51 protein-coding genes (2 of these 51 running past the window's edge) are annotated in these 56,376 nt (G+C 71.3%); 27 read left to right on the top strand and 24 right to left on the bottom strand.

Going from position 1 to position 56,376, the window contains the following annotated elements:
- Both WMF11_RS02625 and WMF11_RS02620 read left to right on the top strand, forming a co-directional pair.
- Positions 1–171 carry the 3' portion of a hypothetical protein gene (locus tag WMF11_RS02625; protein WP_437976299.1) on the top strand. Its footprint begins 87 nt before the window's first position, so 171 of the gene's 258 nt are visible here — the last part of the coding sequence; its start codon lies beyond the left edge, outside the window; it ends in the stop codon at positions 169–171.
- Positions 172–182: 11 nt separating this feature from the next.
- Positions 183–827: a hypothetical protein gene (locus WMF11_RS02620; RefSeq protein WP_437976298.1), complete on the top strand. Its 645-nt coding sequence runs from the start codon at positions 183–185 to the stop codon at positions 825–827.
- Positions 828–1,626: 799 nt separating this feature from the next.
- Here WMF11_RS02620 and WMF11_RS02615 read toward each other — a convergent pair.
- From WMF11_RS02615 to WMF11_RS02600, 4 genes are all read right to left on the bottom strand, one after another.
- Entirely contained in the window at positions 1,627–1,893 is a 267-nt protein-coding gene (locus tag WMF11_RS02615; RefSeq protein ID WP_437976297.1) for a PIN domain-containing protein, read from the bottom strand.
- 143 nt (positions 1,894–2,036) lie between these two features.
- Entirely contained in the window at positions 2,037–2,291 is a 255-nt protein-coding gene (locus WMF11_RS02610; RefSeq protein WP_437590638.1) for a hypothetical protein, read from the bottom strand.
- 436 nt (positions 2,292–2,727) lie between these two features.
- Complete coding sequence (locus WMF11_RS02605; protein ID WP_437976296.1) at positions 2,728–3,591, bottom strand: ribonuclease H family protein; 864 nt, start codon at positions 3,589–3,591, stop codon at positions 2,728–2,730.
- Between the two features lie 288 nt (positions 3,592–3,879).
- On the bottom strand, positions 3,880–4,974 hold the full coding sequence (locus tag WMF11_RS02600) for a hypothetical protein (RefSeq protein WP_437976295.1): 1,095 nt from the start codon (positions 4,972–4,974) through the stop codon (positions 3,880–3,882).
- A gap of 326 nt (positions 4,975–5,300) precedes the next feature.
- Here WMF11_RS02600 and WMF11_RS02595 point away from each other — a divergent pair, with 326 nt between their 5' ends.
- Positions 5,301–5,804 carry a hypothetical protein gene (locus tag WMF11_RS02595; protein WP_437976294.1) on the top strand — a complete coding sequence of 168 codons (504 nt, stop codon included), beginning with the start codon at positions 5,301–5,303 and terminating at the stop codon, positions 5,802–5,804.
- Between the two features lie 126 nt (positions 5,805–5,930).
- On the opposite strand, the gene WMF11_RS02590 is transcribed toward WMF11_RS02595, so the two are convergent.
- Together WMF11_RS02590 and WMF11_RS02585 are read right to left on the bottom strand one after the other, a co-directional pair.
- A complete protein-coding gene (locus tag WMF11_RS02590) occupies positions 5,931–6,596 on the bottom strand; it encodes an MAE_28990/MAE_18760 family HEPN-like nuclease (protein ID WP_437976293.1) in 666 nt (221 codons plus the stop codon).
- Positions 6,593–7,699 (bottom strand): DUF262 domain-containing protein, encoded by a 1,107-nt coding sequence (locus WMF11_RS02585; protein WP_437976292.1) that lies wholly within the window; start codon positions 7,697–7,699, stop codon positions 6,593–6,595. Before WMF11_RS02585 ends, WMF11_RS02590 begins: the two co-directional genes overlap by 4 nt.
- 586 nt (positions 7,700–8,285) lie before the next feature.
- Here WMF11_RS02585 and WMF11_RS02580 point away from each other — a divergent pair.
- Complete coding sequence (locus tag WMF11_RS02580) at positions 8,286–9,236, top strand: integron integrase (RefSeq protein WP_437976291.1); 951 nt, start codon at positions 8,286–8,288, stop codon at positions 9,234–9,236.
- Positions 9,237–9,608: 372 nt separating this feature from the next.
- Here WMF11_RS02580 and WMF11_RS02575 read toward each other — a convergent pair whose 3' ends face one another.
- Entirely contained in the window at positions 9,609–9,887 is a 279-nt protein-coding gene (locus WMF11_RS02575; RefSeq protein ID WP_437976290.1) for a helix-turn-helix domain-containing protein, read from the bottom strand.
- Positions 9,888–10,055: 168 nt separating this feature from the next.
- On the opposite strand from WMF11_RS02575, the gene WMF11_RS02570 reads away from it, so the two are divergent.
- Positions 10,056–10,709, top strand: coding sequence for a sigma-70 family RNA polymerase sigma factor (locus WMF11_RS02570; RefSeq protein WP_437976289.1), 654 nt, complete (start codon positions 10,056–10,058; stop codon positions 10,707–10,709).
- On the top strand, positions 10,706–11,332 hold the full coding sequence (locus tag WMF11_RS02565; protein WP_437906827.1) for a JAB domain-containing protein: 627 nt from the start codon (positions 10,706–10,708) through the stop codon (positions 11,330–11,332). The genes WMF11_RS02570 and WMF11_RS02565 overlap by 4 nt, the downstream gene beginning before the upstream one ends.
- Positions 11,333–11,532: 200 nt before the next feature.
- Here the strand turns inward: WMF11_RS02565 and WMF11_RS02560 are convergent, their stop codons facing one another.
- The 3 genes from WMF11_RS02560 to WMF11_RS02550 form a co-directional block, all read right to left on the bottom strand.
- On the bottom strand, positions 11,533–11,868 hold the full coding sequence (locus WMF11_RS02560; RefSeq protein WP_437906826.1) for a XisI protein: 336 nt from the start codon (positions 11,866–11,868) through the stop codon (positions 11,533–11,535).
- Positions 11,838–12,272, bottom strand: coding sequence for a XisH family protein (locus WMF11_RS02555; protein WP_437906825.1), 435 nt, complete (start codon positions 12,270–12,272; stop codon positions 11,838–11,840). Before WMF11_RS02555 ends, WMF11_RS02560 begins: the two co-directional genes overlap by 31 nt.
- A 222-nt stretch (positions 12,273–12,494) precedes the next feature.
- Positions 12,495–13,889 carry a styrene monooxygenase/indole monooxygenase family protein gene (locus tag WMF11_RS02550; RefSeq protein ID WP_437976288.1) on the bottom strand — a complete coding sequence of 465 codons (1,395 nt, stop codon included), beginning with the start codon at positions 13,887–13,889 and terminating at the stop codon, positions 12,495–12,497.
- Positions 13,890–14,514: 625 nt separating this feature from the next.
- Here WMF11_RS02550 and WMF11_RS02545 point away from each other — a divergent pair.
- Genes WMF11_RS02545 through pyrE form a run of 4 tightly spaced genes read left to right on the top strand, consistent with a single transcriptional unit; the run spans position 14,515 to position 16,580 of the window.
- Positions 14,515–14,943 (top strand): bactofilin family protein, encoded by a 429-nt coding sequence (locus tag WMF11_RS02545; protein WP_437976287.1) that lies wholly within the window; start codon positions 14,515–14,517, stop codon positions 14,941–14,943.
- A 54-nt stretch (positions 14,944–14,997) separates the two neighbouring features.
- Positions 14,998–15,312, top strand: coding sequence for a bactofilin family protein (locus tag WMF11_RS02540; protein ID WP_012233083.1), 315 nt, complete (start codon positions 14,998–15,000; stop codon positions 15,310–15,312).
- Between the two features lie 3 nt (positions 15,313–15,315).
- Positions 15,316–16,005 (top strand): bactofilin family protein, encoded by a 690-nt coding sequence (locus tag WMF11_RS02535; RefSeq protein ID WP_437906823.1) that lies wholly within the window; start codon positions 15,316–15,318, stop codon positions 16,003–16,005.
- Positions 16,002–16,580: an orotate phosphoribosyltransferase gene (gene pyrE, locus WMF11_RS02530; RefSeq protein WP_437549167.1), complete on the top strand. Its 579-nt coding sequence runs from the start codon at positions 16,002–16,004 to the stop codon at positions 16,578–16,580. The genes WMF11_RS02535 and pyrE overlap by 4 nt, the downstream gene beginning before the upstream one ends.
- 61 nt (positions 16,581–16,641) lie before the next feature.
- On the opposite strand, the gene glyQ is transcribed toward pyrE, so the two are convergent.
- Complete coding sequence (glyQ, locus tag WMF11_RS02525) at positions 16,642–17,589, bottom strand: glycine--tRNA ligase subunit alpha (protein ID WP_437761879.1); 948 nt, start codon at positions 17,587–17,589, stop codon at positions 16,642–16,644.
- A gap of 349 nt (positions 17,590–17,938) precedes the next feature.
- Between glyQ and WMF11_RS02520 the strand changes: the two genes are divergently transcribed.
- A complete protein-coding gene (locus WMF11_RS02520; RefSeq protein WP_437976286.1) occupies positions 17,939–18,424 on the top strand; it encodes a MarR family winged helix-turn-helix transcriptional regulator in 486 nt (161 codons plus the stop codon).
- 61 nt (positions 18,425–18,485) lie between these two features.
- Complete coding sequence (locus tag WMF11_RS02515) at positions 18,486–20,315, top strand: chloride channel protein (RefSeq protein WP_437910942.1); 1,830 nt, start codon at positions 18,486–18,488, stop codon at positions 20,313–20,315.
- On the opposite strand, the gene WMF11_RS02510 is transcribed toward WMF11_RS02515, so the two are convergent.
- Together WMF11_RS02510 and WMF11_RS02505 are read right to left on the bottom strand one after the other, a co-directional pair.
- Positions 20,312–21,526 carry a pyridoxal-phosphate-dependent aminotransferase family protein gene (locus WMF11_RS02510; RefSeq protein ID WP_012233077.1) on the bottom strand — a complete coding sequence of 405 codons (1,215 nt, stop codon included), beginning with the start codon at positions 21,524–21,526 and terminating at the stop codon, positions 20,312–20,314. The genes WMF11_RS02515 and WMF11_RS02510 overlap by 4 nt on opposite strands.
- Before the next feature lie 409 nt (positions 21,527–21,935).
- A complete protein-coding gene (locus WMF11_RS02505; protein WP_437549160.1) occupies positions 21,936–22,193 on the bottom strand; it encodes a GlsB/YeaQ/YmgE family stress response membrane protein in 258 nt (85 codons plus the stop codon).
- Positions 22,194–22,626: 433 nt separating this feature from the next.
- Here WMF11_RS02505 and WMF11_RS02500 point away from each other — a divergent pair, with 433 nt between their 5' ends.
- Positions 22,627–22,926: a CsbD family protein gene (locus tag WMF11_RS02500; protein WP_437549159.1), complete on the top strand. Its 300-nt coding sequence runs from the start codon at positions 22,627–22,629 to the stop codon at positions 22,924–22,926.
- A 124-nt stretch (positions 22,927–23,050) separates the two neighbouring features.
- Here WMF11_RS02500 and WMF11_RS02495 read toward each other — a convergent pair whose 3' ends face one another.
- Positions 23,051–24,418 carry a sigma 54-interacting transcriptional regulator gene (locus tag WMF11_RS02495; protein WP_437906820.1) on the bottom strand — a complete coding sequence of 456 codons (1,368 nt, stop codon included), beginning with the start codon at positions 24,416–24,418 and terminating at the stop codon, positions 23,051–23,053.
- Positions 24,419–24,804: 386 nt separating this feature from the next.
- On the opposite strand from WMF11_RS02495, the gene WMF11_RS02490 reads away from it, so the two are divergent.
- From WMF11_RS02490 to WMF11_RS02480, 3 genes are read left to right on the top strand one after another with little or no spacing between them, the layout of a single operon-like run.
- Positions 24,805–26,190: a cystathionine beta-synthase gene (locus WMF11_RS02490; RefSeq protein WP_437549155.1), complete on the top strand. Its 1,386-nt coding sequence runs from the start codon at positions 24,805–24,807 to the stop codon at positions 26,188–26,190.
- Positions 26,191–26,224: 34 nt separating this feature from the next.
- Positions 26,225–26,494 carry an acyl carrier protein gene (locus tag WMF11_RS02485; protein WP_012233072.1) on the top strand — a complete coding sequence of 90 codons (270 nt, stop codon included), beginning with the start codon at positions 26,225–26,227 and terminating at the stop codon, positions 26,492–26,494.
- A gap of 10 nt (positions 26,495–26,504) precedes the next feature.
- Positions 26,505–28,016 (top strand): AMP-binding protein, encoded by a 1,512-nt coding sequence (locus WMF11_RS02480; protein ID WP_437976285.1) that lies wholly within the window; start codon positions 26,505–26,507, stop codon positions 28,014–28,016.
- Between the two features lie 117 nt (positions 28,017–28,133).
- Here the strand turns inward: WMF11_RS02480 and WMF11_RS02475 are convergent, their stop codons facing one another.
- From WMF11_RS02475 to WMF11_RS02465, 3 genes are all read right to left on the bottom strand, one after another.
- On the bottom strand, positions 28,134–28,607 hold the full coding sequence (locus tag WMF11_RS02475; protein ID WP_437906818.1) for a hypothetical protein: 474 nt from the start codon (positions 28,605–28,607) through the stop codon (positions 28,134–28,136).
- Positions 28,608–28,724: 117 nt separating this feature from the next.
- On the bottom strand, positions 28,725–29,897 hold the full coding sequence (locus tag WMF11_RS02470; RefSeq protein WP_437906817.1) for a hypothetical protein: 1,173 nt from the start codon (positions 29,895–29,897) through the stop codon (positions 28,725–28,727).
- Between the two features lie 323 nt (positions 29,898–30,220).
- A complete protein-coding gene (locus tag WMF11_RS02465) occupies positions 30,221–30,745 on the bottom strand; it encodes a hypothetical protein (RefSeq protein WP_437549144.1) in 525 nt (174 codons plus the stop codon).
- A 706-nt stretch (positions 30,746–31,451) separates the two neighbouring features.
- Between WMF11_RS02465 and WMF11_RS02460 the strand changes: the two genes are divergently transcribed.
- Together WMF11_RS02460 and WMF11_RS02455 are read left to right on the top strand one after the other, a co-directional pair.
- Positions 31,452–35,411, top strand: a complete 3,960-nt coding sequence (locus tag WMF11_RS02460) for a serine/threonine-protein kinase (protein ID WP_437976284.1) — start codon at positions 31,452–31,454, stop codon at positions 35,409–35,411.
- 953 nt (positions 35,412–36,364) lie between these two features.
- Positions 36,365–37,360 carry a squalene/phytoene synthase family protein gene (locus tag WMF11_RS02455; protein WP_437906814.1) on the top strand — a complete coding sequence of 332 codons (996 nt, stop codon included), beginning with the start codon at positions 36,365–36,367 and terminating at the stop codon, positions 37,358–37,360.
- On the opposite strand, the gene WMF11_RS02450 is transcribed toward WMF11_RS02455, so the two are convergent.
- From WMF11_RS02450 to WMF11_RS02430, 5 genes are all read right to left on the bottom strand, one after another.
- A complete protein-coding gene (locus WMF11_RS02450) occupies positions 37,348–37,716 on the bottom strand; it encodes a response regulator (RefSeq protein ID WP_437549138.1) in 369 nt (122 codons plus the stop codon). The genes WMF11_RS02455 and WMF11_RS02450 overlap by 13 nt on opposite strands.
- Positions 37,713–39,857, bottom strand: coding sequence for a HAMP domain-containing sensor histidine kinase (locus tag WMF11_RS02445; protein WP_437906813.1), 2,145 nt, complete (start codon positions 39,855–39,857; stop codon positions 37,713–37,715). Before WMF11_RS02445 ends, WMF11_RS02450 begins: the two co-directional genes overlap by 4 nt.
- 286 nt (positions 39,858–40,143) lie before the next feature.
- Positions 40,144–40,854, bottom strand: a complete 711-nt coding sequence (locus WMF11_RS02440; RefSeq protein WP_437906812.1) for a glycosyltransferase family 2 protein — start codon at positions 40,852–40,854, stop codon at positions 40,144–40,146.
- 95 nt (positions 40,855–40,949) lie between these two features.
- On the bottom strand, positions 40,950–41,387 hold the full coding sequence (locus WMF11_RS02435) for a rhodanese-like domain-containing protein (RefSeq protein ID WP_437976283.1): 438 nt from the start codon (positions 41,385–41,387) through the stop codon (positions 40,950–40,952).
- Between the two features lie 33 nt (positions 41,388–41,420).
- Positions 41,421–42,644, bottom strand: a complete 1,224-nt coding sequence (locus tag WMF11_RS02430; protein ID WP_437976282.1) for a DUF1015 domain-containing protein — start codon at positions 42,642–42,644, stop codon at positions 41,421–41,423.
- 188 nt (positions 42,645–42,832) lie between these two features.
- Between WMF11_RS02430 and WMF11_RS02425 the strand changes: the two genes are divergently transcribed.
- The 4 genes from WMF11_RS02425 to WMF11_RS02410 all read left to right on the top strand — a co-directional run bounded on the left by WMF11_RS02425 (position 42,833) and on the right by WMF11_RS02410 (position 48,066).
- Positions 42,833–43,906: an AAA family ATPase gene (locus WMF11_RS02425; RefSeq protein WP_437906809.1), complete on the top strand. Its 1,074-nt coding sequence runs from the start codon at positions 42,833–42,835 to the stop codon at positions 43,904–43,906.
- On the top strand, positions 43,903–44,685 hold the full coding sequence (locus tag WMF11_RS02420) for a hypothetical protein (protein ID WP_437976281.1): 783 nt from the start codon (positions 43,903–43,905) through the stop codon (positions 44,683–44,685). Before WMF11_RS02425 ends, WMF11_RS02420 begins: the two co-directional genes overlap by 4 nt.
- A 185-nt stretch (positions 44,686–44,870) precedes the next feature.
- Positions 44,871–46,529, top strand: coding sequence for a helix-turn-helix domain-containing protein (locus WMF11_RS02415; RefSeq protein ID WP_437549128.1), 1,659 nt, complete (start codon positions 44,871–44,873; stop codon positions 46,527–46,529).
- Positions 46,522–48,066 carry an ArnT family glycosyltransferase gene (locus WMF11_RS02410; RefSeq protein ID WP_437976280.1) on the top strand — a complete coding sequence of 515 codons (1,545 nt, stop codon included), beginning with the start codon at positions 46,522–46,524 and terminating at the stop codon, positions 48,064–48,066. Before WMF11_RS02415 ends, WMF11_RS02410 begins: the two co-directional genes overlap by 8 nt.
- A gap of 40 nt (positions 48,067–48,106) precedes the next feature.
- Here the strand turns inward: WMF11_RS02410 and WMF11_RS02405 are convergent, their stop codons facing one another.
- On the bottom strand, positions 48,107–49,129 hold the full coding sequence (locus tag WMF11_RS02405) for an OmpA family protein (RefSeq protein WP_437976279.1): 1,023 nt from the start codon (positions 49,127–49,129) through the stop codon (positions 48,107–48,109).
- A gap of 164 nt (positions 49,130–49,293) precedes the next feature.
- Between WMF11_RS02405 and WMF11_RS02400 the strand changes: the two genes are divergently transcribed.
- From WMF11_RS02400 to WMF11_RS02390, 3 genes are all read left to right on the top strand, one after another.
- Positions 49,294–50,247 (top strand): LysM peptidoglycan-binding domain-containing protein, encoded by a 954-nt coding sequence (locus tag WMF11_RS02400; protein WP_437906805.1) that lies wholly within the window; start codon positions 49,294–49,296, stop codon positions 50,245–50,247.
- On the top strand, positions 50,244–51,500 hold the full coding sequence (locus WMF11_RS02395; RefSeq protein ID WP_437976278.1) for a serine/threonine-protein kinase: 1,257 nt from the start codon (positions 50,244–50,246) through the stop codon (positions 51,498–51,500). The genes WMF11_RS02400 and WMF11_RS02395 overlap by 4 nt, the downstream gene beginning before the upstream one ends.
- A 104-nt stretch (positions 51,501–51,604) precedes the next feature.
- The gene (locus WMF11_RS02390) at positions 51,605–53,050 is read left to right on the top strand and encodes a choice-of-anchor D domain-containing protein (RefSeq protein ID WP_437976277.1); all 1,446 of its coding nucleotides are present in this window, start codon (positions 51,605–51,607) and stop codon (positions 53,048–53,050) included.
- Positions 53,051–53,053: 3 nt separating this feature from the next.
- On the opposite strand, the gene ftsH is transcribed toward WMF11_RS02390, so the two are convergent.
- Complete coding sequence (ftsH, locus tag WMF11_RS02385; RefSeq protein WP_437549118.1) at positions 53,054–54,913, bottom strand: ATP-dependent zinc metalloprotease FtsH; 1,860 nt, start codon at positions 54,911–54,913, stop codon at positions 53,054–53,056.
- A gap of 221 nt (positions 54,914–55,134) precedes the next feature.
- On the opposite strand from ftsH, the gene WMF11_RS02380 reads away from it, so the two are divergent.
- Together WMF11_RS02380 and WMF11_RS02375 are read left to right on the top strand one after the other, a co-directional pair.
- Positions 55,135–56,094 (top strand): DUF58 domain-containing protein, encoded by a 960-nt coding sequence (locus WMF11_RS02380; RefSeq protein ID WP_437549116.1) that lies wholly within the window; start codon positions 55,135–55,137, stop codon positions 56,092–56,094.
- Positions 56,091–56,376, top strand: partial view of a VWA domain-containing protein gene (locus WMF11_RS02375; RefSeq protein ID WP_437976276.1) — the start only. It continues 1,868 nt past the right edge of the window; 286 of the gene's 2,154 nt are visible here — the first part of the coding sequence; the start codon lies at positions 56,091–56,093; the stop codon falls past the right edge of the window. The genes WMF11_RS02380 and WMF11_RS02375 overlap by 4 nt, the downstream gene beginning before the upstream one ends.

Raw genomic sequence — 56,376 nt, 5'->3', positions numbered from 1 at the left:
CGCTCGGGCGACCTCACGAAGGAAGAGTCGAGCCTGGTCGCGGAAGCGATCCGGGTTCGTGAGACGCTCACGGAAGAAGAGCTGCTCCGCAGCCTGAAGGAGTTCGTCTGGACGTGCACGGAGACGCCCCCGAAACTCCCACCGATGATGAAGCAGGCACCGAAGCCGTAGGAGGTTGACACATGAGCAAACGCCCCGAGAGCGCCGGCCTCATGGTTCATCTCCTCATCGCGGTGGCCGTGCTCGGCCTCGTCTTTGGTGGTGGCGTGCTGGTCGGCTGGGCGACGCGGGAGCGCAGACCTCCGGCCATGGGAAAGAGCGCGGCGTCCATCCCTGATGCGGAAGTGAAGCGGGAGCTCGCTGCGTGCCGACGCGCAGTGAAAGCGCGCGCGAAAGCCACAGCCATCCCGCCAGCCCCGGCGACGTCTCCTCCGGGAGAAACGGACGACGCCGGGGTGGAGAAAGCCGCCAAGGTCGAGGCACTGCAAAAAGAGGTAGAAGAATGCAGAGTACGAGAGACCTTGTCCAATGCCTATGTTTGCGGCGGGATCAGAGATCACAGAAACCTACTGTTCGTCTTGACATACAGCGCGCCATGCGTGGACGAGGCGGAAATCGGAGAGTTTCTCCTCAACAGCCTCGAAAAGTGCACAAATTTCGACGACTTTCCAGCGCATCTGGACGAAGACAAGCTAACGCAAGAAGAGAAATTCATAATATCGCAGTCACAACAAAACCGCGCACTCAGGACAAAGAGCGATCTGATCCGCGGTGTGCAAGAGACACTCCGCAGGTGCCGCAAGAGATTCGCGCTGTCTTCCGAATGAACGAACGCGTTCACAACGTCATCTCCCAGACCATTTGGGTGGGATAACACGCTGCCCCCACCGAAGTTCTCGTCGCCGCCGTGGCTCACGAGCCGTCCCGCGTCGTCCACCGCCATCCGGCCGTCGATGCGCCCGTTGTCCGGCAGTTCGGCGACGGCCTTGACGGTTGCGTCGTCGACCAGGACGCGCTCGGCCTTGTCGATCGTCACGCTGGCCGCCGCGGCAACGTGGTTGAGGATGACGGAGGAGGGCGGTCGGGGCGTGCGCGAAACGCCGGGTCCTGGGCGACACGCGCGAGGGCGACGCGCTCGCGAGAAGGCTACGGCGGTGTTGGTGCCACCGGCGCCGCGCCAGCACCTCCCGGCGACTCCCCAGCAACCCCGGGACGCGTGCCAGCACCCGCTGGTACGGCTACCCGGACCTGCTGGTGCGGCTACCCGGACCTGCTGGTGCGGCTACCCGGACCTGCTGGTGCGGCTACCCGGACCTGCTGGTGCGGCTCCTCCGACCTGCTGGTACGCTTCCTCCGACCTGCTGGTACGCTCCCTCCGACCTGCTGGTACGCTTCCTCCGACCTGCTGGTACGCTTCCTCCGACCTGCTGGCACGATTCCCGGCCGTCTCGGCGGCGCTGGCCGCGCTCTCCGGCCCGCTGGCCGCGCTCCACGGTCTTCTGGGTTCGCGCCCCGGCCTGCTGGGACGCGTCTCGGGCCCGCCGCCACGCGGCGCGAAGCGCCGCCGACAGCAGCGGCTTGCTGGGCCGTATGCGTACCGCACGGCGTCCTGAGTACCCTGCGGGTTCATAAGATAGGCTCTCTCCAGTTCTCGAGCATGAGCGGGTACCCCGCATCTTGGATCTTGACGAAATGGCGCGTGTTTCCCATTGCGACGGGAAGCCCATGACGGATCGCCGTCGCTGCAATCAGGGTATCCTCGATCGTCAATTTGCTCCCCAGGCGTTCAAGATCGGCTCGGATCCGGCCCGCGAGCTCGGCTACCGTGGGGTCAAGCCACAAGACCTCTGCTCGCGCCAGCAGCGACAAAAAATTGTTGAATCCGATCGTCACGACCCACGCGCGAATAGCCGTAAACTACCTCCATCACGGTGATCACTGAGAGCGTATAGCGCCCTAGCTCTGCGTGATACTTGCGCGCCCTCTCTGCGACGATCGGATCCTTCGCCTTGAGGATCTCGGACCAGATGTCCGTATCAAGAAGGGTTCTCGTCGCCATTGAAAGCCTCGCGCCCCTGGTGGCGCGACATGATCGCGACCTGGTGGATCTCGTCGGCGAGCTCCGGCTCGTCGGCGAGCAGTCCCAGGAACGGATCGTCCGGTGGGTTCGCCAGCCCCGCCGGCTCGCTCCGGGTGCCGCCCAGCTCCCGAACGATACGTTCGATGAGCGTGCGCTGCGCATCGGTCGGAAGACTACGGATCTCCTGGAAAATTTGCTCGGCGTCCATCATGCCCAACCTCCACTTCCGCCGCTGTCCAGTCTACCATGTCGCGCCGTTCCCGCCGTTCCCGCCGTTCCCGTCGCGGCAGCCGCGCTGGGGACGCAGGCAGCGCTGGAGGTGGGGCCTCCGTCAAGGGCAGCCTCGGAGCGAACGGTGGCGCAGGGATCGCAGGAGCAGAGGCTGCAGCCGCGCCCGACTGCACCCCACCCCTGCCCAGTCGAGCGCGATCCCTGGCGGACGGAGCGCCGTCGTACCGAGTGCCGTCGTCATGAGGCCCCGCGCATCCTGGCCGTGGAAGCGGGCCCCGATCGAGAGCTAGGCAGGCGCCGGTGGATTGCGCTCCCGCTGCGCACATGTCCACGGCTCTCGTTCGTCGGGCCTGGGAGGCCGCGGTCACCCAGGCCCACCCGTGCAGCATGACGCCCGGCGGCCCAACGACTGCCGTTCAGCGGCGCATCGCCCTGCTGAGCGGAGCGAAGTTGGGCGGGGCGCCCGATGCAACGGCTTGTTCGGCGCGCTCGTCATCATCGCGCTTGCTTCGTACACGATTTCGAGCACATCGGTCCTCCAGCCCAATGTCAATCCCCGACGCGACAGGAAGCTCGATCGCGCGAGGCCTGGCGCGATCGGGGACGCTGGCGACCTTCTTTGCACGGTTCCTCTCGCGGGCTCGATGTCGCCGCTCGCGGTTCTTTTGCTTCCTCGACCGCCCCGGCGATCTCTCGACCCCCGGCTCGCCTGCGTTCGGCGTTCCGTTGCTCTTCTCGGCGATGGCGCTCCCCGCCTCCCGTCCACATTTCTCGGCGACAGTGCGCTTCTCGCTTCTCTGCGCCACGGCGCGCGCCGCCCGCGCCAACTTATCGCACCGCGCGTTCAGGTACGCCCGCACCGTGTTCGTACGCTGGTGCCCCTTCACCCAGCGAAGGTCCAGTTCGATCCCGTGCTCGTTCGAAAACGTCCGGATCCTCTCGCGCAGCCTTGCAACCGCTGGAGCGTTCCGCTGGGTGCGTGGTTTAAGCGAATCATCGCTCAAAAAGCCAACAGCCGCCTGGCTGTCTGTGTACACGACGAGCCCGCGCACAGCCTCGCCCCACACCTTCCGCGCCAGGTAGACCCCGGCGAAGATCGCCGCCAGCTCTGCCTCGTTGGCGCTGCTGACATACGGTGGGCAGGCCCCGTGCCGCACGATCCTCCCGCGAGTCGACCTCAGCCAGACGCCCCAGCCGGCTGCGATTGGGGTGAAGGACGCGTCCGTGTAGCAGGTGACCCAGAAGCGCGATGCCCCAGCCCTTTCTTTCTGGCTGTTCATCCCAGTCGTGCCCCCCAGGAAAGCGCTCTTGCCACCGGCCCGCGCGGCGCTGCATGCGCCTCCGCTGGGCCGCGAGGCGGTGCGGTCGGCAACCGCAGAGTACGTACTCCTCGGCAACTCATCCTGACGGCCCCGCAACGAAGGCGCCGAACGCCTTGCCAATCTGCTGCGGGGCGGGCTGCCGCGCGAAGCGCGGTTGCCCGAGCCGTCAGCCGCATTGGCATGTTCGGCGCCCGGTCAGGAAGAACGAATCACGCGACCACCACCGCGGCTTGCGTTCTCCCGTCGTCATCTCGAAGGGCTGCGCGTCTTTCGTCGGCGCGCGGGCTGCCGCCCCGATGCCGCCCCGAGGCGCTTCTGAATCGCCGCTTGCGTTTGGCGGGGCAGCGTCGCGAGGTACTCCTCCGACAACGCACGAAGCATCGCGTCCGGCAACGCGAGCACCGCCTGCGCCTCGGTGAGCCCGGCGAGGCGCTGCTCGGGGGCGAGCCCCGCGAGGCGCTGCTCGGGCGCGTACGCCTGCAGCACCTGCTCCGGGGCGAGCCCCGCGAGGCGCTGCTCGGGCGCGTACGCCTGCAGCACCTGCTCCGGGGCGAGCCCCGCGATGCGCTGCTCGGGCGGCAGCCGCGCAACGAGGCGTGCCAGCGCCTGCTCGAAGCTCTCGACGACCCGCTTTTCGTCCTTCATGTGCCGCTTCCTCTGCCCCGGGAGGGGGTGTCGAACTTGCTCGACATGCTCCAGGAGCGCCCAGAACACCGCGACCTCCGCCGGGGAGAGCGCCGGGATGCCGCCGGGGTCGGCGACCATCCCAGGGGTCACAGTGTACAGCAGATGCTCGCCCTCGCGAGCGTTGGCGGGCACCGTCTCCACCACCCGCAGCGGGAAGACACCGAGCCGCCCCTCGTGTGTACCCGGCCCGGTCGGTGTGAGCGTGCAGCCGAGCGACGTCAGCGCCTCGGTGAAGCGCGGGGTCAGACGGGGCGCGAGCACGCGGAGGGCGACCGCGGCGGGAGCTTCGATCTCGGCGACCACGAGGTACTGGAGCGCGTACGCGAGGAGCATGCGCGCGTCGTCGCGCTCGAGCTCGTCGGTCGGCCCCTTGAAGTGCACGAGCGTGTGCTCGGCCAGCTCGCCCACCACGCTCGTGAGCAGGCGCGGCCTGGGTGGGGCTCCGCGACGGCTGCGACGGAGGATGACGATGTCGACGCGGAGCGGCTCGCGGGCGAGCTGGAACTCCGAGATGCACTGGTACCAGCCCTCGGGGAGCACGTGCTCCAGGAGCGCGACGAGCACCGGGTGCCAGGCGGTGTAGACGCGAACACGCCGCTGTCGCTGCGAGGATCGAACCTCGCGCGTCGTCGCCGTGCGGTTGCCCTTCGCCATCAGGAGCAGCGCTACCACGACCGTCGCCGGCCGGCGACTTCGTGGCGTGGCGCGGTGACATCGGCGACGACGCGCTTTGCCCCGCAGCGTTCCCGCCCCGCATCAGGTGTTGGGCGACAACAACCGTCGGCTACGCGCTCTGGCGCCGAACACCGGCGCTAACCTGCACCGGTTCCCAAGGATGCCACGACCCGCTTGCGGAGGACTGACGCCAGCAGACTGATGTGCCGAAGGCACGTCGGTCGAAACAACCCCGGCGCGGCCCGGTGTCAGGTTCAGCGGCTCGTTAGGTGGCCGGCCCGAACGTTCATGAGTACATTGGCGCGGTGCGACGACAACCGGGCCTGGCGAGTGTGTTCCTGACGGCCATCATGGGGCTGGCGCTGTCGTTCTTCATGCTTACCAAGATCGATCCGGACAAGGGCATTCCGGAACGCGACCGCCTCACCTCCGCGAGCGGACTGGTTACTTCCCACGAGACGGTCCACCACGACGTCCATTTCACGTTGCAGGATGGAAGACGGTTCACGTACCTCGGCAAAGCGAAAGCGGTGGGCGCCGTCGAGAAGGCCATCGGCGAAGCCCATCAAAGGGTGGTCACGATTCTGTACGACGCGTCAAATACCGTCGGACCGGTCTTCTCGAAGGAGAAGTTCTTTCCGGTATACGAGATCCGCGTCGGCGACAAACTCGTGCGCAGCCATCAGGATGTGGACCAGGCTTGGCGGAGAGACAATCGCCTGGCCCCTGTGCTTGGCTGGGGGTTTCTTGGGATGTCAGTTCTGCTTCTGGCGCATGGGGCTCGTCGGTTGCGACAGAGGGGCGCCTAACGCTCTGGGCTTCAGGCGCGGTGCGAAGCGACGTCGCCTGCAAGCCCTGGTTGGGCCGCACCGCAACCACTTGTACACCTGCGTCGCGACCCGCCTCGGGCATCTGTGGTGTAGCGCACGGATCGCTCAGCGACGCTGTAGGTACCTCTTGAGCGCTGCTGCATTCATTATATCCGTACTGAACTGTTCGAGCAACTGAAGGATTTCGTCATACAACTCGCGAAAAGTGGCTTCATCTACCGAGACGAGCTCACCATGGGCGACGTCGTTCCTACGCTTAAGTAGCTTTTCGTCGATGAGATTTCGTTTCGCCTCGTAGGGCACGCGATCGAGTCCGAGCAGGCCGAGAATGTCGTCGAGCACCGTCGCATTCAAGTTCGCCGACTTGACCGGATCCCCAGCTGCGTCAACAAAGTCGCCGATGGGCAGTCGAGCGATCCCGGCCGAGCCGTCAAGCAAGATCTCGACAATTTTCGTCCGACCAGCGTGCTTGTTAGTGCTTTGACTTGCATCAATCATCATCCCGCGGAGCGCGAGCCCACCAAGACTTGGAATGAGATCACGATATGCGAAGCCTTGGTGATCTACGTACGTGATGTACGCGTTTGCAGCGAGCTTAACGAAGCCCTCCCAGTGTGCGTACAGTAACGCTACGCCGACCCGAAACAACATCTGCTGCTCGTGAGCGCGCGACTTATCCACCAGGAACTTCATCGCGGTCAGCTCACGCTTCCGCTTCTGCAAGTTCCCCTGCAGTAGTTCCGCAAGCTCCTCTTCTGACCGAACCTTCACGGTCTGAAGATCTCGCGCCCAACAGGGATGGTAACAGGCAGTCGGTATTGAGCAGTGCCCCCGGCGCCCGTGGCCTTAACAAACCGCGCATTGGACCACAATTGCTTCACCAGTGAGTCAACATCGGGCCTCGTGCTGCTGTCCATCCATGCCTGAGAGTTGTGTCCCAAACCGATCGCGATGGCTTCGTACGCGGAGATGAGGAAGGCGCCTCGATATTTCCCAGTCTTCTCGTCGCGCCGCTGGAAGCTGCTGTCGCCTAGCGTTCGAGCCAACTCTCCGAACGTGAAGGCAAACGCGTCCTCTTCGCGTTTTCGATCGAATTGGTCATCTTTAGCGAGCGCAACGACCCGGTCAGTGATGAACTCCCCCAGCGCACGAACGCCTTTGACCTCAGCCTCGGCGATCGTGCGGAGTACGATGAACCGCGTAACAAGGTCCAAATCGTACTGCTCGTCGAGAAGTCGCTCCGAGAGGGCAGTGCACTGCTTGAAGTCCGTGTTCTGTCCGAGCGATCTAATCCAAGCAAAGAAGTCGCGATTGACCATGACCATGATGCAGTTGCGCAGTTCCTGCTCCGTAAGCGCCGATCCGCCCGTGTTCAATCGCTGGAAGAGCTCAAACTTGCTCTGCTCATCGCTTTCTCGAAGAATGATCTTGACGTCGATCTTCGATCGCTTGATGATGAGTCTCTCCTGCTCCAATGCGTTTTCCGGACTCGTATCATCCTCCCAGCGTTTTCCTTCCAGGGAGGGGAGGTACTTGGTTGCACGAAGCACGAGGGGCTCAACGAGCTGTCCTTGCTCGTCCTTAAGAACGCCTACGAGTTGAAAGATCGTGGAGAGTCGCTGAAGACCGTCGACCACATCCCAGACGCCGTCCTTTCGTTGGGCAACGAAGATCGACGGGATGGGGATCCCAAGCAGGAGAGACTCAATGAGCCGCGACTTTTGAAGGTCGTTCCACCGGAAGAAGCGTTGAAACTCAGGATGAATGTCAAGTTCGCCGTCGCGATAAAGGCTCAAGAGCTCGCCGATAGACATCGGGTAGCCATCGGTGTGGATGGTGGAGCGTCCGCGGTCGATCTCTTCTTTCAGGCCCATTGGTCCAGCTTCGCTCTCCGCGCAGGCGCCGTCAAGTCTCGTGGGCCGCCGTGTCGCTGACGGGCGCGGTCGACCGGTGCAAGGAAGGGGACGGGCTGGGCGCAGCGCTGGGTGGGATCACGCAGAGGCGGGAGCAACTGACGACTGGTCGACGGCGCCCAGATAGAATCAGCGTTTCGCACCGGTACCCTCGTCGGCCCAACGTCGCAATCATCTGTGCCGCGCGACACATCTTCGCGTATTTGCATGTAGGCTGCGAACCCTGGTGCCCGATCACCGTGTTCTCGCGGATGAGTCGCGGCACCCCGCAGCATATCTAGATATCCCCGCGGATAGGTCGCGATCTTCCGCAGGCTATCTGCGCATCTCCGGAGATAGGCCGCCGCAGCACAACTACGTATCGCCGTTGAGGGGCTTCGGACGGCGACGGTGTGCCGCGAAGCAAGATGCGTGCCTGTGATTGATTGCCTCGGGCGACTGATGTGCATCCCAAATATCCGCTGGCCGCCACAACTCGCGCCGCCCTGCGCCGATAAGCGTCAATGCGGGTCCGACGAACCGGCCCCGACCACTCGGAACCATCCCCATGACCCTCATCGAAGCCGTACGCGCCACCATACAACGCCTGCATTACTCTCCGCGTACCGAAGAGGCAATTGTACTCTGGATCCGGCAATTCATCCGCTTCCATCACGGCAAGCACCCACGGCAGATGGGCGCGGAAGAGGTCACGGCCTTCCTCAACGATCTTGCGGTCGCGCGCCGCACCGCGGCGTCCACGCAGGACCAAGCGCTGTGCGCGCTCCTCTTCCTTTACAGGCGGGTCCTCGACCTGCAGATACCCCGGCTCGAAGCGCTCGAGCGTGCCCGCCGGCCGGAGCACCTCCCCACGGTCCTCTCGCGACAGGACGCGCTCACCTTGCTCGAGCACCTGATCCCACCTTTTCGACTCATCGGCGAGCTCCTCTACGGAAGCGGCCTCCGCCTCCTCGAAGCGCTTTCGATTCGCGTCAAAGACGTCGACCTCGATCGACGGCAAATCATGGTGCGCCGCGGGAAAGGACAGCACGACCGGCCGGCCTTGCTCCCCGCTCCGGCGCGCGACGAGCTGCAGGCCCAGCTCGACGCCGTGGCGCAACGGCACAAGAAGGAGCTCGCGGTTGGCCGCGGCGAGGTCGACCTGCCCCACGCGCTGCGAGCGAAGATGCCAGGAGCAGCCACGAGCCTCGCCTGGCAGTACCTCTTCCCCGCCTCTCGCCCTTGCACCGATCCTGCGACGGGTCGACAGGTCCTCTACCACCTGCACGAATCGGCGGTGCAAAGGGCCGTGCACGATGCCGGACGGGCGGCGAGGCTCACCAAGCGCGCGACATGCCACATCCTCCGCCACAGCTTCGCGACCCACCTGCTCGAGGCGGGCACCGACATCCGGACGATCCAAACATTGCTCGGCTACAAGGATGTACGGACCACGATGATCTACACCCACATCGTCGACTGCGGTCCTCTCGGCGTGATCAGTCCTCTCGACCGCTGACAGCCGCTTCTGCGTGGAGCGCCTTGAACTCCGATCCCACCCCCACGTGCCGTCCCCACGCATCGTGGAAAGGTAGCGTAGCCGACGGCTGCCCCATCTTGTCAAGGAGGCCAGCGCAGGACCGTGCGGTCTCTACACCGGACGAAGGCGCGAGCGGGTCCTTACTGCCCTACCCCTCCGAAGCGAAGGAGTGCCCCTGCAACCTCCCGGCCGGTCAGCGACGGGGCTGTTCAGGTTGCCGCAGTTCACCGAGTTCTCCACCACGCGGGACGGTGTCCGAAGCCGCAACAACGCACGCGCCGGCGATGCGCCAGGTGGAGAAGGGCGCGGATGGCCGCGGGCTGTCGAGGTGCGGATACTGGGGATTGACTGTCAGGTGCCGGCGGGACGTTTGCGCGGCCGACCTCGCTTGATCTCGGGCATCGCGGCGCTGCGGAGAAGAACCCCAGGCGACACATCGAGCGCGTTCGCGAGCCTGACGAGCGTGCCGAGGCTCATGCTCTGCCGCCCAACCTCGATCGCCTGCATCGTCCGCAGCTCGATCCCGGCCGCTTCCGCGAGCTGCTCCTGCGTGATGCCGCGCTGCTGGCGTAGCCGCCGCAGGTTCGCCGCGATGTAGAGCAGGAGGGTATCGAGCGCGAGCGTTCGCACGCCCTTCGCGTACTCCTGCGCCGGGTTCAGAATAACGATCCAGCAGATCGTATTTCATTGACCTGCCGGCTGTCAGTTCGTAACGTGGCGAGACCACAAAAGTGCCGCCCGCGGGTGCTGCTAACACCCCGGGCGGCGTGGCCGAACCCCGCTTCCACGAGGTCCGACATGGAAACCGTACGTCTACGCTCTGACCAGGGCCAAGAGATCGATCCGTCCTCCCGTCGCCGTCCCCGTCCCGCTGCTCTCAGCCGGCTCGCCCGCCCGACCAAACCCCTCCGTCACCAGCCCCCTCACCCCGCCGTCTACCTCGACCCCACCGCGCTCCTCGAACAGCGCCCGCTCATCCGCAGCGCGCTGCGCGCCCGCGGCGTCCGCGCCGCGGATCTCGACGACGTCACGCAGGAGACCGTGCTCGGCGCCTTTTGCAGCATGCGCGCCGGCCGCTTCCGGCCGTCCCCCGATCAGCCGCCGGCCGACGCGTTGCGCGCCTGGCTGGTCGCGGTCGCCCTGCGGCAGGCGTCGCACCACCGCGACAAGGCGTACCGCCGGCACGAGGTGCCCGCGGTCGATCCCGATCGGCTCGCTCCCCTCGCAGCTCCCTCGCCGGAGGAGCGCATCGTCGCGCGCGGGCTGCTCCGTGCCTTCCACCGCCTCCGCGCGGAGCTCCGCGAGGTCCTGGCGCTCACCGCCGCCGGCCTGACGACGCGCGAGATCGCGGCGACGCTCGCGATCCCGAGGCCGACGGTGGCCACGCGCCTCCGCCTCGCGCGCCGCCTCTTCGCCCGCTCGCTCACCCGCGCTCGGAGGTGGCCCCGATGAGCGGCGCACCCGTCGACGCCCCCGCCGAGACGGCGGCCGAGATCCCGACCGCGACCGAGGCCGGCCTGCTCGAGATGGTGCTCGGCATCCCGGCCGTAGGGGCGCGCATCCTTGGCGCGGCCGCCCTGCCGTCCCTCGGTCGCCTCTCTCCGGCGGCCATCGCCGAGCGAACCCAGATCGCGCTGCTCGACGCGACGCGGCTCGCGGCGGCCTTCGAGCTCGGCCGCCGCGCCCACGCCGCGCGGGCTCGCCGAGGTGCGCGCCTCACCGACGCCGCGCGCGTGGCGCGGTACTTCGGGCCGAGGCTCGCGCACCTCGTCCACGAGGAGCTCTGGATCGCGGCGCTCGATAGCCACGGCCGCGTGCGCGAGACGCGCATGCTCGCCCGCGGCGTCGACGACGCCCTCCACGCAGGCCGCTCGACCATCCTGCGCACGGCGCTGGACATGGCGGCCGTCGGCTTCGTCCTGGCCCACAACCACCCGAGCGGCGATCCGACGCCGACCGCGGAGGACCACGCGATGACCGAGGAGCTGCGCGATCTCTCCTACGCGCTGAACGTCCCGCTCCAGGCCCACGTCATCGTCACGCCCAGCGGGCGCTACGCCGCCGTCCTGGAGTAGCCGTCCGCTACCGTACCGCGGGGGGAGCGCACCAAGCCGGGACCCAAGGAGCGACGCCGGAGGGACCGCCGCTCACCGCCGTGGAGAAGATCCTGGCGCGCCGCCGCGATCGTCTGTGACACGGCGACTCGGCTGTCGCGAAATGGATGCGGCATCAACGATTCGTCCTTGCGGCATCACCCGGGCGGCGCTTGCCGCGCTCACGCAGCGAGGACGTCGGAATACCGATAGGGGCCGTCCGAGGAGAACGCGAGCAGGATCCGCTCCGCCGGGATGCCGCCGCGGACCAGCGCCGGCGCCATTCCGCGCTCGGTGCCGTCCGCCTGAATCCAGATCTCGTCGCCGATCCGATCGATGTGGACGAGGCAGCCATGGACGCGGCGGCGCTTCTCGCGGCCGACGATCACGAGCAGGTAGTGGTCCGACTCCCGATCGAACACCGTTTGTGTCGCCACGTCCCCGTGGGCGTACGGGATGGCGGCATACTCGGAGAGCGCCTTCTCGATCACTTCGCGGTCGGCGGTTCGGGTGTCCATCGTTCAATGACCTCCGTCTCGGCGTTGAACACGAGCAGCTTCATCCTTCTGTTGTCGAGGAGGATCTCCCCCAGGGCGTCCTCGAAGATGTCGCCGTATGCCGTGTCGCTCACGGCGAGGTAGAGCTCGCGATCGGGCTCCACGCGCTCGAGGATGTCATGGTACAGCGTGAACTGTCCGAGGGCTTTCTCGAGCGCGTCGATCGGCGACGGGCCGGTGAAGCTCTTGACCTCGACCGCGATGCGTGTTCGCCCCTTCTCCGCCCCGAGGAAGCGCTCCGCGCCGAGGTCGACGTAAACGTCCTTTCTCCGCCAGCGCAGGCGGAGCGGATCATGCGTGATCGTCCAGCCGTCGCTGGCCAGCGCCTTGCGGACGTGCTCATGCAGGTGATCGCGGGCCGGCATCTCGCGCCGGAGGCTACCATGAGCCCGCGCCGCCGGCCCTGTCCGGCCTGTGTCCGCGAGCGTCCGATCCCGGCGACAGGGCGCGGTGCCAGCCTCGTCGCCCTCGACGGTAGGAAATGTCGCCCCCGGTGCGGTACCAGCGGCTCCTGGACGCCTGCTGGCACCGGCCGGTACGGCTCCCCGGACCTGACGACGAGGCGAGACCGGGCGCCCAGCGCGGGGCTAAGCGATCGCTCCCCCGGCCTGCACCTGCGCGCCCGGGTGCCCCGGCGGGAGCCCGATGCGCTGCCGCACCTGCGCGATGCCGACGCCGACGCCCCCTGCTGCGAGCGCGAGGGGCCAGGGCTTCCCGGTCGTCTGCCGGATGAAGGCGCGCACCCGCCCGACGTCCTCGAGGACCGCCGTCAGCCGCGCCGGATCGTTGAAGTTGTTCACGAAGGCATTGGCGAGCGCCTGCTGCCCGCTCGTGTTGTCCGCCCGCCCGTCGCTGCCGTATTGCGCCATGAGGAGGTGGGCCATCGGGGGCGAAACCCCGGCGAGCAGGATGTTGTTGAACCGGTCGGTGGGCCCGCCGTGCCGCGCATAGAAGCGATCGAAGGTGCGCGTCATCCAGTCGGCGTCGAACGGGCGCTCGCCGTGCTGCACGATGCACTCGACCAGGTTGCGCGCCATCTTGTTGCCGTTGTTGGCGCCCTGGCCGCCGATCGGATCGATCGACATCGCCGTGTCGCCCAGCGCCGTCACGATCCGGCCCGAGGGCAGCCGTCCGACGGGCTTGCGCACCGCGGGGACGACCCGCCCGTTCTGCCATCCGTGTTTGTCCGACAGCTCGGCTCCCTTGAACCACTCGTAGTCCCAGGGGATGAGCTCCTTCACCAGCCCCTTCGCGATCGCGATGATCTCCTCGCCTGACTTCGCGCCCTGGAACCTGTCCAGCGGCCCTCCGGGCACCGCCTCGACGAGGCAGTTCCAGCTCGGTCCCACGTCCTTGTGGTGGTAGGGCACCCAGAACGCCTCCCCGATGCCCGCGAACAGGTTGAACTTGACCGGGAGCATCGGGATGCCGTCGAACCCGAGCTTCGGGCCGGTCACGCACATCATGACGACGTTGCGCTGCGCCTCCGAGTGGACGCTGCGCGCGGCGTCTCGCTCGAACAGGTTGCACAGATCCCCCCGTCCAGCGGCGACGACGGTGAGATCGTTCTCGGCGGCGATCGCGTCGAGCCGCGGGATCGTGACGGGCTCGATCGTGATCTTGCCGCCCCGCCGCTCGAGCTCGAGCATCCACCGGTGGCTCTGGAGCCGGAGATCGATCGCGAAGAAGTGCTGCTCCAGGCGGCCCGCCAGCGTCAGGAGGCGGTTGCCCGGGGCGGCGCACGCGGTCAGCTGGGCGCCGTGGCCCCGGGGCGCAGCGTCCTCCCAGAAGGCCAGGCCGAGCTCGCGCTCGAACGCCAGCGCCACGTCGAACCGCGCCGCGGTGCCGGTCGGCTTCGACTCGTTGAGCCACTGCTCGGGCGTGCGATCCGAGTAGAGCGTCACCTCGTAGCCGGCCTTCACCAGGGCGTGCGCCGCGAGCAGGCCGGCCTGTCCAGACCCCACGATAGCTATCTTCCGCATGAGGAACCCCCCGGGTTGGGTTGGTCTGCGCTCGCCCCCACGGACGACGCGCGCCGAGCCATCCGAGTCGGTTCGCCGTCAGGACCACAGCAGGCGTCGCGAGCAAGGAAAGCCCAGTCAAGAGAGACCGTATCACCCAATCCAGCCCCGCAGGAAGCGGCCCGCGACGTGCGTTCGTGTGTTCCCTCGCCTCGCATCGATCCCCGTCGCCGCCTTCCCTCCGGTCACGCTTGCCATCGGAGAGAGCCCTCGGGGGGAGGGGGTGTCGCGCGGGGGGGTGAGGGGGAGGGCCCCACGAACCCGAGCGCCGGCCCGCATCGCAGCGACGCCTCACGGACTCGCCAGCTCCGTTCAGCAGGCCATTGCCACCAAAAGGCGCGAGTTCGTGGGAGGGCCCCCCTCACCCCCCCGCGCGACGCCCCCTCCCCCCGAGGGCTCCCCTGCAGTCAGTCCATGGCACGTACCGCCACCGAGGCCGCCCGCCGGTTGCGAGGCGCAGCCGCTTGGAGTAGCGTCCGCGCCGCCGCGGGGCCGAGCGATCCAGTTCGCCCAGCTCCAGCGGACGAGCCGGGCGTCTGGTGCGCGCCCCGGCTCGCGCGGCTCCCTCCGCGCACAGGAGACGAGAATGGCCCGAGGCTCGACAACGACGCGCAGCGAATCGGACGCTGCCGAATCGCTCATCGGACGGGGCGCCCGCATCCGCGGGCGCGTCCATGGCGACGGCTCGCTCCGGGTCGAGGGGAGCGTCGAGGGGAACATCCAGCTGGCTGGCGACCTCGAGATCGAGGACGGAGCGACGGTCACCGGGGACGTCGAGGCGAGCTCGCTCGTCGTGTCCGGCCAGCTCACGGGGGACGTGGTCTCGCGCGGCCCCGTCACGATCCGGGCGACCGCGCAGTACGCCGGAAACGTGGGCGGCAGCGAGGTGATCCTCGAGGAAGGCGCGGCGTTCGCCGGCCGCATCGAGGCGGAGTTCGACCTCCCGGCCGAGCTCTCGGAGCGGGCGACCGCCGGGCGCGGACAGGCCCCCCGGCGCGAACCGGCAGGGCGATAGCGCGCGTTGACGGACGAAGAATCGCGCCGCGAGGGCGCGGCGAGGAGCACGAACGTGGCGGGTACGATCATCGGAAACGGGCTCACGATCGAGGGCGAGATCACCTCCGACGAGGAGGTGATCGTCGCCGGGACGGTGCGCGGGAAGCTCACCGTCGAGGGGCCTCTCACCATCGACGCAGGGGCGCTGATCGAAGCGGACATCGGGGCGGCGTCGCTCCAGGTGGGCGGCAACGTCACCGGCAACGTCACGGCGGCCGATCGCGTCGATCTCCTCGCCGGCGGTCGCCTCGTCGGCGACGTGAAGGCGTCGCGGCTGACCATCGCGGACGGAGCCTCGTTCAAGGGCAACGTCGACATGGACGTGTAGCCGATGACCGCCCAGTCCTCGATCGGGCCGACGACGGCCATCCGCGGCAACGTGCAGGGCGACGGGGATCTCGAGATCCTCGGCCGCGTCGAGGGGAGCGTCGTCATGACCGGCGACGTGACCATCGGCGAGGGCGCGCTCATCCAGAGCGACGTCCGCGGGCGGCGCGTCGTCGTCCGCGGCGCCGTCGCCGGGAACATCTCCGGCGACGAGGCCGTGATCCTCGAGCCCGGCGCGCGCGTGGTCGGCGACCTCGGCGCGCCGCAGATCGGCATCCACGCGGGCGCCCTGGTGCGCGGCAACGTCACCACCGGCGCGCCGCTCGCCGCGGCGGCCGCCCCCGCCCCGGCGCGGGCCGCCGCCGCTGCACCTGCGCCGCGCGCCGCGGCCGCGGCCGCGCGGCCGGCGCGCGCACCTGCGCCGCCCGCCCGGCCTGCGCCGCGCGCCGCGCCTGCCCCCGCGCGCCCCGCGCCGGCGGCGCGCCCCGCCCCGGTCGTCGAGGCGAGGCCCGCGCCCGCCCCTGCCCTCGCGGCCGTTCACGACGACGAGGAGGCCGATCTATCGGCCTCGGCCGCCGGCGAGGGTGACGAGCCCGAGGCGTCCGAGGGCGCCGGCGGGCCGCCGCCGCCGGTGGTCCCCGCGCTCCGGAAGGGGGCCGCGAAGGCCTCGCTGCGCAAGCGGGGCGGCCGGTGAGCGCCGCCGGCGCCTCGGAGCGGGACCGGCTCGTCGCGCTGCTGCGCGAGCGCTCGTTCGAGCAGAAGCGCGTCCTCCTCGCGTCCGGCCGGGAGAGCGACTTCTTCATCGACTGCAAGCAGTCCGTGCTGACCGCCGAGGGCCACGCCCTCGTCGGCTCGCTCATGTTCGAGGCGCTCGGCGCGCTCCCGCGGTGCGAGGCCGTCGCCGGCGTCGAGCTCGGGGGCTGCCCCCTCGCGAGCGCTGTGTCGCTCACGAGCTTCCTGCGCGGCCGCCCCCTCCCCGCGCTCTACGTGCGCAAGGAGGTCAAGGACCACGGCTCGCGGCGCCTCGTCGAGGGCGATCGCGACCTCGTGCCCGGGATGCCCGTCGCGATCCTCGAGGACGTGATCACGACGGGCGGCTCGACGCTGAAGGCGGTCGAGAAGCTCCGCACCGCGGGCGCCTCGGTCGTCGGCGTGATCGCCCTGGTCGACCGCCTCGAGGGCGGCGCGGAGGCGATCCGCGCCGCGGGGCTGCCGGTCGTCGCGATCTGCACCCGCCACGACTTCATCCCCGACAACCCGCCCGGCTGAGGCTGCGCGACGCGCGGCCCGGCCGAGGCGACGGCGCGCTGCCCGCCGCCTCGGCTGCGCGCTACTCCGCCGCCTTCGCCTGCTGCTCGCCGAGGAGCGGGTAGCCGAGCGCCTCGCGCTGCGCGACGTACGTCTCGGCGACCGCGCGCGCGAGCGCGCGGACACGGCCGATGAAGCGCTGCCGCTCGGTGACGCTGATCGCGCCCCGCGCGTCGAGGACGTTGAAGCGGTGGGCCGCCTTCACGACGAAATCGTAGGCCGGGAGCACCAGCGCCTTCCTCGGATCGATCGCCGCCCCCTTCGCCGCCGGATCCGCGCCCCGGTACAGGAGCCGCTTCACCTCGGCCTCGCAGACGTCGAACGCCGCGAAGTGCTCGGCGATGTCGGCCTCCTCGAAGTTGTAGGTCGACCACTCCCACTCGGCGCGCTGGTAGATGTCCCCGTAGCGCACGATCTTCCCGCCGCGGTCCGAGTAGACGACGTCGTAGATGCTGTCCTTGTCCTGCAGGTACATCGCGATCCGCTCGAGCCCGTAGGTGAGCTCGCCGGACACGGGGCGGCAGTCGATCCCGCCGATCTGCTGGAAGTAGGTGAACTGCGAGATCTCGAGCCCGTCGATCCACACCTGCCAGCCGAGCCCCCACGCCCCGAGCGTCGGCGACTCCCAGTCGTCCTCGAGGAACCGGACGTCGTGATCGAGCGGGTTCGTGCCGATCGCCCGCAGCGACTCCAGGTAGAGGTCCTGGATGTCGATCGGGCTCGGCTTGAGGATCACCTGGAACTGGTGAAACTGCTGCATACGGTTCGGGTTCTCCCCGTAACGACCGTCCGCGGGCCGCCGGGAAGGCTCGACGAAGGCCACATTCCAGGGCTCGGGGCCGAGCGCGCGCAGGAACGTCGCCGGGTTGAAGGTGCCGGCGCCGACCTCCGAGTTGTACGGCTGCACGATGAGGCAGCCGCGATCGGCCCAGAACTTCTGCAGGGTGAGAATGAGGTCTTGGAAGGTCATGGGAGGGCCGGTTCTTAGCCTGGATCGCCCGCGCAGGCGACGCCCCGCGTAGCGTCGCCCGCACGGTCCGCCCGGCGCGCTGCCTCCGGGCCCGCGCGCCGCGTTCCTGACGCCGCACGCCGCACGCCGCACCGGCGCCCCGCCGCCATCCACCGCCGCCCGCGACCACCCCGTCGAGGACGGCCCGCCTCGATCCGCCCAAGCCCCAGGGAGGTCCGCAGACTGCTTGCGGTCGACCGGCGAGCGGCGTAGGTTCCCGCGCAAATCTATGGGAGCCCATGGTTCCTCGACGGCGCGCCGGAAGAGCCCCACACGGCAGGCCCCCGGCGGGCCCGACGCGCAGCGGGTCATGGATGCGATCCGCGCGATCGTACAGCGCCTGCGCGTCTCGTCGCGCGCGTGCGAGCGGCAGCTCGGCCTGAGCAGCGCGCAGCTGTTCGTGCTGCAGCAGCTCGATCAGGCCGCCGCGTCCTCGATCGCCGAGCTCGCGCAGCGCACGCTGACGCACCAGAGCTCGGTGTCGGTCGTCGTGACGCGCCTGGCCGAGCGAGGGATGGTCACCCGGCGCGCCTCGCCCGAGGACGCGCGCCGGACCGAGATCTCGCTCACCGCGGCCGGCCGCGCGCTGCTCCGCCGCGCGCCCCGCACCGCGCAGGCCGAGCTCGTCGCCGCCGTCGACCGCCTGCCCGCCGACGAGCGCGGCGCGCTCGCGCAGAGCCTCGCCACCCTCGCCCGGGCGCTCGGCGCCGGCGACGAGGCCCCCCCGCTGTTCTTCGAAGGCGAGGAGACCCCCGCCGGAGCCGGACCCGAAGCGACAGACCGCGAGGAGAGCTGAATTGTCCAGATCGAACGCCCCACCCCCAACAGTCACCGAGAGCATCCCGGTCGCCCCCTCGATGGGCCCGACCCTCGAGGACCTCCGCGTCCCCGCGCCCAGCGCCGCCGTCGACCGGCGGGTCGTCCTCGTCAGCGGCCTCGCGATCGCGCTCGGCGGCGTGGCCTTCGTCGCGGCGGAGCTGCTCACCACGCTCATCGCCGTCATCACGAACCTCGCGTTCTTCGGCCGGCTGTCCGCCGCCCCCGCGTCGCCCGCCGAGCACCACCTGGGCCTCTTCGTGCTCGTGGTGCCGATCCTCGGCGCGCTCGTCGTCGGCGTGATGGCGCGCTACGGCTCCCAGGCGATCCGCGGCCACGGCATCCCGGAGGCGATGGAGCAGGTGCTGTTCAACCAGAGCCGCATCCCGCCGCGGATGACGCTGCTCAAGCCGCTCTCCGCGGCGATCGCCATCGGCACCGGCGGTCCGTTCGGCGCCGAGGGCCCCATCATCGCCACCGGCGGCGCGCTCGGCTCGCTGCTCGGGCAGCTGCTCCGGATCACCGCGGACGAGCGCAAGACGCTGCTCGCCGCGGGCGCGGCGGCGGGCATGTCGGCGACCTTCGGCAGCCCGGTGGCGGCCGTGCTGCTCGCGATCGAGCTCCTCCTCTTCGAGTACCGCCCGCGCTCGGTGATCCCCGTCGCCCTCGCCGCGACCGCGGCGACCGCGGCGCGCCTCTGCGCTGGCCACACCGCGCCCGCGTTCGAGATGGCGTCCGTGGCGCCCTCGACAGGCCCCGCGCTCGCCTTCTACATCGTGCTCGGCGCGCTCCTCGGCCTCGCGGCGATGGGCGCCACCCGCGCGATCTACGCGATCGAGGAGGCGTTCGAGCGGCTGCCGCTCCACTGGATGTGGTGGCCGGCGATCGGCGCCGTCGCGATCGGCGTCGTGGGTTACTTCGCGCCGCGGACGCTGGGGGTCGGGTACACCAACATCGACGACATCCTGAGCGGTCGCCTGGCGCTCGCCGCGCTCGTGTCGCTCTCGCTGATGAAGTTCGTCTCCTGGTCGATCGCGCTCGGCAGCGGCACCTCGGGCGGGACGCTCGCGCCGCTCTTCACCGTCGGCGGCGGTCTCGGCGCGATCCTCGGCCTGGCCGCGACCGCGCTCCTCCCCGGGCTCGGCGTGGACCCTCGCGTCGCCGGGCTCGTCGGGATGGCGGCGATCTTCGCGGGCGCGTCCCGGGCGCTCCTCGCGTCCGTCGTCTTCGCCTTCGAGACGACGCGGCAGCCGATGGGGCTGCTGCCGCTGCTCGGCGGCTGCAGCGCGGCCTTCCTCGTCTCCAGCCTGCTGATGCGGCACTCCATCATGACGGAGAAGATCGCCCGCCGCGGCGCGCGCGTGCCGGGCGAATACGCGGCCGATCACCTGGCGCAGATCACCGCCGGCGAGGCCGCGTCGCGCCCCGTCGTGACGCTCGCCGCGGACGATACGGTCGAGGCGGCCCGCGCCTTCCTGCTGTCGCAGGCGGCGGGCTCTCGCCATCAGGGCTTCCCGGTCGTGGACGATCGGGGGGAGCTCGTCGGCGTGGTCACCCAGCGCGATGTGCTCACCGAGCAGGCCGGTACCGTCTCGATCCGCCACCTGGTCCGGCGGCCGCCCGCCGTGGTGTTCGAGGACAGCTCCTTGCGCGAAGCCGCCGATCACATGGTCACCGAGGGGGTGGGGAGGCTCCCTGTCGTGTCCAGGCAGGCCCCCCGCAAGGTCCTCGGGATCCTGACGCGCAGCGACCTGCTCGACGCGCATCGGAGCCGGATCGACGCCGGCAAGCGCCGCGAGCAAGCCCTCGCCGCCACGAGGCGGCGCGGAGGTCCGGCCATCCCGGACCGGGCCACCGTGGGGCAGGGCTAGTCCACGAAGTAATCGCGATCGCCCGCCAGACCCTGCTCGAGCGCGGCCATTCCCTTGGCGACGTCGAGCTTCACGCCCTCTCGCTGGAAGCTCATGCCCATCGCGTAGAGCGTCTTGAAGAGGTTGTGCGAGCGGCACTGCTCGCCCATCTGGCCCACACGCACGATGTTGAGGCCGAAGGCGCCCGAGATCTCGACGCGGAACGCCTTGGTCATGTACTCGCGGATCCGCGCGCTATCGACGCCGGACGGCAGCTTGATGGCGAGCACGCTGTTGAGGCGCACGTCCTTCGACGCGAACAGCTCGAGCCCCATGGCCTCGAGGCCCGCCTGCATGGCCAGAGAGCTCATCTCGTGGCGACGGAACCGCCGCTCGAGCGTCTCCTCGCAGACGAGGCGCAGCGCCTCGTGCAGCGCGAGCACGCCGGGCACCGGCGCCGTGTAGTGGTACTGCTGGTAGCCCCAGAACCGCTGCGCGCGCGTCGCGTCGTAGCACCAGTGCGGGCGCGGCAGGGGGCGCTCCTCGACGACCTTCCACGCGTCCTGCGAGAACGCGCAGGCCGAGACGCCCGGGATCGACGACAGCGCCTTCTGCCCGCCGACGATGCCGACGTCGATGCCCCACTCGTCCATGTGCACCGGCATGGCCGTGAGCGTGACCACCGCGTCGACGATGGTGAGAGCGCCCTGCGTCTTCGCGAGCTTGCAGATCTCCGGCATCTCGACCATGCGGACGCCGCAGGACGTCTCGCCGTGCGCCATCGTGACCACGTCGTAGCGCTGCTTCTTCATCGCCTCACGCACGTCCGCGAGCGACACGGGCCGCCCGGGCGGCCCCTCGAGGAACGTGACATCGGCGCCCACGCCGAGCGCCATCTCGCCGAGGCGCCCGCTGAACGTCCCCACCTTCAGGCAAAGGACCTTGCGCCCCGGCCAGCACAGGTTCGCCACGGCCATCTCCATCGCCGCGGACGCGGGCCCGGCGATGCCGAGGATCTTGTCGCTGCGCGTCTGGAACGCATAGGCCGCCATGTACTTCACGTTCTGGATGACGCGGTCCATGGTGGGGCCAAGGTGATTGATGATGACCCCGTTCGCCTGGGCCACCGCCTGCGGGATGGGCACCGGCCCGGCGCCCATGAGCAGCAGCGGCTCGGACGGCAGGATCGCGGCGAGGGGCGTGATCGGCGGGGGCAGGATCGAGAACGACATGGCCAGGACCTTGGGCAAAAGCGCGGAGCCCGCTAGCAAGCCCAAAGCGTCCTGCGGCGTCAAGCGTTACCCGGCGAGCGGGCGCGGCGCCGGCGGAAATGCGGCGCCGGCGCCGGAGTCCGCGCCGCAGGCCGCCACAGGCCGACGAAGGCCCTGCTCGTCGTACGACCCTGGGGGATGGGCCGTGCGACGAGCAGGGCCCCTCCGGCCTGCCGAGCGGGAGGGAGGGCGCCGCGCCGCCTGAGCCGACATCGCGCTCACGGACAGCGGCGCCTCCTCCGCGCCTCCTGCTCTCGGCCCGAGGTGCTCCCGGACGTTACAGATCGGGGCGGCAGATCGAGAGCTCCTTCATGCAGCGCCGTGGGCCGGTAGGGGGCGTGGCGCCTCGAGAGAGGATCGCTCCGCCCGCTCATACCACCGTACGGCGCCGCGCGATCGCCTGATAGCCGGCGGTCAGCACGATGGCGCCGATGAGCGACATGAAGAAGCCGGCCGGCTCACCCTCACGGTACATGAACAGCATGCGGCCGAGCAGCCCGCCTATGAAGGAGCCGACCACGCCGATGATCATCGAGACGACCCACCCGCCCGGCTCACGTCCAGGGACGATGAGGCGCGCCAGAGCACCGACGACGAGGCCAAACAGGAGAAAGAGAATGAACGACATGGTGAACCTCCCAGAAAGGAGCGAAGTGCTCCTCGTTGCTATGCAGGCTGTTCAGCAAACGCCGCGCCATGCCCTGGAGTCCCGGCTCTCCACAGACGCCCAGCCGAGCTGAACGCCGCGGACAGAGCGCTCGCATCGCCGCATTCGCCGCGAAATCCGACCGCGGCGCGGTGCGCCTCCGGGAGAGCGGGGGCCGTCCGGTCGGATCGTGGGACTGCTTGCTTGGCCGCCCCGTGGCGTATTGCCTCAGGCGAGCCGAGAGGCAGAGCGCAGGCGAGGTAGCCTGCCCCAATCGCCCTTCCGCGTCCTCGAAAAGGCCGTTTGCGATGGGATGGCGCACCGGTTGCTAGTTCCGGAGGTTGCCAATGCGAGGTCAACGGCGGCGGCGCGCCGCAGAGAGGCTCTGCGGCGGCCACGCCACGAGGAGGATGCAATGAGCAACGCAAGCGATCGCAATGAAGGGGCAGCCGAAGAGCTGGGCGGCAAGATCAAGAAGGGCCTCGGCCAGCTGCTCGGCGACGAGCAGATGGAAGCGGAGGGCCGCGCCAAGGAGCTCCGGGGAAAGGTACAGAAGGAGGACGCCAAGGCGGAGGAGCGCGCGAAGGGCGCGCTCGAGGAGGCCGCCGGCGCGATCAAGAACCGGGTCGGCAAGCTGGTCGACGACGAGCAGATGGCCGCCGAAGGGAAGGCCAAGGAGCTCAAGGGAGAGAACCGGCAGAAGGCCAATCAGTAACCAGCGAGAGGGCGCGCCCTGGCGCCGCCCGCCGGGGCGAGCCGCCTCCGGCGCCGCCCTGGCCGCTCCCCACTCACCAGACGCGCGCGCGGCTGTCTCCGGCGCTGGCCCGCGGGCCAGGCCGTCACGCCTCCGTCGCCGAGACGCCGTGCCGCTGGAGGAGCTCGCGCAGGTGGCTGCGGTCCATCCGCGCCGCGCGGGCCGCGCGCGAGAGGTTGCCGCCGTTCGCCCGCACGAGCGCCGTGAGGAACGTGCGCTCCCAGCGCGCCACGGCGCGCTCCTTCGCCTCGCGGAACGACAGGCTGAGCTCGTCCTCCCGGGGCGCCGGGAGCGCCGGAGCCCCGCTGTCCGCCCCCTCGGAGCCCATCACGGCTTCGCGGAACAGCGCGGGATCGATCATCAGCACCGCGCGCTCCACCGCGCCGCGGAGCTCGCGGACGTTGCCCGGCCAGTCCTGCCGCATGAAGGCCTCCAGCAGCTCGCCGGGGGGGCTCTGGTCCTGGCCCTGCGCGAGCTGCCGGTAGAAATGCGCGGTGAGCAGCGCGATGTCGTCGGGGCGCTCGCGCAGCGCGGGGACGCGGAGGCGGACGATGTTGAGCCGGTAGTAGAGATCCGACCGGAAGTTTCCGCGGTTCACCTCCTGGCGGAGATCGCGGTTGGTCGTCGCGATGACCCGGATATCGAGCTTGGTCGGCTCGATCGTGCCGATGCGCCGGATCTGCCGCTCCTCGAGCACGCGCAGGAGCTTCGGCTGCATGTCGAGCGGGAGCTCGCCCATCTCGTCGAGCAGCACGGTGCCGCCCCGCGCCGCCTCGAAGGCGCCGGCGCGCGCCGCCTGGGCGCCCGTGAACGCCCCCTTCGCGTGCCCGAAGAGCTCGGCCTCGATGAGCGTCGGCGGGATGGATCCGCAGTCGATCACGACGAACGGCCCCCCCGCGCGCGGGCTGCTCTCGTGGATCGCCTCGGCGAGCAGGCCCTTGCCCGTGCCCGTCTCGCCCTCGATCAGCACCGTCGAGTCCGACGCGGCGATCCGCGGCAGCGCCCCGAAGATGCGGCGCATCGCGGCGCTCTGCCCGAGCACCCGGCCGTACCGCTCCTCGTCGCCGAGCGGCTCGCGGATCTCCTCGGCCAGCGGCTCAAAGCGGAGCGTGGACTGCCCGACCCCGAGCGAGGCGCCCGGCAGGAGATAGGCCGCCTCGACGCGGAAGCCGGAGAGGGTCGTGCCGTTCTTGCTGCCGAGATCGCGGAGAAAGAACCCCCGCGGGGTGACCGAGATCACGCAATGGTGCCGGGACACCGCCCGGTCGGTGAGGATGAGCTGGTTGCCGGGCGCCGTGCCGATCACGAACTCCGTCGCGTCCGACGTCTGGGACGCCCCGGCGTCCGGGCCGGCGGTCACCTGCACGCGGAAGCGGCTGAACGCGATCTCCTTGGAGCGGACCTTGAGGAGCGCCGTCTCGGCGCTCGGATGGATCTTCGGCTCGGACGCCATTTCGCCAGCCTACCACAGGGAGCGCGGCGCGAGATCGCCCGCCGGCCCGCGCGCCCCGGCGCGCGCAGCAGCGCCGCGTGGCGTTGACGTCAGCGGGTCAGCGCGCCAGCGCCGCGCCCCGGCGGCTCGCGCCGGAGAGCTCTGGCTCGCCACCGTCAGGGCCTTTGAACCCGTGACGATGACGTGCCGGATAGGGGCAGTGTGGACTCATCGTAAACACCATCTCTTTTGTCGTTGTCTCCGGAAGGATAGGAAGGATGACCGGCGGCCGGGCCCGGCGGTCACGGCCGTCACGGCAGGCGCGCGCCCTCGCCAGCGCCTCGGCGAGCCTGCCTCTCGCGTGCTCCCCTTGTCGCTTCGACGCGCGGCGGCTAAGAGGTCTCCCCATGATGCGAGGCGCGCGCAGCGATATCACGAAGGCCGTCGGTGACACGCCGATCGTCAAGCTGAACCGGGTCACGGAGGGGCTCGAGAGCGACATCTATGTGAAGTGCGAGTACCTGAACCCGGGCGGCAGCCACAAGGATCGGGTCGCGCTGAACATGATCCGCGACGCCGAGGCGAACGGGCTCAAGCCCGGCGGGACGATCGTCGAGGCGACCAGCGGCAACACGGGCGCCGCGCTCGCCATGGTCGCGGCCATCCGGGGATACAAGTGCGTCTTCGTCATGCCGGACAAGATGTCGCAGGAGAAGATCGCGACGCTGCGCGCCTATGGCGCCCGCGTCGTGGTCTGTCCCACCGCCGTCGAGCCCGACGACCCGCGCAGCTACTACCAGGTGGCGAAGCGCATCGCCGACGAGACGCCGAACTGCTTCTACGCGAACCAGTACCACAACCCGTCGAACCCCGAGGCCCACGTCCGGTCCACCGGCCCCGAGATCTGGGCGCAGTGCGGCGACGAGCTCGACGTCTTCGTCGCCGGCATGGGGACAGGGGGCACCCTGAGCGGCATTGGCAAGTTCCTCAAGGAGAGGAAGCCGGAGATCAAGATGGTCGGCGTCGACCCGGTCGGCTCGCTCTATTACGATTACGTGAAGACCCAGCGGATCACGAAGCCGTTTGCCTACAAGGTCGAGGGGATCGGCGAGGATTTCTTCCCGAGCACGATGAACCTCAAGATCATCGACGAGATCATCCGGGTCGACGACAAGGAGTGCTTCCTCATGACGCGGGACCTCGTGCGGCTCGAGGGCCTCTTCGTGGGCGGCTCCGGGGGCGCGGCGGTGGCCGGCGCGATCAAGTATGCGCGGCAGAGCGGGAAGAAGGAGAACATCCTCGTCCTCTTGCCCGACGGCGCGTCCAAGTACATCTCGAAGATCTTCAATGACGACTGGATGCGAGAGAACGGCTTCCTCGAGGAGGACAAGGGCCTCGGGACGGTGCGCGACCTGCTCGCCGTCAAGCCCAGCGGGGCGGTGGTCACCGCCGACGCGAACGCCCGGGTCCGCGAGGTCATCGACATGATGAAATCGCACGGGATAAGCCAGCTCCCGGTGACCCAGGACGGCAAGCTGGCCGGGATGGTCCACGAGATCGACCTGCTCCGGCACCTCGTTACGGGGAGCGGAACGCTCGACTCGAGCATCGGCGGGCTCGTCGAGAGCGACTATGCGACCGTGACGCCCGCGACGAAGGTCGAGCTCCTGAAGGGCGTCCTGAGCGACGCGAAGATCGCGCTCGTCGTCGACAAGGAGACGGTGCTCGGCGTCGTGTCCAAGATCGACCTCATCGACTATCTTGCCCGCAAGGCGACGCCGGCCATCGGCTGAGCGCCCGGGCTCCGGCTGGAAAGGGACGATCGCGGTGACCTACGATCTCGACACGGTGCGGCGCGCGCTGCACGACCATATCGCGAAGGAGATCCTGCTGCGCAAGGCGCCGCTCGCCCTGGACGAGGATCTGTTCGCCGGCGGGTCCGGCTTCGACTCGATGTCGCTGACGCGGGTGCTCGTGTTCATCGAGCAGCGCTTCGGCGTGAAGATCCCGGACGAGGAGGTCGACCTCGACGCGGTGTCGACCGTGGACAGCATGGCGCGCTTCGTCGCCGGCCGCATCGCGGCCGCGCAGGGCTAGCGGGGAGCGCGTGGCCGGCACGTTCCGCCTGCGCGCCGAGGACCTGGCCGCGCGCGGCGCCGCCGTCGCGCTCGCGTCGCGCGGCGCCGCGGTGACCTACGCCGAGCTCGCGGCGCGCGCGGCGGCCGTGGGCGCGGCGCTCGCCGGGACGGGCGTGCGCCCGGGCGACCGGGTGGCGCTGCTCTCGCTGGGCCGGGCGCACGACGAGCCGGTGGCGCTCGCCGGGGTGCTCACGGCCGGCGCCGTGGCGGTCCCGCTCGACGCGACCGCGCCGCCGGCGCGGCTCGGGCGGATCGCGCGGGCCCGGGGGTGCCGGGCGCTCGTGCTCGACGTCACGGCCGCGGGCCTCGCGGACGGCATCGACGCCGAGCTCGGCGGCGGCCTGCCGCGCGTGGAGCTCGACGCCGAGGGGCGCGCGCTGCGCGCGTCGGCGCGCGCCGACGCGGGCGGCGGCGGCGGGGCGAGCGGCGACGGCGGCGCGGTCGCGGTCGCGGCGGACGTCGCGTGCATCCTGCACACCTCGGGCAGCACGGGCGAGCCGAAGCCGGTCCCCATCACATGGGCGGGGCTCGACGCGTTCACGGCCTTCTGCATCGACCTCGTCGGGCTCACGCCGGCGGATCGGGTCCTCCGCGTGGCCGAGCTCGTCTTCGATCTCGCCTGGTTCGACCACCTCGCGACGTTCCGCGCGGGCGCGACGCTCGCCACGATGGCGCGGCGCGACCTCGCCTCGGGCCGCGCGCTCCGCGACGCGGTGAGCGCGCTCGCGCCGACGGTCATCTACGGCGTGCCGTCGATGTTCATGAAGCTCGTCGCGGCGCTCCCCGCGGCGGACGCGGGCGCGCCGGCGCCGGCTTTCGCGCTCTCGCCCGTGCGCGCGATCCTGTTCGCCGGCGAGGTCTTCCCGCCGCGCGAGCTCGTGGCCCTGGCGGCGCGGGCGCCCGGCGCGGCGCTCTACAACCTCTATGGCCCGACCGAGACGAACGTCTGCACGTTCCACCAGGTCGATCGCGCGGCGCTCGACGGGGCGAGCGAGGTCCCGATCGGCGTCGCGTGCCCCTACGCCGACTGCGCGCTGCTCGCGGAGGACGGGGACGGCCGCGTCGTCGACGGCCCCGGGACGGGCGAGCTCGTGGTCTCGGGGCCGACGACCGTCGACGGCGGCCCGTACCGGACCCGCGACCGGGTGGAGCGCAAGGCCGACGGGCTCTTCTACTTCCGGGGCCGCATCGACCGGATGGTGAAGATCCGGGGTTACCGGGTCGAGCCGGGCGAGGTCGAGGCCGCGCTCGCGTCACACCCCGCCGTGCGCCAGGCCGCGGTGATCGCGGTGGAGGATGCGCGCCTCGGCAAGACGCTGCGCGGCTTCGCCGCCCTCGCAGGCGACGCGGACGATCGCTCGCTCAGGCTGTATCTTGCGGAGCGGCTGCCCCCGTACATGGTCCCGGACACGATCGTCGCGATGGACGAGCTGCCGCGGACCTCGACGGGGAAGATCGATTATCGCGCGCTCCCCGGGTGAGACGCATGTCTGGAGCCACCGCAGCGTCGTGAATCCACGATAGCGAGATTGCCACTCTGTTCAACGGGGCCCACGTCACGGCCCAGGCTCGACAGGGTGGACAAGGCGCAGTCGCCGTCAACCGTTCGGCGCCATCATGAACCACTCGTGGTACACGTGCGCCACATAGAACCGCTCGCCCGGCACGCGGTCGCACACGGCGAGGAATCCGGCGGAGAAGAACTCGAGCCGAGGGTCGTCGACGTAGGTCGTGTCCTTCAGGAAGGCGATCAGGCTCTTGCCGTCGTCTCCGATGATCGTGCGGACGATGGTGATGTTGGGGTGGTGCGACCGGCCCACCGGCAAGAGCACGTCATGTCCCGCGATCTGCAGGAACTCTGCCGGATCGGGCTTGTAATCGTCCTCGAGGTCCGGAGACGCGGGCTCCGGGAGCCACGAGGGCCGCTCGCTCGGATCACGGAGGTGCCATTCCCACGAGTCCGGCCCCTCGTGCTTCTCGATGATGCGGTCGTACCGGAAGCGCTTGAGCTTCGCTATCGTCTCGGGGGACAGATCCGCGAGACGGAGCGGCGGAGAGGTGTGGCTGGACATGCGGAAACCTAGCACGGCCCGCCCTGGCCCACCCCTCGCCCCCGTCGCGCCGCGGAGAACGCTGCGTCGCCGGGATCGCGGCGGTGACAGGCGCGCCCGTCACCGCCGCGCGTCGCATCAATGCGCCCCGATCTTGGCGCCCGCGCTCGCGCGGGCCGACGCCGACGCCTTGAAGCTCGGCTTGGGGATCGAGATCTTCGGCGCCTTGATCTGCACGTTCACGCTGGGCGGCGTCACGCGGATGCTCGGCGCCTTGACATGGACGTTGGCCTTCGCGTTGGCCTTGGCAGCCGCGCCGGCGCCCGCATGGACATGGACCTTCGGGTCGATGTCGGCCTTCGCCTTCAGGTCGGCGTGCGCGAGCGCGCGGGCGTGCACGTCCCAGTCGGTCTTCACGCGCACCTTCACCCGCGGGGCGCGCGCGTGGACGGCGAACGCCGCCCCGGCACGGTAGCCGCACAGGGCCACCGCCGAGCGGCCCGCGTTCCGCACCGCGATGGTCAGCTTCAGCGGATCGGCGGCGAGCGCGAGCTTGCCGGTCAGGTACGCCCCCGCGGCCACCCCCGCCGCCGCGGTCGCGGCCACGTCCGCGGTCGCGACCGCCGGAGCGAGGACGACCACCTGCGGCGCCTCGGCCACCACGCCGAGCGTGATCTTGCGCTCGCCAAGGTCGATGGGCTTCAGGTCGGCGTCGAGCACATAGACGCGGACCTCGCCGGTCACCTCGTCGACCAGGAGCTCGAGGCGGTCGTCGCCCACGATCTCGATGCGCCCGCCGTGCGGGCCGAGCTTGCCCTCCGGCAGCCCGAGCTCCGCCGACGCCTTGGCGTTGGCGAAGAGCTCGGCGGTGCCGCCGGCGGGCACGTGCAGCGTCCCGTTCCACGGCTTGCCAGCGACGCTGAGCGTGTAGCCGATCTCGGTGAGATCCGCCTCCAGCTTGGGGCCGGCGGCGACCAGGAGGCCGGTCTTCGCGTCGAGCGTGAGCGGCACGGTCTTCTCCCCGGAAGCGTCCTTCCACACCAGCGTGCCGCTGACGTCCTCGCGGATCGGCTTGCCGTCCGGACCCGTGACCGCGGCCTTGACGTTCCCGTCGGCAGCGACATTGAAGGCGGCCTTGCCGCTCTCGTGCTCCTCGACGTAAGCGCCTTCGCCGATCGCCGACTCGGCGGTGGCGGTGGCGGTCACCTCGACCGTCGCGTTCGCCTCGGCCGGCTGCTCGCTCTTGCCGCAAGCAGCCGCGGCGGCGATCAGCAGCAGGGCGAGCACTCCGGAAACCTTGGTGATCTTCATGAAATCCTCCTCTGTGCCAGCGAACCCTCGGCGGGAGCCGCGACTTCGCTTGAGCCGAGACGCCGAGGGTTGAACCTCCCCGGGCGCGCCGGCTGCGGAGCCCATCATACGCCGAGATGCCCTGGAAGGCGCGGACGAGCACGAATATCGGTAGGAATCAAAAGATCCAGGGAAACAGAGGTAGGACAATGGCACTCACGGCCGCCAAGCGGCCGTGTCGTGCCTACCGGCGATTCGTTCAGCGAGCCGTGCGTCCACGTCGAGCGCGATGATCGGTGATCGATCGCCCATGATCGGTGGCCGCCCGCGCCCCGGCGCCGTGTTCAGGGGCTCTCGGCGCCCTGATCTCCGCCCATGTCCAGGATCTGCGGGCACTTGCGCGCCACCGCATCACACTCCGGAGGAGCCGTCTCGAGCGAGCTCAGCGCCGAGTCGCACGTGAGCTCCCGGACCCGCTGCGTCTGGGCGAGCAAGCAGACCTCGTACTCGGCCACCGTGGCGGAGCAGCCGGCGCGGTGCTCGGTCGGAGGCATGCAATCCGCTGCGTGGTCGTCCTGCTCCGCGGCCGCCTCGTCGGCCGTGGAGAGGCACTCGTCCTTCACCGTGCCGCACGGCTGCCCGACGGCGGGAGACGCGACGAGGCCCAGGTACTCACAGGCATCTTCCTTGGAGAGCTTCACCCTCGCCGCGAGCGAATCGCAGGCGGATTGGACGTCATCGGCCGTCAGATCCCTGAGCTGCTTGGAGCTCACGGCGCTGTCCGTCGGGGCGGAATCTGCACCTTCGCCGCCGCACGCAGCGAGGAACAGGACGGTCAACAAGGCCCCGAGATGAGTCGAATGCTTCATTCGTTGGTTCCCTTTCTAAGTGCGGCCGCCAGCGCGGGCCGTGAGCGCACCGGGAGCAAACCGTGTACCGCGAGCTCAGCTGTGCACGATGGGATCGCACGGCGCGGTCGAAGCTCGATGAAACCGGACAACGACATCGGAGATGTCGAATCCACCAAGCGGGGAAAGCAGGCGATCCCCGGCGGTCCGCTCGCCGCGAGAGACCGAGACGTCCCCGCCCGAGCGCCGCGCGGCGGGGCTCGCCTCGACATCGCGTCTCGACATGCGGCGACGACCACGGCGGCAGAGCGCGCCTCCGCGGAGTCCCGGGTTCACCGTGTCTCGCGCGGCGCCAGCGTCCAGAGGGCCCGCGCGCCGGCGCTCCCTCCGTGCACGCGCAGCGCGGCCGCGCTGCGCCACGACGGCGCGGCGCGCCGGCGGCGCAACGGCGAGTCGAGACGCGCCGCGCCTCCGCCCCGGCGCGAGCCTCGATAGCCATGCTCCGCCGCCTCATGTGTAGTCGCCTGTCGGTGCGGCAGCCCCGCCGCCCGGCGTTCGTGCGATGAGCTGGCCTCCACACAGACCTGTTGTACGGTCGGCCGCGCCGTGACATCATCGCGCGCCGTCGGGTGGATGTACTCAGCTCCAGCGTGGATGTCGGGAAACCGCTTTTGACCTACCACCTGGGGCGAATCCAGGCCCGGGCCAAGGCTGCGTCGGTCCCTCGATGATCACGACGCCGAGCTCGCAACAGGCCAGGCCGCCTCCGGATGTCCCGGTGTCCATCGGGCCGTGGCGGGTGCTCGCGCCGCTCGGCCGCGGCGGGATGGGGGTCGTCTACCGCGCTCAGCACAGCGTCACGGGCGCGCTCGCGGCGCTGAAGACCGTCTGCGTGGGCGACGAGAGCCTCGTCTCCAGCATCCGCCGCGAGATCCACGCGCTCCGCGGCGTCGAGCACCCGGGCGTCGTGCGGGTGCTCGACGAGGGGGTCCAGGGCGGGATCCCGTGGTACGCGATGGAGCTGATCGAGGGGCGCACGCTCCGCGATCACAACCAGGAGCGCTGGCGCGCCCGCGGGAGCGTGAGCAGCGAGCCGACCGTGAGCGTCTCCACGGCCATGAACGCGCAGGCCAGCACCGCGACGGCGGAGATCGCGCCCGCGTCGATCATCCCGCGCTCGTGCCAGCCCTTCGCGCCGCGCCCGTTCCACCGCGCGGCGGGCGGCGCGCTCCGCCAGGCGCTGACGCTCCTCCGCGCGATCTGCCGGCCGCTCGCGTACGTCCACGGCCGGGGCCTCGTCCACCGCGATCTCAAGCCGGACAACGTGTTCATCCGCCCGGACGGCACGCCGGTGCTCTTCGACTTCGGCCTCGCTTTCCAGTTCGAGGGCCACACAGGGCGCGACGTGCTCCAGGCGGGCGGCAGGCTGATGGGCAGCCCCGACTACATGTCCCCCGAGCAGATCCGCGGCGACCTCGTCGACGCGCGCGCGGACCTCTACGCGCTCGGCTGCATGATCTACGAGGCCGTGACCGGGGGCGTCCCGTTCCTCGGCGACTCGAGCTCCGTCGTGCTGTCCATGCACCTCTACGCCGAGCCGCTCCCGGCCTCCGAGCTCGTCGCCGACGTGCCTCCCGCGCTCGACGCCCTCATCGCGCGGCTCCTGAAGAAGCGCCCCGAGGACCGGCTCGGCTACGCCGACGAGGTCGCGACCGCCCTCGCCGAGCTCGGCGCGGCCGACACCCCGCCGCACGACTGGAGCGGCGCGGCGCGCGCGCGCGTGCGCGTGCCGAACGCGCAGCCGTACCTGTACCGGCCGCGCCTCGCCGGGCGCGAGGAGGCGCTGCAGCAGATCACCGCGGCGCTCGAGCGCGCCCACGAGCGGCGCCAGGGCAGCCTCGTCGTCGTCGGCGGCGAGAGCGGCGTGGGCAAGACGCGCCTCGCCGTCGAGGCGGCGCACCAGGCGGCGCTCAACCGCATGGCCGTGGTCACGGGCGCGTGCGCGGCCGTGTCCGCCGAGGTCGAGCGCGAGGGCGCGGTCAAGGCCGCGCCGCTGCACCCGTTCCGGCCGCTCCTGCTCGCGGTGGCCGACCGGTGCAACGAGCTCGGCCCCGCGGGCTACGACGCGCTGCTCGGCCCGCGCGGCAGGGTCCTCGCGCCGCACGAGCCGTCGCTCGCCCAGCTCCGCGGCCACGACCGCTACCCCGAGCCGCCCGAGCTGCCGCCGGACGCGGCCCGCTACCGGCTGCGGACCGCGCTCGCCGACACGCTCGCCGCGTTCGCCGCGGCGCGGCCCGTCCTGCTCGTGCTCGACGACCTCCAGTGGGCCGACGAGAACTCGCGCGCCGTCCTCGAGCACCTCGACGCCGACTACTTCGCGGCCCATCCCGTCGTCCTCCTGTGCGCGTACCGGACCGAGGAGACGTCGCCCGCGCTCTCCTCGCTCCTCGGCGCCCCCTGGGCCTCGCGGCTCGAGCTCGGGCGGCTCGACCGCGGCTCGGTCGGGCGGATGGTGCGCGACATGCTCGCCCTGGACGAGCCGCCGGAGGCGTTCGTGCAGTACCTCTTCGAGCAGTCGGAGGGGAACCCGTTCTTCATCGCCGAGTACCTCCGGGCCGCGATCCAGGAGCGGGTGATCTACCGGGACGAGGCCTACGCGTGGCGCATCCGCGCGGGCGCCGAGGGCGCCGCTGCAGAGCGGCTCGCCCGCGCCGCGCGCGGGAGCCAGCCGCCCGCGCCGCTGCCGCTGCCGGGCTCGCTGCGCGAGCTCGTGGCGCGCCGGCTGTCGGGGCTGAGCCGCGAGGCGCTCGCGCTCGCGCGGCTCGCCTCGGTGCTGGGCCGCGAGCTCGAGGAGCGCCTGCTGCTCGGCGCCGCGGGCCTCGCCGAGGTCGACGCCATGGACGCGCTCGCGGAGCTCGCCCGCCGCCACGTGCTCGAGGAGACGGAGCCGGGGCGGCTCGGCTTCGTGCACGACAAGCTGCGGGAGATCGTCTACGCGGGCATCCCCGAGTCGGAGCGGCGGGCCCTGCACGCCGCCGCCGCGCGCGCGATCGAGCAGCGCCACCGCGACGCGCCGGGCCTCGCGCTGTCGTACCCGCTCCTCGCCCACCACTATGGAATCGCGGGCGCCGTCCAGAAGACGCTGGAGTACCTCGACAAGGCGGGCGCCCAGGCCCTCGCGACGGGCGCCTCCGGCGACGCGGTGGATTTCTACAAGAGGGCGCTCGACCTCGACGGCGCGCACCCGCCGGAGGAGCGCGCGCCGCCGATCCGGCGCGCGCGCTGGGAGCGGCGGCTCGGCCAGGCCCACTACAACCTCGGCGATCTGCTCGGCGCGGAGCGGCACTGCGCGGCGGCGCTGGAGCTGCTCTCCCGGGACGAGGCCGCGTGGCTCCGCGCGGGAGAGCGCGCGGCGAGCGGCCGCGCGGGCCTCGGGGAGCGGCTGCGCCCGGCGATGGCCTCGCTGAAGCAGCTCGGCCTGCAGCTCGCGCACGTCGCTGGCCTGCCGGCCCCGGTCGCGCGCGACGCGGCCGAGCGCGCGCGCCTCGCCGAGGCGTCGCTCGCGGCGGAGAAGCTGTCGGAGACCTACCTGTTCCGCAACGAGCCGACGCTCGCCTTCCTGGCCGCGCTGGCGGCGACCAACGCCGCGGCGCGGCTCGGCCCGTCGCTCGCGCTCGCGCGCGGGTACGCGACCCTGAGCGTCGCGTTCGGGTACGTCCCGTGGAAGGCCGTCGTCGACGCCTACGCCGCGCGCGCGACGGCGGTCGCCGCGGCGCTGGACGACCCGCAAGGCGTCGCGTTCGTCTCGTGCCTGCGCGGGCTGACGGCGCTCGGCGAGGGCCGGTGCCGCGACGCGCGGGCGCTGCTCACCCAGGCCGAGCGGCTGGCCGAGGCGCTGCACGACCGCCGCCGCAAGGAGGAGTGCATCACGCTGCTCGCCGGCGCGGCGTACTCCGAGGGCCGCTGGAGGGAGGCGCTCGACCTGTACGGCGCGCTCGTGATCGCGTCGCGCGAGAGCGACAACGCGCAGGGCCACATCTGGGCGGAGAGCGGCCGCGCGCAGTGCCGGCTGCTGCTCGGCGACGGCGAGGGCGCGATCGCCATCTTCGACGCGCTGTCGGCCGAGGTGCAGCGGCTCGGCGACCGCACGCAGCAGATCACGCACGGCCAGGTCGCGCTGGGGCACCTGCTCCGCGGCGCGCAGGGCGAGGCCCGCGCGGCCGCCGAGCGGACGCTCCCCATGCTCCGCGAGGGACAGCCGGCGGGCTACCACTGCCTGTACGGCTATGCGGCGGCGTGCGAGGTGCTGCTCGCGCTGCTCGAGGACGCGCCTGGCCCGGCGGAGCGGCGCGAGCTCTCACGCCTCTCTGCGGAGGCGTGCCGCGCGCTCGGCCGGTACGCGCGCATCTTCCCCCTCGGCCGCTCGACCTCGCTCCGCCTGCGCGGCCTCGCCGCGTGGCTCGCCGGCGGCCACGCGCGCGCGAGGCGGCTCTGGGCCGCGGCGATCGACGACGCCCTGCAGCGCGGCCTGCCCGTCGAGGAGGCGCGCGCCCGCTTCGAGCTCGCGCGGCACCTTCCGCGCCGCGATCCGGAGCGCGAGCGCCAGATCGCGCGCGCCGCAGCGGTCTTCTCCGCGCTCGATCTCCAGCACTGGCGCGACCGGGTGGCCCGGCTGCGCGAGCGCTAGGACCTCGCGTCCCGGACGAAGAGCACAAAAAAAGAGCGCCCATTCGACGGCGGGGGGAAAGCCGTCACGGGCGCTCTGCCCTTCCGCTTTAGCAGGTTTAGCAGGACACGGGCCAGGGCCCGACCTTGCTCGATTCATGGAGTTGACCTTAAGGATGCTCCTGACATCTTTCGAACCTGAGATTCTCGATTGCAGGTCTGAACACGATGAATGCGCGGGGACGCGGCTCGATCTCCTCTGTCTGGAGCGGACGCCGCTCGGGCGCGCCGAGCGCGGATGACCGTTTTGGACCGTGGTCACGATCACAGATCGGGGCCCTTCACCGCAGCACGCACGGCGCGATGACAACCGCTGAATCCCCCCTCTCACGAGCGCGTCTAGCATCGCGTCCGATCGCGAATCGGAGCGTTCCCGTCGCGCCGCTCACCGAGGCAGACCGAGCAGCAGAGAGAGAGGCTCGCCCCCGGCGCTCACCCGCCCTCACGTAGGGCGTAGAGGCCATCCACCAGGAACTCCGGAATAATCCATGTGCCTAGAACACGCGATCTACCGCCGAGACGGAGCGAGAGAGGGCCGAGACGTCAGGCCATCACTGACGTTATCCGTTGGACAATGTACCGACCCAGGGTATACACCGACGATCATTGACGGCATGTTCCCAACACACCGGCAAAACACACAGGGAATCCATGCATTATCTCCGGCGCCCGTGCCCTGGACGACGAATTTCCGCGTCGACTGGGGGACGATAAGGCCTCATAAAGGAAGGCGAACAGGCGTCACCGCGCATCTCTCGGAGGATCGGAAAGTTCTACACGGTAGAGAGCCACCATCCATCACCGGCGCAGGCGCCCCCAAGCAAACAGGGTGAGCTACGTCCATCATCGCCAGTGACCGCGCGAAGCCAGGGCGACACCGGCGACAGGCACGTTCAACGTGCGGCACTCGACATCGTGAAACCTACTCAACACATCTCCTCGCCCTACCTGCCCGCTGCCGCACCGGCATCGGAGCGGACTCCCTACCAGCCGATCTCGGCGATCGTCGGCTCATCGCACTATCGCGCCCTGTCGGACGACGCGCTGAAAGACGAGGACAACGCCGCGTGGGTGCTCGGCCTCGCGCCCGACGTGAAGCGGGCGTGGCTCGATCGCATCCGCTGGATCCGGATCGTCGATCGCCTCGCCGAGAACGAGCGCCTCGAGCCGCACGCGCGGCGATTCAGCCGCTTCATGGTGGCGTGGAGGCGCGTCCGTTCCTGCGGCTTCGTCGATCCGTGCTGCCCCTTCGCGCGCGAGCTCTCCGCCATCCACGCGCTGTGGCTCCGCCGCCCCGCGCTCGATCGTCCCGACCTGGACGAGATGCAACCGCGCTCGCTCGCCGCCTGGGACGCCTACTTGCTCGCCCTCGCCGACTACCACGCTCCCAGCCTGCTCATCCGCACCCTGAAGGAGCACGACACGATGCTCGTGCGGCTGTCAGGCCATATCTTTCAGCTGGTTCCGTTCCTGACGAAGGAGCACTGGGACGCTGCCGGGGAGTTCGGCCGGCTCGATCAGTTCTTCAACAACCTGAGGGACATGCAGGAGGACGCCGATCGCGGCATCTGCTACCTGCCCGAGGAGGAGCTCGCGCGCCACGGGGTCACGCGCGCTCAGGTGATCTCCGGACGGTGCGTCGACACGCCCGGATACCAGGCCCTGATGCGGTACTGGCTCGATGAGGTCATGCCAGCCCTCTACGCGCGGGCGGCGCCGTTCATCGAGGCGCGCGGCCTCCACCCCTCGCTCCAGATCATGAGGGAGTGGAGCCTGCGCCGTTATGCCCGCATCACACGGGTGTTCCGCGCGACCGGCTTCGATCACCGCCGGTTCCCCGCGCGGTACTGGGCCGAGGTGCGGCGCGACCTCGCCGAGCGGCGGCAGCTCCTCCGCGCTCACCCCGTGTAACGCCTCACCGTCGAGAGGAGCGCGTCCGGATCGAACGGCTTGCCGAGCCACGCGTCCGCGCCGACCTCGGCCGCCCGCCGGTGAGCGTCCGCCGCCGCGGTGAGCACGACGATGGGCGCCTGACGCCCGTGCCGGACCTCGAGCTCGCGCGCGAACTCCGGGCCGTTCATCACCGGCATCTTCATGTCGAGCAGGATGAGATCCGGCAGGTCGTGCTCCAGCTTGGCCAGCGCCTCGCGACCGTTGCACGCGATCTTGACCCGGTAGCCGTCCTCCTGGAGCACGAGGGAGACGAGCGCCACGAGATCCGCGTCGTCCTCCACGAGGAGCACCGTCTTTGCGTGTCTGTCGCTCATCGTCGATCGGCCGCGGGGGCCTCGCTGCTGAGTGGAAGGGTGAAATAAAACGTGCTGCCGCTGTCCTCCTCGCTCTCGAACCAGATACGGCCGCCGTGACGGGTGATCATGTCCTTTGCCAGGAACAGCCCTATCCCCATGCCTCCGTAGTCGTGTCGGGTGTCCGTGTGCGCGCGGAAGAAGCGCTCGAAGATGCGCTCCTGCCTGTGGGCGGGGATGCCGACGCCCTGGTCGCGCACGGACACGACCGCCTCGAAGCGCGGCGCCGCGCCGTGCCGCTGCGAGAAGAGCGCGGCGTCGCAGGAGGACGGCGGCGACGACGCCGGCGCGCGCTCGGCGACGGCGACGCGCACGTCGACGTCGCCGCCGTCGGGCGAGTACTTCACCGCGTTGTCGAGGAGGCTCGCGAGCACCTGGCGCAGCCGCTCCGGATCGGCGCGCACGACGGGCGGCCGCTCGGCGTCGAGCGACAGCCGCACCCGGTGGCGGCTCGCCGACTTCGCGACGCGATCGACCGACTCCTGCACGAGCTCCTTCAGATCGACGTCCTCCTCGGAGACCTGGAGCACGTCGAGCGTGACCTGCGAGATGGCCAGGAGATCGTCGACGATGCGGTTGATCCTGTCCGCGCCGCGGTCGATGGCCTCCAGCATCTTGCGGCGCGGCGCCGGCAGATCGTTCGAGTTGCGCAGGAGCGCGAGCGCGTATCCCTTCATGATCGCGACCGGCGTCTTGAGCTCGTGCGCGCCGACCCGGATGAACTGATCCTTGACGAGATCGAGCTCCATGAGCTCCGTCACGTCGCGGGCGACCGCGACCGCGCCGAGGACCGCCCCGCCCTCGCTGCGAATCGGCGCCGCGCTGGTCCGCAGGAAGACGTCGCGGCCCGCGCGGCCCTCCGCGAGCACCTGCTCTTCCTGCACGATGGTCTCGCCGGCGAGCGCCCGCACCATGGGCAGCTCGTCGCGCGTGAAGGCGCGGCCGTCGCTGTGGCGCATCCGGCCGAGGTCCATCACCTCCTCGACCATCCGGCCGGCCTGCTCCGAGCGCCCCGAGAGGCCGAGCAGCCTCAGCCCCGAGGCGTTGATCATCGTCAGCCGGCCCTGGCGGTCGCACGCGAACACCCCCTCGACGAGGTTGTCCAGCACGGCCCCGAGCTGCGCCGCGCGCTGCGCCGCGTCCTGCAGCAGGCGCTCGCGCTCCGCCAGGTAGCTCCGCGTGCGCCGGGACGACTCCTCCAGGCGATCGACCATCGCGTTGACGCCGCCCGCCAGCGCGCCGATCTCGTCCTTGAAGTAGACCGGGATCCGCTCCAGCCGGTCGACCTCGCCGCGCTGGACGATCTTCTGGATGACCGCGGCGACCTGCTGGAGCGGGCCCGCGAGGGCGCCGGCGAGGAAGCCCGCGCAGACGGGCGCCCAGGTGACCGCGACCATCGAGAAGATCGCCAGGGTGAGCTTCAGGCCGGGCTTGGCCGGCCCCGCCGTCTCGCCGAGCACCATCGCCGCCATCCAGCTCGTCGGCGCGATGGCGAGGCAGGCGCCGAGGATCACGAGGCGGACGGCGAGCGAGTAGCCCTTGCCGGGCATGGAGAGGCCGCGCTCGCGCGCGATGAGCGAGATCACGCCGGCGGCGGGGGCGAGCAGGCGGCCGAGGATGCTGTAGGCGAGCGGCAGCGCGGCCGCGAACAGGGCCAGCGCGAACAGGGCCAGCGCGACGCCGCGCTGGACGCCGAGGGGGCTCTGGTCCGGCGCGATGAAGTAGAGCGCCATCGTGACCGGCAGGTACAGGAGCCCCCACGACACGGCCCAGACCGTCGCGAACGCGAGCGGGGTGTCGTAGGCGGCGTTCGCCGCGGCGAGGACGACCTCCTCCGGGGGCGCCGCGCCGCCGCTGCTCGTGTCCTCGACGCCCGCGCCGCTCTGGAGGCGATGGGCCACGGAGTACTGCCGCAGGCGCTCGATCGGGCGCAGCATGTGGACGAGCAGCGCGATCAGCCCTCCCGTCTTGACGAGGTACATGAGCCCGATCAGCCCGAGCAGCCGCGCCTGGACCGCCGAGTCCACGACGCCGAGGAGGCGCAGGTGAGCGACCGGGACAAGCAGGCTGTACGGCAGCTCGATGCCGAACGCATAGGCCACGACCCGAGGCGTGAACGACAGAGTCCGCGACCTCCCCGGATTCCAGATTCTAGCCCAGGCGGCTCGGCTGATGGCCACGTCCGTCACCCCCCTTGTTGAAGCATGGCTGCGGGGTTCGCGCCTCTGGAGCCCCTCCGCGCCAAGTTGATGAGTCAGGTCGTCAGGCAGCTTTGCTATGAAAACCAATGAGCGAGTTGTCGACCGTTTTGCGCAGCGGCTCGTGTCGATTCGATCGACTCCGACTCACACGTTCCGTCCGCGCGCGGGCGTTCTGCGATTTTCCTGATCAGCTCAGGGACTGCCTTATGGCGTTCCTGGCGATCAGGAAAAGGATGGTGAGCACGTGGCGCGCGCGCAGGCCGCTCGCCTCACCGCGGTAGACGGGACGCACGCTGACCTCGCAGACGCGGAGCCGGCGAGCCGCGAGGGCGGCGAGCAAGTCGTTCGGATAACCGTAGCGGGGCCAGAGGCCATCGAGGTCGAGCGCGTCGATCGCGCGGGCCGAGATGGCGGTGTACCCGCACTGGCTGTCGGAGAGGGCGTCGAGCCCCGCCGCACGGCGGGTGAGCTCGGCGAGCGCCGCCGTCGCGGCGAGCCGCTGGAGAGGCATGACGCGCCACACGTCGGGGTGGCGCAGCCGATCGCCCTTCACGTAATCGGCTTCGCCCGAGGCGATCGGGGCGACGACGCGCGGGAGATCGCGCGGATCCATCTGCCCGTCGCCGGCCATGACCGCGACGGCCGAGGCGCCGAGCGCGCGAGCGCGCCGGTAGCCGGCGACGATCGCCGCGCCGACGCCGCGGCACTCCGGGTGGACGAGCACCTCGAGGCGCTCGTCCCCGAGCGCGCGCGCCATCTCGGCCGTGCCGTCTCGACTGGCATCGTCCACGACGATCACGTGGTCGACAAAGGCGGGGACCGACGCCGCCGCCTCGGAGATCCATCGCGCCTCGTCCCGCGCGGGGATGACCACTGCGACGCGCGCACCGTGGAGCACGCGGATTCCTAGCGGAGCGAGCGGCCTCCGGCAACGCGATCGACGCCGCGACGACACGCTCGGCGTCGCGCCGCGAGCCGTGCGCGCCGGACGTATTACCTGCCAGCGCGCTTGCGGAGCTCGGCGTAGGAGCCGCCTGACGTGGCCGTCTCGACGGGCAGTCCGGCCGGCCCCCACCCCGCCTCGGTGAGCGCGCCGAACGCGTCGCGCGGCCCGTCGAAGCCGGCGCGTTGCTCGATGACGGCCGTGTAGCCGGCCGACACCATGGCCTCGGCCGCGCGCATCGAGCGCTGTCCGGACTTGCAGCCCACGATGATCTTCGCGTCCGTGGGATAGAGGGCGCGGACCACATCGAGGAAGTCGGGGTTCTGCTTCATGCCGCCGGCGCCGGCGTGCATGAGCGGCACGTTGTGCGCGCCGCTCGGGTGCCCGGCCGCATATTCGGGCTCGCTCCGGACGTCGAGGTAGAGATACCCCTCCTCGTCGATGAGCTTCTTGGCCTGCTGGGGAGATACACGCTTGATGTCCGCCATGGGGCGCAGTCTACCCCCGGCGCGGCGCGCTCGTCAGAACGTATGAATGAAGAGCCCGCTGCGGAGCTTCGGCTCGAACCACGTGCTCTTCGGCGGCATGAGCAGCCCTGCGTCGCTCACCGCGAAGAGCTCGTCGATCTGCGTGGGATGGAGGTGGATCGCCATCGTGAACGCGCCCGAGTCGACGCGTCGCTCGAGCTCGGCGACGCCGCGGATGCCGCCGACGAAATCGACGTGCTTGTCGCGGCGAGGGTCGCTGACGCCGAAGATCGGGCCGAGGATCTGGTCCTGGCAGATGGAGCAGTCGAGCGAGGCCACCGGGTCCTTCGCGTCGAACGACCCCGGGCGGACCCTGGCGGTGTACCAGCGGCCGCCAAGGTAGAGCCCGAAGGTCCGCGGCTCGGCCGGGGCGGCGGCCGCGCCGTCCGTCGCCGGCGCGACGTCGAGCCGCTCGCCGAGGGCCGCGAGCAGCGCCTCCGCGCTGCGGCCGGCGAGGTCCCGCACGACGCGGTTGTACGGCATGATGTTCATCTGGTCGTGCGGGAAGACCACGGCCAGGAAGACGTCGTGCTCGCCGCCGTCGCCGCGCAGCTTCCTGTGGACGCGCGCGGCCGCGGCGCTGCGGTGGTGGCCATCGGCGACGTAGAGCGTCGGGATCGCCTGGAAGCGCTCCTCGATATCGGCGGTCGCCGCGCGGCCGAGGACCCAGAGCTTGTGCTCGACGCCGTCGGCGGTCGTGAAATCGTAGATGGGCGGCGACTGCAAGGCCTCCGCGACGGCGCGGTCGATGCCCGCGTCGGCCCGGTACGTGAGGAACACCGGCTCGTCGTGGGCGCCGAGCTCCTCGATGTGGCGGGTGCGGTCGTCCTCCTTGTCGGGGCGGGTCTTCTCGTGCTTCTTGATGACGTCCTGCTCGTACTCGGCGACCGAGGCGCAGCCGACGACGCCGATCTGCCGGTGATCACCCATCCTCTGGGCGTAGAGGTAGAGGTGCGGATCCGGGTCCTGCGCGAGGTCGCCGCTCGCGATGAGATCGGCGAGGTTCTGCGCGCCGCGGGCGTAGACGGCGTCGTCGTGCTCGTCCGTCCCCTCGGGCAGGTCGATCTCGGGGCGGGAGACGCGGAGGAAGCTGTGCAGGCCTCCCGCCGCGAGGACGCGCGCCTCGGCGGTCGAGATGACGTCGTACGGCGGGCTCGCGACGCGAGCCGCCTGGGCCTGGGGGGGTCGGTAAGCGCGGAAAGGTCGGACGGTAGCCACGCGGAGCGACTAGCCCAGCGGCCTGGGCGCGTCGAGGCGGCTCGCGCGGCGGGAGCTGCTGCGGCGGGGCGGGCAGGCGCGCGCGCCGGCGCGGCGGCGCTTGCACGGTCCCGGCGAGGCACAACGTCGTGGGAACGCGGGCGCGGTCTTTTCTGTCAGCCGCTCCCCGGCGAGCGTAAGACTTGGGCGTGATCACCTCGGTGCGGATCAAGAACCTGCGCGGCATCCATACGGGCGCGCTCGAAGGGATGACGCCGCTCGTCGTGCTGGTCGGGCCGAACAGCTCGGGGAAGAGCACGATCCTGGATGCACTGCTCATCGGAGCCGGTCAGAAACCTGGCGCAAGCGCGGGGTACGTCGTGCGGCGCAGGGCTGGCCTGCGGCATGGCGCGCGGTGGCTGCTCTGGCGAGGCGCTCAGGAGGACAGCGGCGCGATCGAAGTGCGCACCGCGCAAGGAAGAACGTACTGGCGCGCCGTCCAATGGTCGGACCAACTCCAATTCGAGGACCTGCGTCGGCAGCTCCTTGATCAGGGCGCGAGCGGCCCCTTCAGCGCCGTCGAGGTGAACAGCATCGCCCTGTCGCCGGACTCACCTTTCCGTGTGGCGAACTCTTTCCCGGAGAGCCCCGACGGATGGGACAGGGCCTACGGTCTCGCCGTTGTCGCATCTGATAACACCTACGCCTCCACGGAGGCTCGGGACGCGGACTCGCCTCTTGATGTCTGGATGGTCGACCCCCGCTTCGGGCACCTCCTGTCCGAGCTCTACTCACGCATCGTGGAGCGCGGCCGCAGGCAGGCCGTTCGTGATCTCGTCGCGGCGATCGTCCCCGGGCTCGAGGCCATCGAGATCCTGACGGAGCATAACGACCCGAGGCTCCACCTCACCTTCGCCGATTCGAGCGTGCCGGTCGCGCTCGCGGGCGATGGCGTCCAGGCGCTCGTCCGGCTCAGCCTCGAGCTCGCCTCGCGCCCGGGCGGGACCGTGCTCCTTGAGGAGCCCGAGGCCCACCAGCACCCCGCTGCAATCTGGGCCAGCGCGCAGGGCATCGTGGAGGGGGTCCGGCGCGGGCTCCAGATCATCCTCTCCACGCACAGCCTCGAGCTGCTCGACGCCTTGTTGAGTGCGCTGAAGGACGACGAGCTCGGCCTGCTCTCGCTCTATCGGCTCAAGCTCGCCGGCGGCGAGTTGAGGCATAGCCGGCTCGAAGGGAGCGAGGTGCGCCTCTCGCGCGAGGCGATCGGAGACGACCTGCGATGAGCGCCCCCGTCGAGTCGGTCGTCCTTTGCGAGGGCTACCACGACCGAGCGTTCTGGGCCGGCTGGCTCATGGAGCGCCTCGGTTGGACGGACGCGCGCCCGCGCCGCGAGAACGGGACCTACGACATCGCCCGGGATCCATTCGGCAAGCCTGTGACCCGTGGGGATTTCGCCTATCGCACGCCTTCCGGTCGTTTTCTGCGCGTCCGTCCATGCCACGGCGACAGCCAAGTGCTCGCTGTCACGAAGACCCGGCTCCGCGAGCGGACGACGAACGGCCTCCGGCGGCTCGCCGTCAACCTCGACGTCGACACCGACGCGGCGGAGACGAATGGCGCACCGCTGCGCGAAGCGGCGCTCAGGGACGCGGTCGAGCGCATCGTCGCGCAGGAGGACCCAGGCTGGTCGCGCACCCCGGACGGTGACCTGTGCCTCGACGGCGGAGCGACGCTCGTCTCGTTGGTCCTCTGGTCTGCGAGCGATCCCCCGACCCCGGAGCTGCCGCCGCAGCAGACCCTGGAACGCCTCGTCTGCGCTGCGCTGCGCGCCGCCTACCCCGATCGCGCCACGGCCGTCGGTGCGTGGCTCGCGTCCCGCCGCGACCCGCCTCCGGCGACCCCGAAGGAGCACGCCTGGTCTCACATGGCCGGCTGGTACGCCGCCCACAACTGCGACGACTTCTTTCAGGCAGTGTGGCGAGCGCCGGCCGTCGCCGCTGAGCTCGAAGCCCGCCTCCGCGCCTCGGGAGCCCTGCGGGCCGCCGCGGCGCTGGATAGCTGATCCCCCTTCTTCGCGCCGATCTACCAGGGTTTCCGCTCCGCTTCCGGTGGCTCGCGCGCCGGCGCGGAGCCCCGGCGACGGCGACGCTCATGGCCGCGCGCGGCGCGTGCTAGGAGGGACTCGCGCCGCGAGCCGCTCGCATCCGCTCGCCGCCGCCCACCTCGCGCACCGCACGAAGAGGAACCTTGTCCAGCTCCGGTGAGTCCTACCCTCCGCCGCGCTATTCGACCCTCCCGCCCGGCTCGGCGGACGACGATCTCCCCCTGCCGGGCGAGATCACCTCGTTCTCCAGCTCGCGATCCCGCCGCGTGATCGCCGTGGGGGGCGGCCGCGGGGGCGTCGGCAAGGCGACGCTCGCGGTCAACCTGGGGGTGTACTTCGCGCAGCTCGGGCGCGACGTGATCATCATCGACACCGACGCTTACAGCCCGGGTCTGCACGCCGCGCTGGGGATCGAGGCGCCGCCGCTCGTCACGCGCGAGGACATCGAGGAGGGCAAGGCCGAGCCGATCGCGACCACGGTGCCCGGGCTCCGGCTCGTCCCGACCGCGTACGACCCGATGACGGCCACGCCGCACCGGCCAAGCCGCGCCGCCTACTGGATGAAGATGATCCAGGAGCTCGACGTCGACTACGTGATCGTCAGCCTCGGCGCGGCGACCGGCTCCTCGACGCTCGACCTCTTCCTGCACGCCGACGTCGGCATCTGCGCCACCACGCCCGAGCCGCTCGCGGTCGAGCACTCCTACCGCTTCTGCCGCGCGCTCTACCAGCGCACCCTGCGCCGGGCGCTCATGAAGGAGCGCTTCAAGATCCGGCTCGTGGAGAAGGTGGCCGCGTCGCTGCCGGCGCTCGCGACGCCGCGCGACTTCATCATGGAGGTGAAGCGGTTCGACGAGGGGGTCGCGTCGCTCGCGGCCGCGCAGCTGCCGCGGGTGAAGCCGCACCTCGTGGTCAGCCAGACCCGGCACCGCTCGGACCTGGAGCTCGGCCCCGCGATGAGCGCCGTCTCGGAGCGCTTCCTCGGCATCTCCCTCGACTACCTCGGCCACATCGAGCACGACGACGCCGTGTGGCTGACCGCGCGCCGGCGCCAGCCGCTCCTCATCGACAGCCCGACGTCGAAGAGCGCGCGCAACCTCGAGCGCGTGGCCCGGCGCATCCTCGCGCTGCTCGCCGCGCGCGACTCCCGCCCGGCCGAGGCGCACGCCCGCGCCCTCGCCGCCGCCTCGAAGAGCGCCGCGCCGCCGACGCTCTACGAGGCGCTCGGCCTCGCGCGGACGGCCGCCGACGACGAGATCCGGCGCGCCTACAAGCGCCAGCGCGACACCTACCGGGAGGGGAGCCTGCCCGTGGTCAGCGTGCTGAGCCCCGCGGTGCTCCAGAAGGAGCAGGCGCGCATCGAGGAGGCGCACGACACCCTCCTCGATCCGGTGCGCCGCCGCGCGTACGATCTCTCGACCTACCCCGACGATCCGCGCACGCAGCTCGGCCCGGTGCGCGCCGAGAACGCCGCCGCCGTGGCCGAGCTCGCCATGCTCCAGGCCGAGCTCGCGCGCGAGATCAACGCCGAGACGCAGTTCAGCGGCGCGCTGCTCCGCAAGGTGCGCGAGTCGCAGGGGGTCGAGCTCACCGACATCTCGCAGCGGACCAAGATCTCGCTGGCGCACCTCCAGGCGATCGAGAACGAGGCGATAGGCGACCTGCCCGCGACCGTCTACGTACAGGGATTCGTTCAGGAAATTGCCAAGTACCTGCGGCTCGATCCGGCGCAGGTGGCGAAGACCTACATGCGTCGCTTGCGCGAGATCTCCGCCGGCTCGCGCGCCAAGCCGCATGGCTGAGGCGTCGCGCGGAAGCGACGGGGCGGCGCGGATCGGAGGCGGGCGCGGCACGGGCGGCACGGGCGGCACGTGCGGCACGTCAGAACGCGCCGGCGGGGATCTCGCGTTCTCGGCGCTCGCGTTCGCGCTCGCGCTGCTGCCGCGGCTCTACGTGGCGATCGCGTGGGCGCGCGAGCCCGTGTGGGACGGCCATTACTATGATTTCGGCGCGCGCCGCATCGCCGCCGGGCTCGGCTACTCGGACGATCTCATCGTCGGGGGCCAGGCGGTCTGGCACCCGTGGTGCCATTATCCGGTCGGCTACAGCGGGTTCCTCGCCCTCGTCTACCGGCTGTTCGGCGCCGGGCCGCACGCGGCGACCGTCGCGAACGCGGTGACCGGCGCGCTGCTCGTCGTCGTGGTCCACCGCCTCGCCCGGTACGCGACAACGCCGGGGCGCGCCCGCGTGGCGGCGCTCCTCGCGGCGCTCTCGCCGGGGCTCATCGTCTATGCGGCCCTCCTCATGACGGAGCCGCTCGCGGCGCTCGGCCTGGTGACGGCGCCCTGGCTGCTCGCGCGCGACGCCGCGCGCGGCCGCCCGGCCCGCGGCGCGGTCCTCGCGGGCGTGGCGCTCGGGCTCTCGGCGCTGGTGCGGCCCCAGAGCCTGCTCTGCGCGCCGGCGCTCGCGCTGCTGGCCATGCGTGCCCCGCAGGGGGTGGCGTCCGGAGGAGCGGCGGCCACGGCGTCTGGAGGGGCGGCCGCGTGGAAACGCGGCGCGCTCGCGGCGGCGCTCGCGGCCGCCACGGCCCTCGCCGTGGTGGCGCCGTGGACGATCCGCAACTGCCGCGTGATGGACGGCTGCGCGCTCGTCTCGACGAACGGCGGCTGGAACCTCGCCATCGGCGCGTTCCCGCGCGCGACGGGCCGCTTCGAGACGCTGCGCGCGGGAGACGGCTGCCCGATCGCGCGCGGCCAGGTGGCGCAGGACCGCTGCTGGATGGCCGCGGGGCTTCAGTGGATCAAGGATGATCCAGGTCGCTGGCTGGCCCTGATCCCGAGGAAGCTGGGCTTCACCTTCGATCACGAGTCGTTCCCGATCGGCTATCTCGGCGAGGCGAACCCTGCGGCGTGGCCCGAGGAGCGGCGCGCGGCGGGGCGCCGGGTGCTCACGGCGTCGCACCTCGGCCTGCTGTCCGCCGCGGCGCTCGGGGTCGTGGCGATGCCGCGGCGGAGGCCGCGGCGGGAGCTCGTCGCGCAGCTCCTCGCGCTCGCGGCGGTGCTCGGGCTGGTCGCGTGGGGGGTGCTCGGCGACGGGCACGCGTTCTGGCCGCTCGCGGTGGCGATCCCGCTGATCGCCGCGCTGCCGCTGCCGGGCCGACCCGCGAACGGGGGCGTCGTCGGCTACCTCGCGTTCGCGGTCGCGTCGGTGGCGCTGACGCACGCCGTGTTCTTCGGCGAGGACCGGTATCACATGGTCGTGACGCCGGCGCTGTGCATCCTCGCGGCATGCGCGCTGCGGCGAGGGGAGGCGGCCGGGGAGCCGACGGGCGATCGATGACGTGACGCGGGCGGCGCCCGGAGGCGCTGGAGGCGAGCCGTCAGGGCTTTGGCGCCGCCACGCTCGGGCCGCCTGCTCTCTCCTTCTCCAACGCTTCCTGGTCCATCACCAGGCCGATCTCGATCCGCCGGTTCTTCGCCCGCCCCTCCGCCGTGACGTTCGTCGCCGCTGGCGCGAACTCCCCGTATCCAGCTGCGGACAGGCTCCCGGGCGCCATGCCCTCCGCGATCAGCGCCTGGACCACCGCCACCGCGCGGGCCGACGAGAGCTCCCAGCTCGACGGGAAGCGCGCGCCCTTCGCCTTCTTGCTCTTCGCGTCGCCGCCGTCGTCGGTGTGCCCGGCGACCTGGAACCTGTGCTCCGGCATCGTCCGGAGCACCGCGGCGATCTCGGCCAGCACCGCGCGCCCCTCGCGCTGGATCTCGGCCTTCCCCGCCGCGAACAGCGCGTCGCTCGGCACCTCGATCACGAGCTGCCCGGCGCGGAGCCCGACACGGACCTTCCCCGCGAGGGCCGCGCCCTTCAGCCGGTCCACGGCGTCGCGGATCCCGGCCGCCCGCGCCTCCGCCGCCGCCTGCTTCCGGCGCAGATCGTCGAGCTTGGCCCGCGTCTCCGCGAGCTCCGCCGACAGGCTGCCCCGCTCGCCGGCGAGCTGCCCCACGCTCTGCCCGGCGCTCCGGAGCCGCGCCGACAGCTCCTCGTTCATGGCGGCGAGCTCGTCGAGCCGCCGCGCGAGCCCCGCCTCGGCCGTCGTCGCCTCGGACAGCCTGAGATCGCGCGCCCGGAGGTCGTCCGAGAGGCGCGCCAGCTCCTCCTCGATGGCGGCGATTTGCGCGGACCGCTGCGCGGCCTCGGCGCGGGCGCTCTGGGCCTCGGCCCGCGCCTTGTCACCCGCCTCGCGCTCTCTCCGGATCTCCGCGCGCGCCTCGTCGTATAGCCCCTGCCGGACGAGGCAGCCCGGCGTCGCCAGCCCGAGCAGGCCGGCCGTGAGGAGCCGCGCCGCCGCAGGCGAGCGCCGCGAGAGCCACGTCGGGATCCTGCCGGCGGTCGTCGTGTCTTTCATGCGTCGCGCGCACTCTGGCACGAAACCCCGGGCGCGACGAAATCGTGGCAAACGTTCCCCGCGCGCCGCCGCGCGAGCGGTCGCGAGCCGTCCGCGAGCCGTCCCACGGCGCGCGAACCCCTGGTACCCTCGGCGGCGTGATGTCCCCGCGAGCTTGGTTTTCCGTGGGCGCCCTCGCAGCGACGACGCTGGTCGGCAGCGCCGCGGCGGCGTTCCCGCACGTCGTCCGCGAGGGCGAGACGCTCGCGCAGATCGCGGAGCGCACCTACGGGCGCGTGCAGATGGAGCAGGTGCTCGTCGCCGCCAACGCGCTCGACGCGGGCGCCGGCGTGCCGATCATGCCCGGCCTGCGCCTGGAGGTGCCCGCGCTGGGCCACCACCGCGTCACCGCGGGCGAGACCTGGGCGATCCTCGCGGAGCGGCTGCTCGGCACCGCCGACCGGAGCGACGTCCTCTCGATCTCGAACGACACGTGGCCCTGGCTCGAGCCGACCGACGGGCAGGAGATCATCGTGCCGTACAACCTGCGGTACGTCGTCGGCCAGCACGACACCTTGCTCACCATCGCCTATCGCTTCCTGGGCAAGCGGGACCACGCGTGGATGCTCGACAAGTACAACCACCTCAAGCAGCGCCCGCTGCGCCGCGGCATGGTGATCCTCGTCCCGCTCACGGATCTGCCGCTCACGGCCGAGGGCAAGGCCGAGGCCGCGAGCTCCGGCGCGCTGGTGCGCTCCGAGGGGGCCGGCCGCGCGCGCGACGCCCAGCGCCGGGTCGACGCCGAGCTGCCGCAGCTCGCCGGCGACGTGCGGAGCGGCCGCTACATCGACGCCGTGGCGCGGGCGAGCCGCCTGCTCGGCTACGGCGATCTCGCCCGGGTGCAGATCGCCACGTTGCAGCGGCACCTGCTCGAGGCCTACGTCGCGCTCGACGCCACAGGGCTCGCCGAGACCGCGTGCGCCGCGTGGCGCGAGGCCGACCCCGCCGCGCGGCTCGATCCCATCGAGCTCAGCCCGAAGATCGTGCGCGCCTGCACCTCGTCGACGGAGCTGCACCTCAGGGCGCCTTCGCCGGACCCCGCGCCGCCGATCCCGGCGGACGCGGGCGGTGGGCGGTGACCTCGCCGCAGCCCGCGCCCGATCGCCTGCCCGCAGGGCACGGCGTCGCGTCGCGGTACACCGTCGAGTCCGTCATCGGCGAGGGGGCCTCCGGCGTCGTCTACCGCGCCACCCGCGACGAGGACGGCCAGCCCGTCGCGCTGAAGGTGATCCACAGGCACCTCTCGGGCACCCCCCAGATCTTCAGGCGCTATCACCGGGAGGCCGCCATCCTGGAGCGCGTCGAGGGCCCGCACGTCGTCCGGATGCTCGACTTCGTCGAGGAGGGCGGGCTCCTCGTGATCGCGCTGGAGCACATCGACGGCGGCTCGCTCGAGGAGCTCCTGCGGGACCACGCGCCGATCGAGATCGACTTGGCGATCGAGATCGCCCTGCAGATCTGCGCCGCGCTGGAGACCGCGCACGCGGCCGGCGTGGTGCACCGCGATCTCAAGCCGGCCAACGTGCTCATCGAGCGCCCGGACGGGCGCGCGGGCGCCGCGCCGTCCCCCTTCGCCGGCCGCGTCCGCGTGGTCGATTTCGGGCTCGCGAAGGTGGTGCACGGCGAGCAGCAGACGACCGGGCTCACCGAGAAGGACATGATCTTCGGGACGCCGGAGTACATGGCGCCGGAGCAGGTGCGCGGGGAGGACGTCGACCCGCGCAGCGACATCTACGCGCTCGGCTGCATCCTCTACGAGATGGCGGTCGGCGCCGTGCCGTTCAGCAAGCGGACGCCCATCGCCGTGATGACGGCGCAGATCGCCGAGCAGCCGCTGCCGCCGCGCGCCAGCGAGCGCTCCGGGCTCATCTCGGCCGGCCTGGAGGCCGTCATCTTGAGGGCCCTCGCCAAGAGCCCTTCCGAGCGGCACCCGAGCGCCAGGGCCTTCGCGGACGCCCTGCGCGCCTGCCGAGAAGAACGGCGCGTCGTGCACCACACCCCCGCGAGCCTCGCGGACGCCGTCTCGATCACCGATCTCGCGCTCGAGCGGACCGGCCTGGATTACGCCGCGCCCCTCCAGGACGGTGCTTCCGCCCCGGGCGTCGGCCATGTTGGCCACGTCGGCCATCCGGTCACGCGTCCGGAAAGCGCGGTGGCGAGCGCGGTGAGGAGAGCGCTGCCCGAAAGCGCGGCCGCGGTGGTCCGCGGGACGCCCGCTGGCCCTGCTCCGACGGCGGGCGGCACCTCGCGTGAGCTCATCCTCTGGACCGTGGTGGCCATTCTCTGCGCGGCCGCCGGCATCGTGGTCGGCACGCTGTTCGGGGCGCGCTAGGACGCGCTGGAACGAGCTGAAACGCAGCTGGGGCGTGCCTGGCGCGCCGCCATCGGGGGGCTGCGGCTATGGCGTGGAGCGCGAGGATCGTGGTAATCGTTCTCATGCGTTCCTTGCTGTCCGGCGGCGCAGCCCTCGCGGCGCTCCGCTCTGCTCGGCCCCGGCGGCGGCGCGCTCTCCCCTGCGTCGCCGCCGCGTTCGCCCTGTTCGCCCCCGCGGCCGCTTCGGCCTATGACTCGCTCGCCGTGCCGTGCGCGGACGACCCGCTTCAGTGCGCGCGGGGGCCGCTCACGTTCCGGCGCAAAGACGCCATCCCGCTCGAGCTCGACTTCGATACAGGCTGGGTCCCGCCGGGCTCGCCGCTCCAGGTCAACCTCGGGGCGGCGGTCTACGCCGACACCCAGGTCTCGTTGAGCGGAGCGCTCGAGGCGTCGTGGCCGGAGGCGCTCGCGCTCAAGGCACCAGGCGCCCCGGACGGAGGCGCGTTCAGCTGCGATTACGGACTCGATGTCAGCGCACAGGGACGCATCAGCATTTCCGTCCTGGGCCAGGACTTCGACTGGACGGGTGATATCCCCTATGTGCCCCAGATCGATCTCCAGGTGCACGCCCGAGAGCAGTTCGACGCCTGGGGCTGGGAGCCGGGCATCACGCTGGAGAGCTCCACCGCGCTGCAGCGCATTGCGTCCGTGTCGCTCGGCGACCTCATCGGCGGCTCGATCCCCGGAATCGACGGGAGGTTCGAGCTCGACATCGCGATGGACGTCGCGGCCCGCTACACGACCCATCGCGTGGCCATCGAGACGCTCGATCAGGCGACGGTGAGCGGAGGCGACATCACCTCCGAGGGCGGAGCCTCCTCCGTGGACTACGTGGGAGGCCCGTCGGTCGAGCTCAATGTTCGTCCGGAGGGCTCGGTGCGGTACGACGGCACGCTCCACCTCGTCCCCGCGTTCGGCGTCAGCCTGCTGGGCCGCTCGTGGTCGATCCCGCTCGCCGACATCCCGCTCGCCTTCCCGCTCACCGAGCACGAATGGGTCTTCGAGAGCGAGCGCGTCCATGTGCCGCTCCCGGACCTCGCGCTGGACAAGCAGGAGATCGATTTTGGCGCCGTGGAGGTGGGGCAGGCCAACGTGGAGCTCGTCCGCCTGTCGAACGCGGGAGAGGCGCTGCTCGATGCCGTCGTGACGACCGACGACGCGGAGAGCTTCGAGCTCGCGGACGCGGCGCTCGGGATCGATCCGGAAACGGAGATCGATTTCGCGATCCGCTTCGCGCCGAAGGCCAGCGGCGCGTTCGCGGCGACCGTCCTCGTCGAGTCCAACGACCCCGACCGACCCCTGCAGATGATCGCTGTGCGAGGGATCGGCGTCGGCGAGCCGGAGGCCCCGGCAGGCGGCGGCGACCTCGCAGAGGAGGACGGCGGCTGCGCCTGCCGCGCGGCCGGGGGCGCGCCGCGCGGGAGCGCCGGCGGCCGGGCGTGGGCGGCCTTTGGCCTGTCGCTCGCCACGCTCGCGGGCGGACTCAGGCGCCGGCGGCGCGCCGCCTGAGGCTCACGCCGCGCTCGGCGGGCCCACGGCGATCTTCCGCCGCGTCGACACGGCCGCGATCTCCTCCAGCTCCTCGCCGCGCAGCGTCTCCTTGAGCACGAGCGCCTCCGCGACCGCCTCGAGGCCCTCGCGGCGATCGACGAGCAGCTGCTTGGCCTTCAGGTACATCTCGCCGAGCCGCTCCCTCACCTCCTCGTCGACCTCGCGGGCGGTCTCCTCGCTGCACGTGCGCTCCTCCTGGAGCACGCCGAGCATCGGCGCGCCGACGGTGCGCGCGAGCGCGGCCAGCCCGAGGCGCCGGCTCATCCCGAGGCGGGTCACCATCTCGCGGACGAGCGCCGTGGCGCGCCCGAGATCGTCGTGCGCGCCGCTCGACACCTGCCCCAGCGCGATCTCCTCCGCCGCCCTGCCCCCGAGCATCACCGTGACGCGCGACTCGATCTCCTGCTCGGTGACCAGCTGTCGCTCGTCGCGGGGCACCTGGATCGTGACGCCGAGCGCGCCGATCGTGCGGGCCACGATGGACACCCGCTCCACCGGATCGGCGGCTGGCAGCGCGAGCGCGACGAGGGCGTGCCCGGCCTCGTGGTAGGCCACGCGCCGCCGCTCCTCCGCGGTCATGATTTGCCCGCGGCGCCGGAGCCCGAGCTGCGAGCGATCGAGCGCCTCGTCGAAATCGGCCTGTCCGATCTCCCTCGCGCCGCGCCGCGCCCCGGCCAGCGCGGCCTCGTTGACGATCTTCGCGAGATCGGCGCCGACCATGCCCGGCGTGCGGCGCGCCACGAGCCCGAGATCCACGCCGCTCGCGAGCGGCACCCGCCGCGCGTGGACGGCGAGGATCGCCTCGCGGCCCCGCAGATCGGGCCGATCCACGATGACCTGGCGATCGAAGCGCCCGGGCCGCAGGAGCGCCGGATCGAGCACCTCGGGGCGGTTCGTGGCGGCCATCAGGATCACGGTGGTGCGCGCGTCGAAGCCGTCGAGCTCGGCGAGGAGCTGGTGGAGCGTCTGCTCTCGCTCGTCGTGCGTCGCGAGGGCGCCGAGGCCGCCCCGGGTCCTGCCCACGGCGTCGATCTCGTCGATGAACACGATGCTGGGCGCGCTCTTGCGCGCCTCCTCGAAGAGCTCGCGGACCCGCGCGGCCCCGAGCCCCACGAACATCTCGACGAACTCGCTCGCGTTCAGCGAGAAGAACGGCACGTTCGCCTCGCCCGCCACCGCCCGCGCGAGCAGCGTCTTGCCGGTGCCCGGCGGCCCGATGAGCAGGAGGCCGCGCGGGATCCGCCCGCCCAGCGAGCGGTACCTCGAGGGCTCCTTGAGGAAGTCGACGACCTCGACGAGCTCGTCCTTGGCCTCGTCGACGCCGGCGACGTCCGAGAAGCGCACCGGATCCTGCCTGGATCGATCGTAGATCTTCGCCTTGCTGCGCAGGAACCCGAGCGGCCCGCCGGCCCCCTGCCCCGCCCGCCGCAGCACCATGAAGAACGCCGCGTTGATGAGCAGGAGCGGCAACATCCAGATCGCCACCTGCATCCACACCGACGTCTGGGGGCTCTTCGCCTCGATGCGGACCTGCTTGTCGAGCAGCGCCCTCACGAGCGGCTCGTCCTCGACGCCGGGCAGCCGCGTCACGCGGACGCGCTCCTCCGGTCGTTGCGGGCTCTCGCGGCGGATCAGCTCGATCTCGTCGGGCTTCACGATCGCCGCGGAGACCTCCCCGCGCTGCACCTCGGCGACCGCCTCGTCGTACGGCACGAGCGGGCGCCCTCGTGACCTGACGATCCCGGAAAGGACCAGGATCCCGACGGCGATCAGCAGGTACCCGAGCCACGCGCGCGACGCCGGCCTCTTCTCGTCAGCCATTCCACGGAGCTGATGTGCGGCGGGCGTCGCTTCGGCAAGCCCTCGCCCCCGGAACAACGGGAAAGCCCACGAGAAAGCCGCGCGAGGGAGGGAGCCCAGGGGCGTCCCCGAGCGTGGCTCGGCGCGCCGCCGGCGCACGGCTGCCGCGCGTCCCCCCGCAGCGCCGGCGCGCCGCTGCCGCGAGGTGATCGCCCGGTGGATCCAGGCTAAGAAGCGACACCGTGCCGCTCGCCTCCGACCGCGCCTCGCTCGCCGCGTTCCCCATCGACTGGGGCGGGCTCGCCCCGCTCCGCCTCAAGTCGCGCGCCGTCGCCGAGGGCGTCTACGCCGGCATGCACCGGAGCGTCCGCAAGGGCGCGGGCGTCGAGTTCGGCGGCCAGCGGCCCTACGTACCCGGCGACGATCTCCGCTTCTTCGATCGCCGCGCCCTGCTCCGCCACGATCGCCTCATGGTGCGCGAGTTCGAGACCGAGACCGATCGCGCCCTGTGGCTGTGCGTCGACGCGACCGCCTCGATGTCGTACCGCGGCCGGCGCGCGCCCGGCGCCAAGCTGGCCTACGCGGCGCTCATCGCCGCGGCCATGGCCCGCGTCGCGCTCGCCACCGGCGACCCGGTGGGGCTCGCCTGGCTCGGCGGCGCCGGCACCCACGGCCTGCCCGCGATGGCGGGGCGCGAGGCGTTCGAGCGGATCGTCGGCGCCCTCGAGGCCACCTCCGCCGCCCAGGACTGGAGCGGCGACGCCGGCGCCGTCGAGCGCGCGCTCGCGCCCATCGCGAAGAAGGCCCGCCGCGGCGCCGTCGTCCTGCTCATCTCAGATCTCATCGATCTCGCTCATGAATCCGGCGCGGCCCCGTCGGGCGTCGATCGCGCGCTCTCGGCGTTCACGTCGCTGAGCACCGGCGGCCGCACGCTGATCGCCCTCCAGGTCCTCGATCCCAGCGAGGCGACGCTCGACTTCGAGGGCAACGTGCGCCTCCGCGCCCTGGAGGGCGGCGCGGTCGTGGAGGCCGACGCGGGCGCGGTCCGCGCGCAGTACCAGGCGCGCCTCGCCGCCCTGGCCGAGGCCTGGTCGCGGGCGCTCGCGTCGCGCGGCGGCCGCCTGCTCCGCGCGACGAGCGCCGATCCTCCGACCGACGTCGTCCGCTCGCTCGTGCAGGCGATCGCCGAGGTGCGCCGATGAGCTTCGTCACGCTCGGCGCGCTGCTGGTCGCGCTGCTCGTCGGCGCGCCCGTCGCCGCGCACCTCCTGCGCCGTCGCCGCGCCGAGGAGCGGCCGTTCCCGCCGGCGCGCCTGGTCCCGCCCACGCCGCCGACGGCGCGGCGCCGGAGCCTCCTCGAGGACCGCGCCCTCTTCGCCACCCGGGCCGTCTCGGTGATCGCGCTCGCGGTGCTCGGCGCCACGCCGCTCCTGCGCTGCTCGCACCTGTCGCTCAGCCGCAGGGCCGGCGCGTCGGTCGCGCTCG

It is taken from the genome of Sorangium sp. So ce295, from assembly GCF_051527405.1.
GTDB classification, from domain to species: domain Bacteria; phylum Myxococcota_A; class Polyangia; order Polyangiales; family Polyangiaceae; genus Sorangium; species Sorangium cellulosum_B.
The sequence above is the reverse complement of the archived record's forward strand: the minus strand, read 5'-3'. Positions and strand labels throughout refer to the sequence as shown.

What these genes read in the sequence shown, in the direction of transcription:
- WMF11_RS02620 (WP_437976298.1), top strand. Translation starts at nt 183, where the DNA reads ATGAGCAAACGCCCCGAGAGCGCCGGCCTCATGGTTCATCTCCTCATC.
- WMF11_RS02610 (WP_437590638.1), bottom strand. Translation starts at nt 2,291, where the DNA reads ATGATGGACGCCGAGCAAATTTTCCAGGAGATCCGTAGTCTTCCGACC.
- WMF11_RS02605 (WP_437976296.1), bottom strand. Translation starts at nt 3,591, where the DNA reads ATGAACAGCCAGAAAGAAAGGGCTGGGGCATCGCGCTTCTGGGTCACC.
- WMF11_RS02600 (WP_437976295.1), bottom strand. Translation starts at nt 4,974, where the DNA reads ATGGCGAAGGGCAACCGCACGGCGACGACGCGCGAGGTTCGATCCTCG.
- WMF11_RS02585 (WP_437976292.1), bottom strand. Translation starts at nt 7,699, where the DNA reads ATGGGCCTGAAAGAAGAGATCGACCGCGGACGCTCCACCATCCACACC.
- WMF11_RS02580 (WP_437976291.1), top strand. Translation starts at nt 8,286, where the DNA reads ATGACCCTCATCGAAGCCGTACGCGCCACCATACAACGCCTGCATTAC.
- WMF11_RS02570 (WP_437976289.1), top strand. Translation starts at nt 10,056, where the DNA reads ATGGAAACCGTACGTCTACGCTCTGACCAGGGCCAAGAGATCGATCCG.
- WMF11_RS02565 (WP_437906827.1), top strand. Translation starts at nt 10,706, where the DNA reads ATGAGCGGCGCACCCGTCGACGCCCCCGCCGAGACGGCGGCCGAGATC.
- WMF11_RS02560 (WP_437906826.1), bottom strand. Translation starts at nt 11,868, where the DNA reads ATGGACACCCGAACCGCCGACCGCGAAGTGATCGAGAAGGCGCTCTCC.
- WMF11_RS02555 (WP_437906825.1), bottom strand. Translation starts at nt 12,272, where the DNA reads ATGCCGGCCCGCGATCACCTGCATGAGCACGTCCGCAAGGCGCTGGCC.
- WMF11_RS02550 (WP_437976288.1), bottom strand. Translation starts at nt 13,889, where the DNA reads ATGCGGAAGATAGCTATCGTGGGGTCTGGACAGGCCGGCCTGCTCGCG.
- WMF11_RS02545 (WP_437976287.1), top strand. Translation starts at nt 14,515, where the DNA reads ATGGCCCGAGGCTCGACAACGACGCGCAGCGAATCGGACGCTGCCGAA.
- WMF11_RS02535 (WP_437906823.1), top strand. Translation starts at nt 15,316, where the DNA reads ATGACCGCCCAGTCCTCGATCGGGCCGACGACGGCCATCCGCGGCAAC.
- glyQ (WP_437761879.1), bottom strand. Translation starts at nt 17,589, where the DNA reads ATGACCTTCCAAGACCTCATTCTCACCCTGCAGAAGTTCTGGGCCGAT.
- WMF11_RS02520 (WP_437976286.1), top strand. Translation starts at nt 17,939, where the DNA reads ATGGATGCGATCCGCGCGATCGTACAGCGCCTGCGCGTCTCGTCGCGC.
- WMF11_RS02515 (WP_437910942.1), top strand. Translation starts at nt 18,486, where the DNA reads ATGGGCCCGACCCTCGAGGACCTCCGCGTCCCCGCGCCCAGCGCCGCC.
- WMF11_RS02510 (WP_012233077.1), bottom strand. Translation starts at nt 21,526, where the DNA reads ATGTCGTTCTCGATCCTGCCCCCGCCGATCACGCCCCTCGCCGCGATC.
- WMF11_RS02505 (WP_437549160.1), bottom strand. Translation starts at nt 22,193, where the DNA reads ATGTCGTTCATTCTCTTTCTCCTGTTTGGCCTCGTCGTCGGTGCTCTG.
- WMF11_RS02500 (WP_437549159.1), top strand. Translation starts at nt 22,627, where the DNA reads ATGAGCAACGCAAGCGATCGCAATGAAGGGGCAGCCGAAGAGCTGGGC.
- WMF11_RS02495 (WP_437906820.1), bottom strand. Translation starts at nt 24,418, where the DNA reads ATGGCGTCCGAGCCGAAGATCCATCCGAGCGCCGAGACGGCGCTCCTC.
- WMF11_RS02490 (WP_437549155.1), top strand. Translation starts at nt 24,805, where the DNA reads ATGATGCGAGGCGCGCGCAGCGATATCACGAAGGCCGTCGGTGACACG.
- WMF11_RS02475 (WP_437906818.1), bottom strand. Translation starts at nt 28,607, where the DNA reads ATGTCCAGCCACACCTCTCCGCCGCTCCGTCTCGCGGATCTGTCCCCC.
- WMF11_RS02470 (WP_437906817.1), bottom strand. Translation starts at nt 29,897, where the DNA reads ATGAAGATCACCAAGGTTTCCGGAGTGCTCGCCCTGCTGCTGATCGCC.
- WMF11_RS02465 (WP_437549144.1), bottom strand. Translation starts at nt 30,745, where the DNA reads ATGAAGCATTCGACTCATCTCGGGGCCTTGTTGACCGTCCTGTTCCTC.
- WMF11_RS02460 (WP_437976284.1), top strand. Translation starts at nt 31,452, where the DNA reads ATGATCACGACGCCGAGCTCGCAACAGGCCAGGCCGCCTCCGGATGTC.
- WMF11_RS02450 (WP_437549138.1), bottom strand. Translation starts at nt 37,716, where the DNA reads ATGAGCGACAGACACGCAAAGACGGTGCTCCTCGTGGAGGACGACGCG.
- WMF11_RS02435 (WP_437976283.1), bottom strand. Translation starts at nt 41,387, where the DNA reads ATGGCGGACATCAAGCGTGTATCTCCCCAGCAGGCCAAGAAGCTCATC.
- WMF11_RS02420 (WP_437976281.1), top strand. Translation starts at nt 43,903, where the DNA reads ATGAGCGCCCCCGTCGAGTCGGTCGTCCTTTGCGAGGGCTACCACGAC.
- WMF11_RS02410 (WP_437976280.1), top strand. Translation starts at nt 46,522, where the DNA reads ATGGCTGAGGCGTCGCGCGGAAGCGACGGGGCGGCGCGGATCGGAGGC.
- WMF11_RS02405 (WP_437976279.1), bottom strand. Translation starts at nt 49,129, where the DNA reads ATGAAAGACACGACGACCGCCGGCAGGATCCCGACGTGGCTCTCGCGG.
- WMF11_RS02390 (WP_437976277.1), top strand. Translation starts at nt 51,605, where the DNA reads ATGCGTTCCTTGCTGTCCGGCGGCGCAGCCCTCGCGGCGCTCCGCTCT.
- ftsH (WP_437549118.1), bottom strand. Translation starts at nt 54,913, where the DNA reads ATGGCTGACGAGAAGAGGCCGGCGTCGCGCGCGTGGCTCGGGTACCTG.